The sequence below is a fragment of the Microvirga tunisiensis genome, assembly GCF_009296175.1.
Lineage (GTDB): Bacteria > Pseudomonadota > Alphaproteobacteria > Rhizobiales > Beijerinckiaceae > Microvirga > Microvirga tunisiensis.
The window spans coordinates 1-56797 of sequence record NZ_VOSK01000010.1; the positions used below are offsets into that span (position 1 = coordinate 1).

General features: G+C 64.3%; 50 protein-coding genes and 1 pseudogene (1 of these 51 cut by a window edge). 23 read left to right on the forward strand and 28 right to left on the reverse strand.

What is annotated here, in order from left to right; genetic code table 11:
• Positions 1–92: 92 nt before the first annotated feature.
• A pseudogene (locus FS320_RS05465) lies at positions 93–560 on the forward strand (Gfo/Idh/MocA family oxidoreductase); the annotation flags it as partial.
• A 12-nt stretch (positions 561–572) separates the two neighbouring features.
• The gene (locus tag FS320_RS05470; RefSeq protein WP_152710086.1) at positions 573–1013 is read left to right on the forward strand and encodes an SRPBCC family protein; all 441 of its coding nucleotides are present in this window, start codon (positions 573–575) and stop codon (positions 1011–1013) included.
• A 164-nt stretch (positions 1014–1177) separates the two neighbouring features.
• On the opposite strand, the gene recQ is transcribed toward FS320_RS05470, so the two are convergent.
• The gene (gene recQ, locus FS320_RS05475; RefSeq protein ID WP_162002843.1) at positions 1178–2980 is read right to left on the reverse strand and encodes a DNA helicase RecQ; all 1803 of its coding nucleotides are present in this window, start codon (positions 2978–2980) and stop codon (positions 1178–1180) included.
• Positions 2977–4260 (reverse strand): BaiN/RdsA family NAD(P)/FAD-dependent oxidoreductase, encoded by a 1284-nt coding sequence (locus FS320_RS05480; RefSeq protein ID WP_152710087.1) that lies wholly within the window; start codon positions 4258–4260, stop codon positions 2977–2979. The genes recQ and FS320_RS05480 overlap by 4 nt, the downstream gene beginning before the upstream one ends.
• A 152-nt stretch (positions 4261–4412) precedes the next feature.
• Here FS320_RS05480 and FS320_RS05485 point away from each other — a divergent pair, with 152 nt between their 5' ends.
• The gene (locus FS320_RS05485) at positions 4413–4877 is read left to right on the forward strand and encodes a CAP domain-containing protein (RefSeq protein WP_152710088.1); all 465 of its coding nucleotides are present in this window, start codon (positions 4413–4415) and stop codon (positions 4875–4877) included.
• A 61-nt stretch (positions 4878–4938) separates the two neighbouring features.
• Positions 4939–6717 (forward strand): SLC13 family permease, encoded by a 1779-nt coding sequence (locus tag FS320_RS05490; protein ID WP_152710089.1) that lies wholly within the window; start codon positions 4939–4941, stop codon positions 6715–6717.
• Positions 6718–6723: 6 nt separating this feature from the next.
• Here the strand turns inward: FS320_RS05490 and FS320_RS05495 are convergent, their stop codons facing one another.
• Entirely contained in the window at positions 6724–6975 is a 252-nt protein-coding gene (locus FS320_RS05495; RefSeq protein ID WP_152710090.1) for a hypothetical protein, read from the reverse strand.
• Positions 6976–7192: 217 nt separating this feature from the next.
• Between FS320_RS05495 and FS320_RS05500 the strand changes: the two genes are divergently transcribed.
• Together FS320_RS05500 and FS320_RS05505 are read left to right on the forward strand one after the other, a co-directional pair.
• Entirely contained in the window at positions 7193–8020 is an 828-nt protein-coding gene (locus FS320_RS05500) for a hypothetical protein (protein WP_152710091.1), read from the forward strand.
• A gap of 17 nt (positions 8021–8037) precedes the next feature.
• Positions 8038–8997: a DMT family transporter gene (locus FS320_RS05505; RefSeq protein ID WP_152710092.1), complete on the forward strand. Its 960-nt coding sequence runs from the start codon at positions 8038–8040 to the stop codon at positions 8995–8997.
• Here FS320_RS05505 and FS320_RS05510 read toward each other — a convergent pair.
• Complete coding sequence (locus FS320_RS05510) at positions 8966–9919, reverse strand: hypothetical protein (protein ID WP_152710093.1); 954 nt, start codon at positions 9917–9919, stop codon at positions 8966–8968. The two genes, FS320_RS05505 and FS320_RS05510, sit on opposite strands and share 32 nt — an antisense overlap.
• A gap of 254 nt (positions 9920–10173) precedes the next feature.
• On the opposite strand from FS320_RS05510, the gene ribA reads away from it, so the two are divergent.
• The gene (ribA, locus tag FS320_RS05515) at positions 10174–11286 is read left to right on the forward strand and encodes a GTP cyclohydrolase II RibA (protein WP_152710137.1); all 1113 of its coding nucleotides are present in this window, start codon (positions 10174–10176) and stop codon (positions 11284–11286) included.
• Between the two features lie 147 nt (positions 11287–11433).
• Positions 11434–13116 (forward strand): L-lactate permease, encoded by a 1683-nt coding sequence (locus FS320_RS05520; RefSeq protein ID WP_152710094.1) that lies wholly within the window; start codon positions 11434–11436, stop codon positions 13114–13116.
• 66 nt (positions 13117–13182) lie between these two features.
• On the opposite strand, the gene FS320_RS05525 is transcribed toward FS320_RS05520, so the two are convergent.
• The 7 genes from FS320_RS05525 to FS320_RS05555 all read right to left on the reverse strand — a co-directional run bounded on the left by FS320_RS05525 (position 13183) and on the right by FS320_RS05555 (position 20362).
• Positions 13183–14349: a M20 aminoacylase family protein gene (locus FS320_RS05525; RefSeq protein ID WP_152710095.1), complete on the reverse strand. Its 1167-nt coding sequence runs from the start codon at positions 14347–14349 to the stop codon at positions 13183–13185.
• Positions 14350–14442: 93 nt separating this feature from the next.
• On the reverse strand, positions 14443–15654 hold the full coding sequence (locus tag FS320_RS05530) for a peptide ABC transporter permease (protein ID WP_152710096.1): 1212 nt from the start codon (positions 15652–15654) through the stop codon (positions 14443–14445).
• Between the two features lie 225 nt (positions 15655–15879).
• The gene (gene mmsB, locus FS320_RS05535) at positions 15880–16770 is read right to left on the reverse strand and encodes a 3-hydroxyisobutyrate dehydrogenase (RefSeq protein WP_152710097.1); all 891 of its coding nucleotides are present in this window, start codon (positions 16768–16770) and stop codon (positions 15880–15882) included.
• Positions 16767–17201 carry a DUF4267 domain-containing protein gene (locus FS320_RS05540; RefSeq protein ID WP_152710098.1) on the reverse strand — a complete coding sequence of 145 codons (435 nt, stop codon included), beginning with the start codon at positions 17199–17201 and terminating at the stop codon, positions 16767–16769. The genes mmsB and FS320_RS05540 overlap by 4 nt, the downstream gene beginning before the upstream one ends.
• Positions 17198–17569 (reverse strand): DUF5367 family protein, encoded by a 372-nt coding sequence (locus FS320_RS05545; RefSeq protein WP_152710099.1) that lies wholly within the window; start codon positions 17567–17569, stop codon positions 17198–17200. The genes FS320_RS05540 and FS320_RS05545 overlap by 4 nt, the downstream gene beginning before the upstream one ends.
• The gene (locus FS320_RS05550) at positions 17566–18717 is read right to left on the reverse strand and encodes an isobutyryl-CoA dehydrogenase (RefSeq protein ID WP_152710100.1); all 1152 of its coding nucleotides are present in this window, start codon (positions 18715–18717) and stop codon (positions 17566–17568) included. The genes FS320_RS05545 and FS320_RS05550 overlap by 4 nt, the downstream gene beginning before the upstream one ends.
• Before the next feature lie 148 nt (positions 18718–18865).
• Positions 18866–20362, reverse strand: a complete 1497-nt coding sequence (locus FS320_RS05555; protein WP_152710101.1) for a CoA-acylating methylmalonate-semialdehyde dehydrogenase — start codon at positions 20360–20362, stop codon at positions 18866–18868.
• Positions 20363–20483: 121 nt separating this feature from the next.
• On the opposite strand from FS320_RS05555, the gene FS320_RS05560 reads away from it, so the two are divergent.
• Both FS320_RS05560 and tal read left to right on the forward strand, forming a co-directional pair.
• Entirely contained in the window at positions 20484–21374 is an 891-nt protein-coding gene (locus FS320_RS05560; protein WP_152710102.1) for a LysR family transcriptional regulator, read from the forward strand.
• A gap of 70 nt (positions 21375–21444) precedes the next feature.
• The gene (tal, locus tag FS320_RS05565) at positions 21445–22416 is read left to right on the forward strand and encodes a transaldolase (protein WP_152710103.1); all 972 of its coding nucleotides are present in this window, start codon (positions 21445–21447) and stop codon (positions 22414–22416) included.
• Positions 22417–22667: 251 nt separating this feature from the next.
• On the opposite strand, the gene FS320_RS05570 is transcribed toward tal, so the two are convergent.
• The 3 genes from FS320_RS05570 to FS320_RS05580 all read right to left on the reverse strand — a co-directional run bounded on the left by FS320_RS05570 (position 22668) and on the right by FS320_RS05580 (position 27427).
• Positions 22668–24347, reverse strand: coding sequence for a thiamine pyrophosphate-binding protein (locus FS320_RS05570; RefSeq protein ID WP_152710104.1), 1680 nt, complete (start codon positions 24345–24347; stop codon positions 22668–22670).
• 187 nt (positions 24348–24534) lie between these two features.
• Positions 24535–26085: an L-piperidine-6-carboxylate dehydrogenase gene (gene amaB / locus FS320_RS05575; RefSeq protein WP_192926252.1), complete on the reverse strand. Its 1551-nt coding sequence runs from the start codon at positions 26083–26085 to the stop codon at positions 24535–24537.
• A 208-nt stretch (positions 26086–26293) separates the two neighbouring features.
• Positions 26294–27427, reverse strand: coding sequence for a saccharopine dehydrogenase family protein (locus tag FS320_RS05580; protein ID WP_152710105.1), 1134 nt, complete (start codon positions 27425–27427; stop codon positions 26294–26296).
• Positions 27428–27541: 114 nt separating this feature from the next.
• Between FS320_RS05580 and FS320_RS05585 the strand changes: the two genes are divergently transcribed.
• Together FS320_RS05585 and FS320_RS05590 are read left to right on the forward strand one after the other, a co-directional pair.
• Positions 27542–27970 carry an Lrp/AsnC family transcriptional regulator gene (locus FS320_RS05585; protein ID WP_152710106.1) on the forward strand — a complete coding sequence of 143 codons (429 nt, stop codon included), beginning with the start codon at positions 27542–27544 and terminating at the stop codon, positions 27968–27970.
• The gene (locus tag FS320_RS05590) at positions 27967–29175 is read left to right on the forward strand and encodes an NAD(P)/FAD-dependent oxidoreductase (protein ID WP_152710107.1); all 1209 of its coding nucleotides are present in this window, start codon (positions 27967–27969) and stop codon (positions 29173–29175) included. The genes FS320_RS05585 and FS320_RS05590 overlap by 4 nt, the downstream gene beginning before the upstream one ends.
• On the opposite strand, the gene FS320_RS05595 is transcribed toward FS320_RS05590, so the two are convergent.
• Positions 29172–29894 carry a hypothetical protein gene (locus tag FS320_RS05595; RefSeq protein ID WP_152710108.1) on the reverse strand — a complete coding sequence of 241 codons (723 nt, stop codon included), beginning with the start codon at positions 29892–29894 and terminating at the stop codon, positions 29172–29174. The two genes, FS320_RS05590 and FS320_RS05595, sit on opposite strands and share 4 nt — an antisense overlap.
• Positions 29895–30101: 207 nt before the next feature.
• Here FS320_RS05595 and ugpB point away from each other — a divergent pair, with 207 nt between their 5' ends.
• From ugpB to FS320_RS05620, 5 genes are all read left to right on the forward strand, one after another.
• Positions 30102–31412 (forward strand): sn-glycerol-3-phosphate ABC transporter substrate-binding protein UgpB, encoded by a 1311-nt coding sequence (gene ugpB / locus FS320_RS05600; RefSeq protein ID WP_420846704.1) that lies wholly within the window; start codon positions 30102–30104, stop codon positions 31410–31412.
• A 123-nt stretch (positions 31413–31535) separates the two neighbouring features.
• Entirely contained in the window at positions 31536–32417 is an 882-nt protein-coding gene (gene ugpA / locus FS320_RS05605) for a sn-glycerol-3-phosphate ABC transporter permease UgpA (RefSeq protein WP_152710109.1), read from the forward strand.
• Positions 32417–33262 (forward strand): sn-glycerol-3-phosphate ABC transporter permease UgpE, encoded by an 846-nt coding sequence (ugpE, locus tag FS320_RS05610; protein ID WP_152710110.1) that lies wholly within the window; start codon positions 32417–32419, stop codon positions 33260–33262. The genes ugpA and ugpE overlap by 1 nt, the downstream gene beginning before the upstream one ends.
• Positions 33263–33377: 115 nt before the next feature.
• The gene (locus FS320_RS05615) at positions 33378–34454 is read left to right on the forward strand and encodes a sn-glycerol-3-phosphate import ATP-binding protein UgpC (RefSeq protein WP_152710111.1); all 1077 of its coding nucleotides are present in this window, start codon (positions 33378–33380) and stop codon (positions 34452–34454) included.
• Between the two features lie 1000 nt (positions 34455–35454).
• The gene (locus FS320_RS05620) at positions 35455–37086 is read left to right on the forward strand and encodes an HAL/PAL/TAL family ammonia-lyase (RefSeq protein WP_152710112.1); all 1632 of its coding nucleotides are present in this window, start codon (positions 35455–35457) and stop codon (positions 37084–37086) included.
• A 51-nt stretch (positions 37087–37137) separates the two neighbouring features.
• On the opposite strand, the gene FS320_RS05625 is transcribed toward FS320_RS05620, so the two are convergent.
• Complete coding sequence (locus FS320_RS05625) at positions 37138–37443, reverse strand: hypothetical protein (protein ID WP_152710113.1); 306 nt, start codon at positions 37441–37443, stop codon at positions 37138–37140.
• A gap of 80 nt (positions 37444–37523) precedes the next feature.
• On the opposite strand from FS320_RS05625, the gene FS320_RS05630 reads away from it, so the two are divergent.
• Positions 37524–38039, forward strand: a complete 516-nt coding sequence (locus tag FS320_RS05630; RefSeq protein WP_202882831.1) for a GNAT family N-acetyltransferase — start codon at positions 37524–37526, stop codon at positions 38037–38039.
• A gap of 6 nt (positions 38040–38045) precedes the next feature.
• Here FS320_RS05630 and FS320_RS05635 read toward each other — a convergent pair whose 3' ends face one another.
• The 8 genes from FS320_RS05635 to FS320_RS05670 form a co-directional block, all read right to left on the reverse strand.
• Entirely contained in the window at positions 38046–38477 is a 432-nt protein-coding gene (locus FS320_RS05635; RefSeq protein WP_244626983.1) for a GNAT family N-acetyltransferase, read from the reverse strand.
• A 19-nt stretch (positions 38478–38496) separates the two neighbouring features.
• On the reverse strand, positions 38497–39735 hold the full coding sequence (locus FS320_RS05640; protein ID WP_152710115.1) for an allantoate amidohydrolase: 1239 nt from the start codon (positions 39733–39735) through the stop codon (positions 38497–38499).
• Positions 39736–39808: 73 nt separating this feature from the next.
• Complete coding sequence (locus FS320_RS05645) at positions 39809–40852, reverse strand: NAD(P)/FAD-dependent oxidoreductase (RefSeq protein WP_152710116.1); 1044 nt, start codon at positions 40850–40852, stop codon at positions 39809–39811.
• 169 nt (positions 40853–41021) lie between these two features.
• The gene (locus FS320_RS05650; RefSeq protein ID WP_152710141.1) at positions 41022–41336 is read right to left on the reverse strand and encodes a 2Fe-2S iron-sulfur cluster-binding protein; all 315 of its coding nucleotides are present in this window, start codon (positions 41334–41336) and stop codon (positions 41022–41024) included.
• Between the two features lie 104 nt (positions 41337–41440).
• Positions 41441–42157, reverse strand: a complete 717-nt coding sequence (locus FS320_RS05655; RefSeq protein WP_152710117.1) for an ABC transporter ATP-binding protein — start codon at positions 42155–42157, stop codon at positions 41441–41443.
• Positions 42154–42930 carry an ABC transporter ATP-binding protein gene (locus FS320_RS05660; protein WP_152710118.1) on the reverse strand — a complete coding sequence of 259 codons (777 nt, stop codon included), beginning with the start codon at positions 42928–42930 and terminating at the stop codon, positions 42154–42156. The genes FS320_RS05655 and FS320_RS05660 overlap by 4 nt, the downstream gene beginning before the upstream one ends.
• Positions 42927–44774, reverse strand: a complete 1848-nt coding sequence (locus tag FS320_RS05665; protein WP_152710142.1) for an ABC transporter permease — start codon at positions 44772–44774, stop codon at positions 42927–42929. Before FS320_RS05665 ends, FS320_RS05660 begins: the two co-directional genes overlap by 4 nt.
• 13 nt (positions 44775–44787) lie before the next feature.
• Positions 44788–45993, reverse strand: a complete 1206-nt coding sequence (locus FS320_RS05670; RefSeq protein WP_152710119.1) for an ABC transporter substrate-binding protein — start codon at positions 45991–45993, stop codon at positions 44788–44790.
• Between the two features lie 155 nt (positions 45994–46148).
• On the opposite strand from FS320_RS05670, the gene FS320_RS05675 reads away from it, so the two are divergent.
• From FS320_RS05675 to FS320_RS45075, 4 genes are all read left to right on the forward strand, one after another.
• Entirely contained in the window at positions 46149–47342 is a 1194-nt protein-coding gene (locus FS320_RS05675) for an amidase (protein ID WP_152710120.1), read from the forward strand.
• Between the two features lie 183 nt (positions 47343–47525).
• Positions 47526–48404: an SMP-30/gluconolactonase/LRE family protein gene (locus tag FS320_RS05680; RefSeq protein ID WP_152710121.1), complete on the forward strand. Its 879-nt coding sequence runs from the start codon at positions 47526–47528 to the stop codon at positions 48402–48404.
• 5 nt (positions 48405–48409) lie between these two features.
• The gene (locus FS320_RS05685; protein ID WP_152710122.1) at positions 48410–49411 is read left to right on the forward strand and encodes an aldose epimerase family protein; all 1002 of its coding nucleotides are present in this window, start codon (positions 48410–48412) and stop codon (positions 49409–49411) included.
• An 87-nt stretch (positions 49412–49498) separates the two neighbouring features.
• Positions 49499–49675 (forward strand): hypothetical protein, encoded by a 177-nt coding sequence (locus tag FS320_RS45075; protein WP_153885288.1) that lies wholly within the window; start codon positions 49499–49501, stop codon positions 49673–49675.
• A 29-nt stretch (positions 49676–49704) separates the two neighbouring features.
• Here FS320_RS45075 and FS320_RS05690 read toward each other — a convergent pair whose 3' ends face one another.
• The gene (locus tag FS320_RS05690) at positions 49705–51783 is read right to left on the reverse strand and encodes a M3 family metallopeptidase (protein ID WP_152710123.1); all 2079 of its coding nucleotides are present in this window, start codon (positions 51781–51783) and stop codon (positions 49705–49707) included.
• 43 nt (positions 51784–51826) lie between these two features.
• Positions 51827–52618, reverse strand: a complete 792-nt coding sequence (locus FS320_RS05695; protein ID WP_244626985.1) for a dienelactone hydrolase family protein — start codon at positions 52616–52618, stop codon at positions 51827–51829.
• A 194-nt stretch (positions 52619–52812) separates the two neighbouring features.
• Between FS320_RS05695 and FS320_RS05700 the strand changes: the two genes are divergently transcribed.
• Positions 52813–54831, forward strand: coding sequence for an AI-2E family transporter (locus tag FS320_RS05700; protein ID WP_152710124.1), 2019 nt, complete (start codon positions 52813–52815; stop codon positions 54829–54831).
• Positions 54832–54837: 6 nt separating this feature from the next.
• On the opposite strand, the gene FS320_RS05705 is transcribed toward FS320_RS05700, so the two are convergent.
• Together FS320_RS05705 and FS320_RS05710 are read right to left on the reverse strand one after the other, a co-directional pair.
• The gene (locus FS320_RS05705) at positions 54838–55821 is read right to left on the reverse strand and encodes a dipeptide ABC transporter ATP-binding protein (protein WP_162002844.1); all 984 of its coding nucleotides are present in this window, start codon (positions 55819–55821) and stop codon (positions 54838–54840) included.
• Positions 55818–56797, reverse strand: the 3' portion of a protein-coding gene (locus FS320_RS05710; RefSeq protein WP_152710126.1) for an ABC transporter ATP-binding protein. 37 nt of this gene lie beyond the right edge of the window; 980 of the gene's 1017 nt are visible here — the last part of the coding sequence; its start codon lies beyond the right edge, outside the window; its stop codon occupies positions 55818–55820. The genes FS320_RS05705 and FS320_RS05710 overlap by 4 nt, the downstream gene beginning before the upstream one ends.

Genomic DNA, 56797 nt, shown 5'->3' on the forward strand with positions numbered 1-56797 from the left:
CTTCTTCCTGAAAATCAAGCACTTCAGACGCATCGCCACGCGCTACGAACAGACCCCACGGGCGTTTATGTCAATCCTTTGCCTCGTCAGCGCGTTCATCTGGACCAAATGAATGTCAACGCGCTCTAGTCGAGCTCGACAACGGCGCCTCCGGTGTGATCGCGCTCAACCGCTCAGCCTGGGGCCGCAAGGGTCGCATCTTCGTCCAGCTCTTCGGCTCGAAGGGCTCCATCGTCTATGACCAGGAGCGCATGAACGAGGTCCAGGTCTACACGGCCGACGGAGCAGGAGAGACGCAAGGGTTCCGCACCATCCTGACCTCCCCGCATCACCCGCCTTATGATAAATTCATTCCCGCGCCGGGACATGGGCTCGGCTTCAACGACCTGAAGATCATAGAGTGCCGGGAGCTGATCCGCCGCATCGATGGAGAGGCCGCGCATCTGATCACGTTCGACGACGGCATTCGCATCGAGCGGGTTGTGGATGCGATTGCGAGAAGCGCGCATTCCGGCGTTTGGATAGACATCGCAACGGGAGAGGGCAGACAAGCCGCTTGAGGAGGTTCGATCATGAAAGTCGGGACAACGGCGGATCGGATCGTTATCGAATACGATATCGGGAAGGACCCGCAACAGATCTGGGCAGCCTTGACCGCTCCGGAGGCCATCGCATCCTGGTGGGGTGCGCATGTGAGCCTGGACGCGAAAGCCGGCGGCGCCTTCCGCGAAGAGTGGACGGATGAGACCGGGCGGAAGGTGGTCACGTCAGGGACCGTCAACCGATTCGAGCCACCGGAATTCCTCGAACTGTCCTGGGCCGATGAGGATTGGCCCTATGCGACGCAGGTCTCCATGATTCTCGATCCGGTCGCCGAGACGGGAACGCTTCTGCGGCTGGAACATCGCGGCTGGTCAGGGCTGCCTGCAGAGAAGAGACAGCGGCTCATCGAGCAGCATGCGGCGGAGTGGCATCACCACCTGCGGGATCTGGAGGCGTATCTCGAACGGTAAAGCTCCGCTCCCAGCGTACCTCTCACCTCATCCTGAGGAGGCGCGCAGCGCCGTCTCGAAGGAGGATCAAGAGTGCACTGGAGCCTCCTTCGAGACGCAGACTCCGTCTGCTCCTCAGGATGAGGTTTGTGTAGGTGGAGATGCGATATGCAGCTCAGCTGTCGTCAACCCGCGTGCGCTTTCATCACCTCGAGGAAGGCATCCGCATAGCGGTCGAGCTTGGCTTGACCCACACCGTGAATCCCGCCGAAGGCGCGGACTGTCGTCGGTCGCTTGGCCGCCATGTCGATCAGGCTACGATCGGAGAAGATTACATAGGCCGGCACGCCCTCTTCCTTGGCAAGCCGCGTGCGCAGGCCCTTTAGATCGAGGAGCAGCGGATCGTCGGACGGCACCAGGGATTCCGCTTCCATCCGGCCGCGCCGGCGGCGCCGCTCGGCCGGCTTCATGAGCACGTCGGAGCGCAGCTCGATCCGCTCCTGGCCTTTGAGAACGGCGACACCTTTATCGGTGAGCGTCCAGCGACCGTATTCCGCCAATTCCAATCCGATCAGACCTGCCGCATAGATCTGCCGCAGAAGCGAGCGCCATTCCGTCTTCGAGCGGTCGTTGCCGACGCCGAAGGTCTTCAGCTTGTCGTGGCCGAAGCGGCGGACGGAATCAGTTTCCTCGCCCATGAGGATGCTGATGAGATGCTCCGTGCCGAAGCGCTCGCCCGTGCGCACGATGGCGGAGAGAATCTTTTGCGCCTCGATCGTGCCGTCGAAGGACATCACGCCGTCGATGCACAGGTCGCAATTGCCGCAAGGTTCCGTGCTCTCGCCGAAATAGGCGAGCAGGGTCTGGCGGCGGCAGCGCGGCGCTTCGCATAGAGCGACGAGCGCGTTGAGCCGCTGTCGCTCGACGCGCTTCTGCTCGTCCGCCGCATCGCTCTCCTCGATCTGCAGGCGGCGCAGGCGCATGTCGTCGAGGCCGTAGAGGGTGAGCGTGTCGGCGGGCGCGCCGTCGCGACCCGCGCGGCCGATTTCCTGGTAATAGGCTTCAATGGATTTCGGCAGGGCCGCATGGGCGACGAAGCGCACGTCGGGCTTGTCGATGCCCATGCCGAAGGCGACGGTGGCCACCATCACCACGCCGTCCTCCTGCAGGAAGATGTCCTGATTCTTGGCGCGGTCCGCCTGGGCCATGCCCGCATGATAGGGCAGGGCGCGATAACCGGCTTGGCTCAGTGAGTCGGCCAGCCTCTCGGTGGCGTTGCGAGACGAGCAATAAACGATCCCGCTCTCGTGCCGGTGCTTGTCAAGGAAGGAGAAGAGCTGGCGCTTGGAATTCTCCTTCGATTGCATGGCAAGGCGCAGGTTCGGCCGGTCGAAGCCATGGATGAAGAGGCGCGGCTCCTGCTCGAAGAGGCGATGCATGATGTCGCCGCGCGTCGCCACATCGGCGGTCGCGGTGAGCGCGATGGTCTGCACATTCCCGAGGCGTTGACGCACCTCGCCGAGCATGGCGTATTCGGGCCGGAAGTCATGGCCCCATTGCGAGACGCAATGCGCCTCGTCGATGGCCAGCAGATTCACGCCGGCCCGTCCCAGCCATTCGGTGGTGCCGGTATTCGCCAGACGCTCCGGCGAGGCGTAGAGAATGCGCATGCGCCGGTCGCGCACCGCGTCGACCACGCGGCGATTCTCCTCCGGATCGTTGGCGGAGTTGAGGCTGCCCGCTTCGATCCCGAAATGGCGCAAAGCCGCCACCTGATCGCGCATGAGCGCGATGAGAGGCGAGACCACGAGAGTCAGCCCCTCACGGGCGAGCGTCGGCAGCTGAAAGCAGAGGGATTTGCCTGCACCCGTAGGCATGACGGCCAGAACGTCCTCGCCGGCCAGCACGGCGCGCACGATCTCCTCCTGTCCTTCGCGGAAGGAGGGAAAGCCGAAAACGTCGTGGAGAATCTTGGCGGGATCGATCACGTCTGCCGTGTGGCCGAGGAGAGGCTTCCCGTCAATGCGGCATCGGGAATCTCCAAGGGGATCCCGACGTGGGCCAGCACCCCTCGCGCGGCGGCAATGCCTGTGGCGAAGGTTGCCTGGAGCAGGTAGCCCCCGGTGGGCGCCTCCCAGTCCAGCATCTCGCCGGCCACGAAGACACCTGGCATTCGGCGCAGCATCAGGTGCTCGTCCACCTCGCTGAACGGCACGCCGCCGGCGGTGGAGATCGCTCGGTCAAGGGACTTCGTGCCCGTCAGCGTCAGGGGCACCGCCTTGATCAGGCGGGCCAGTGCCCCGGGTTCCGACGGAAGGGCAGGGGAGGCTTCCCGCAGCAGGGCAATCCCGACTGGACTGAGGCCGGCGCTCTTTCGCAGGAAGGTGGAAGCGGACTGGGCCTTTCGCGGAGCGCTCAGGCGTTTCGCCAGGACTTCCTCGGAAAGGTCAGGCCGCAGATCCAGGTACAGCGTGGCGTTGCCCATCCGCTCAATGGCATCGCGAAGCCTGGCCGAGAGGGCATAGACCGCTCCGCCCTCGATCCCGTCCACTGTCACGATGGCCTCGCCCTTCACGGTCGTGCTCTCGAAGGTCAGGGCGATTCGCTTCAGGGGCTGGCCCTCGAAGCGGCTGCGCACGATGTCGGACCACGAGAGGGTGAAACCCATATTGGCGGGGCGCAGGGGCGAGACCGCGATACCCTGTCGAGAGAGCAGTTTCACCCAGGTCCCGTCGGAGCCGAGCCGGGGCCAGCTCGCGCCGCCGAGCGCCAGGATGGTGGCAGCAGGCTTGACCCGAACTGACTCGCCAGCGGCATCGGTGAAGATCAGACGGACGTCCTCGTCCCATCCTTGCCAGCGATGGCGCAGGGCGAAGCGGACGCCAAGGCTCTCCAGCCGCGACAGCCAGACGCGCAGGAGGGGAGAGGCCTTGAAGGCCGTGGGGAAGACGCGGCCGCTGGAGCCCACGAAGGTCTCCTGTCCCAGCCCCTCGCTCCAGGCACGCAGATCCTCGGGGCGAAAGGCCTCGATCAGAGGCCGCAATCGCGGCTGGGCCTCGGCGTAACGGGTGACGAAACGCTCGAACTCTTCCGAATGGGTCAGGTTCAGACCACCCCGGCCCGCCATGAGGAGTTTTCGCCCGACGGACGGCATCCGGTCGTAGACGATGACCTTAAGGCCCGCATGTCCCAGAACCTCCGCGGCGATCAGGCCGGCGGGGCCGCCGCCGACGATGGCGACTTCGGGTGGGGAGGAGCTTGCGGGCATGCGGTCAGCTGACGCGGGAGGGTGTGGAATCTGGACCCTTACGCTTCAACATGGCATGGAGCGTCATCGGGTTCATGGCTTTTGCACATGAACGCCACAGGCACTTTTTGCAAGGGGAGCGGCGCTTGAATGCCGCCCGAAGGGGATATTTCATGCGTTCTCTTTTCATCCTGGGCTTGGTTGCCCTGGGACTGGCCGGCTGCGCGGGCGAATCGGCCCTGACACCCAAGGATGCCGTCCTGGCGAGCTCCACGAGCGATGCTGCCGAAGCCGCTCGACTGATCTCGGCCTATCGCGTCTCGCGAGGCCTGAGCCCGGTGTCGGTGGATTCCACGCTCAACAAGACCGCGGAGCATCAGGCGCGGGCGGTGGCGGCGGCAGGCCGGCTCAGTCATGGCAGCTTCGCCGGCCGCATGGGTGAATACGGCATCATCGGCTACTCGGCCGAGAATCTCTCGGCCGGTTCGGATTCGGTCGATGGCGCCATTGGGCGCTGGAAGGCCTCTCCGGGCCATAACAGCAATCTCCTGATGCCTCAGGCCCGCAAGATCGGCCTCGCCCGCGCCGATGCGAACAATCGCTACGGACGGTATTGGGCGCTCGTTCTCGGTCAGTAAGTCCGGGCACTAACGGAAGCGTGAAGCGTTAGGATCTCAGTTCCTCTCTTTTGCGCTTCGCATGACCCACCAACAAATGCTTGCCTTCGCCGTCATCGCCGGGATGATGGCGCTCTTCGTCTGGGGACGTTTCCGCTACGATCTTGTCGCTGTTCTGTCGCTGCTGGTCGCCGTGCTGATTGGCATCGTGCCCGCCGACAAGGCCTTCGAGGGCTTCAGCGACGACATCGTCATCATCGTGGCGAGCGCGCTTCTGGTCAGCGCCGCCATGGCGAAGTCCGGTATCCTCGAGGCAGGATTGAACCGGGTCGGGCCTTATTTGCGCACCACGCAGATCCAGGTCGTTGTGCTGGTGACCGTGGTGACGGTGCTCTCCGCTTTCGTGAAGAACATCGGCGCGCTGGCGATGATGATTCCCGTGGCGTTTCAGATCGCCCGGCGGACGAACACGCCGCCTTCGAGCTTTCTCATGCCGATGGCCTTCGGCTCCCTTCTCGGCGGCATCGTCACCCTGGTCGGCACCTCGCCGAACATCATCGTGTCTCGGGTCAGGCAAGAGCTTCTGGGCGAGCCGTTCGGCATGTTCGACTTCACGCCGGTCGGGCTCGGTATAGCGCTGGCGGGCGTCGCCTTCCTGGCCTTCGGCTACCGTCTGCTGCCGCAGGGCCGCAAGGGCTCCGCCTCCCTCTATGATGCTCTCGATATCAAGGATTATGTCACTGAGGCGCGGGTGACCCCCGAATCTGAGGTGATCGGGCAAACGGTGGCGGATTTGCACAAACTCGCCAATGGCGAGGTGAAGGTCGCGGCCATCATCCGCAACGAGACCCGCAGCTCCAGTCCCCTGCCGGATGCAAGGATCCGCGAGAACGACGTTCTCATGCTGGAGGGTGAATCGGATGCGCTCGAGAGCGCCGTTGTTCGGGCCGGGCTGAAACTGAGCCGAGAGCATCGCCAACCGGAGATGGAGGAAGCAACCGACGAGATCGGTGTCATCGAGGCGATCGTCGGGCCGAATTCCCGCTTGACCGGCCTCTCGGCGGAGCAGATCGGTCTCTATGAGCGCTTCGGGGTCAACCTCATTGCGGTCAGTCGCAGCGGCGTGCGCTTCAAGGAACGGCTGCGCACCATCACTCTGCGCTCCGGGGATGTCATTGTGCTGCAAGGCAACCTCAAGCGGCTGCCCGACACCTTGCGCGATCTCGGCTGTCTGCCCTTGGCCGAACGGGAGATCCGGCTCGGCAGCGCGCGGCGCAGCTTCATGCCGGCCGCGATCCTCGTGGGTGCCATGGTGCTCGTCGCCTTCAACATCCTGCCGGTGGCGATCGCCTTCTTCGGGGCGGGCGTCCTCCTCGTCCTGTTCGGCTCCCTCACCTTGCGCGAGGCCTACGAGACGATCGAGTGGCCGATCATCGTCATGCTCGGAGCCCTGATTCCGGTCAGCGAATCGATCCGGACGACCGGCGGCACGGACCTGATCGCGGGATGGCTCTCAATGGCCGCCAACATGTTGCCGCCCACCGGTGCTCTCGTGCTCATCATGGTGGCCGCCATGGCGGTGACGCCGTTCCTCAACAATGCGGCCACCGTGCTGGTGATGGCCCCCATCGCGGCGAGTTTCGCCACCCAACTCGGCTTCAAGCCCGACGCGTTTCTCATGGCGGTGGCCATCGGGGCAGCCTGCGATTTCCTCACCCCCATCGGCCATCAGTGCAACACCCTGGTGATGGGGCCGGGCGGGTACCGATTCGGCGATTACTGGCGGCTCGGGCTGCCGCTTTCGATCCTGGTGGTGGTGATCGGCGTACCGCTCATCATGCTGGTCTGGCCGCTGCAGTAATATTAATCAGCGAAAGATCGCCGTGAGGAGCAGGGTGGTGCCGGCCACCGACGACGAGAGCGCGACGATCATGGCCCAGATGTGCAGCCGGTCCCGCTCCTCCTGATTGAGCAGGGGGCGATAACGCGAATCCGAGCGACCGAAGATGAAGCTGGTATTCCGCGCCGGCCGAGGATCGTGAGGCAGCACGCAGAAGCTCGACCGCACCGCGTGATGGCGGACGCTGTAGGACGGTTCGCGGGAGAGCGGCGGGGTCATGGCGGGGCGCTACATGGGACAAGATTACGGGCGAGAGGTTCGCCCTAAAGCCGTGAACGAGTGGTAAAGGCGCGGAGCCACTTTCCATCGTCGTAAACCAAACCTTGATAGCCCTTCGATCTTCCCTGTGGATCGTCCGGACCATTCAGGGCTGTTATTTCATTTTCCAACGTTTTATGGTTATATTATGTCGTAACTTCAGCGGAAGAGGCGAATCATGATCAAGATCGCAACCGGGGCAGGCGCTCTAGCGGGGGTAGGCGCTCTTGCGATGGTGCTCCTTCTGGCCGCCTGTAATCAGAATGGAGCCGGATCGGTTGCGCTTGGAGCGGCCACGGGCCTGGATCCGACCGGCCTGTCCGGAACCGCGGTCAGTATGGTCCAGAGCGCTCAGCCCGAGCGGGATCCGGACTCGCAGAGCGTGGATTTCAGCCGATTCGCCTCACGTCTCTCCGATGTGGCTGCCGGCAACACGGCGCGACCAAATTATCTGGGTGAACTCGATCGCCAGTCGAGCCTGATGATGGCCAGGCACGCGGCTGGGATGGCCAGTACGGTTGCATCGGCTGCCATCGGCGGAGCCATGACCGGCGGTGTCGGCTTGGCGGCCGCGGCTCCTTCTCTCGCCATGCAGGCTGCAGCAGCAGGCATGACGACAAGCCAGCTGGCCGCCGCGAGAGGTCAGGCCAGCGCCGCCATCGCACAGGCGGAGGCTCAGCGGGCTGCCGAACAACTCGTTTCCGATGCGGATCGCCCTGCGGAGGCACAGGTCGTTCTCTCCATCCTCAATGGTGCCGGCGCAGCCAGCGCCACTTGGCAAAATCCGTCGACCGGGGCTTCCGGCAAGGTGAGCTTGAAACCGATGAACAAGAAGGCGTTCGGCGCGCTCGATTGCCGCCTCGTCCGGCGAGAAATGCGAAGCCGTGGCGCCACGCGGACCGGCGAGATGCTCGCGTGCCGAAGCCAACGGGGAATGGTACGACCTCTCCTGACCGCAGAAAACGGGTCGTGCGGCGGTCGGCTTTGTGTCATTTCCGATCGGTAAGATCCGGAATCGACCCTATGACGCAAGCCTCCATCCAAAAAACCATGACCGCGTCCGATTGGGCGCTGTTGGCCATTCTCTCGATCGTCTGGGGTGGCTCCTTCCTCTTCGTGGGCGTGGCCGTCCGCGAATTGCCGCCCCTGACGATCGTGGCGCTGCGGGTGGTGACGGCGGCCTCGGCGCTGCTTCTCACCTTAAGACTCATGGGGGTGGATCTGCCGCGTACCCGTCAGGTCTGGTCTGCCTTTCTCGGCATGTCGATCCTCAACAACGTCATCCCCTTCACCCTGATCGTCTGGGGGCAGAGCCATATCGCCAGCGGCCTCGCGTCCATTCTCAATGCGACGACGCCGCTCTTCACGGTGATCGTGGCCCATTACCTGACCGAGGACGAGCGCCTGACGGGACAGCGCTTCGCCGGCGTGATCGTGGGTTTTGCCGGCGTTGCGGTGATGATCGGGGCCGCGGCCTTCGCTTCGTTGGATGCGAGCATCCTGGCGCAGCTGGCGGTCCTGGGAGCGGCCCTCTCCTATGGCTTTTCCGGCGTGTTCGGGCGACGTTTCAAGACCATGGGCATTCCACCTCTTGCGACCGCAGCCGGACAGGTCACGGTCTCAAGCGCGATCCTTCTGCCCACTGCGCTGATCGTCGATCGGCCCTGGACGCTGGCGATGCCGAGCACCGGGGCGATCGTGTCCCTGGCGGCCCTCGGCCTGGTCTCGACGGCTTTCGCCTATCTGATCTTCTTCCGCCTGCTCGCGCGGGCGGGCGCCACCAATGTGGGCCTTGTGACCTTCCTCATCCCGGTCAGCGCCATCCTGCTCGGCGTGCTCGTCCTCGGCGAGACCTTGGCGATGCGGCATATGGCCGGCATGGCTCTGATCGGCGGAGGCCTCATCCTGATCGATGGCCGCCTCCTCTCGGCTTTGAAAGCGCGGTTCAGCGTTAAGGAGCCGGCGCCGCACGGAAACGGTTGAACATCATGTCGGGCGCGCTGGTATTGTGGCGCGAGGGAACGAGCCTGCCCATCCACGCATCGGTCACCTTGGCGCCCGGAAAATTCATGATCGGCTCTTCGCGCCAGGAGCGGGCCCCAGCCTCCCGTACGGCGATGCGCGCCACGTCGGCGTTGAACTCGGTCACGTACATGGAACGCAGCCCTGCGAAGGGCAGGCCGGAGACACCCAGATCGAAGGCGACATCCAAGGTCATGCGCTCCTCATTGAGGGCCTTGACGGCAACGGTTGATTTGCCGCCCTTCGCCAGGGTCAGCGTGAAGGTCATGGTCTTCGGGTCGAAGGCCACGTCCTTGAGATTCACCACGGGCCGCTGGTCGAATTCCACCGGGCCGACGAGGAAAGAGGAGCCGTAGGAGGTCCAGTCCAGATGCTCGGGCGGGAGCGGCTTGATGCGCCAATAGCCGTCGCCCGGATAGATCACGAGCACTTCCACCGCCTTGTCGCCGCGCTTCTTGAGCAGCTGAAGGAGATGGATCCTGTGCGTGACCTTGTCGCCGATGGTCACCGTGACGTCGCTCGGGCGCCAGAACTCGGTGAAGGACAGGCCCATGATCCGGAGATTTCCATCCTCGTAGAGGGTGTTCATGGTGGGATGCGGCTTGGCCGAGGTTTCCTGCGTGATGTCCTCACAGGCGGTCCAGTCCGGCTCCCAGCGGTCCTGGCGCAGGGACCCCATATAGGCCGGATGCACGGCCTCGATCTGGAAATGCTTGACCTCGGGCGAGGCGAAGTTGATCGCCACGTTGTCCTTCTCCGCGCACAGCACCGGTTCGCTGGTATTCGTCACGTCCACGGCCAGCCCGTCGAGGGTGGCGGCACCCGCCGTCGAGGCAAGACCGAGGAATCCGAGGGCGATGAGCCGGGGAAGGAGCATGGGCATCGTGAATGTCTTTGCGGAAGCTGAAGCGGAGGGACGCGCCAGAGATAGCGCGGTCCGATTATGCAGTCGAGCCAAGAGCGCTTTGCAGCCGAGCCTGTTGATGAGGCATGGCTGCCATCGCATCTATGGGGTTAGGGATCGGGGGTGGCCTGTGATAGGGTGAAGCCCGTCCTGAAGCGTGGCTTTGGGGGGTGAAAGGCCCAAAAGCCCCCTGATCTGCCCGATTTGAGGCCGCTTTTCTTGAGTTTTCGATGATGCGCCTGACCTTGAGCCTGTCCGACAATCCCGCCACGACCTCGGTCGAGCGGGCGATCATGGAATTTCGCAGCGCCCGTCCCGTGGTGATCGACGGGACTGAGGGCAGCGCGCTCGTGGTCGGCGTCGAGACCCTGGACGAGGCCATGGCCCTCGAGATCGAGGCCGTTGCAGGCGGCCACGCCCATCTCGTCCTGCCGGCAGCAAGGCTCCGTCGCCTCGGCCTCGAGCGTGAGGTTCCCGGCCGGGTGGCCCTGCCGGTGGTGGATCGGAACCGCGTGGAAACCTTAGCCCTCAAGGTCGATGGTCGCATCGACGCGCCGGTTCGCCCCGCCGACGAGCTGGACGGCGAGGCGCTGGAATTGGCCCGCCTGTCGCTCGTTCTGCCGGCCGTGATCGTGGTGCCGCTGGCGAAGGGTATCGAGATCGCCCCGTCACTCGTGCGCGTGTCGGGCGAAGCCGTTCGCGGCTATCGTCGGGCCAAGGCCGCCGACCTGAAGATCGTCAGCAGGGCGCCGGTGCCGCTGGAAGACGCTCCCACCAGTGAGTTCGTGGTGTTCCGCGGCGGCGAGGGCCTGCGCGATCAGGTGGCGATCGTCGTCGGCAGGCCGGATGTCTCGAAGCCGGTGACCGTGCGGCTGCATTCGGCTTGTCTCACGGGCGATCTCTTCGGCAGCCTCAAATGCGATTGCGGCGACCAGCTACGCGAGACCGTACGCTTCATGGCGGAGCATGAGGGCGGCATCCTGCTCTATCTCGACCAGGAGGGACGCGGGAACGGCATCGCCAACAAGATCCGCGCCTACAAGCTCCAGTCGCAGGGCTACGACACCTACGACGCCGACGAGGTTCTGGGCTTCGAGGCCGATCAGCGCCGCTTCGATTTCGCCGCCGCGATGCTGCAGGGGCTCGGTGTCGGCAAGGTCCGCCTGATGACCAACAATCCCGAGAAGATCGCGGCGCTGACCAAGGCCGGCCTCGCGGTGATTTCCGACCACCGCGTGCTGGGGCGTCCGACGGCGGAGAATGTCAGCTATCTTGCCGCCAAGCGCGACCGCGCCGGCCATTACATCGACCTCGAGGGCATGCTCGCCTGCTCGAACAAGGATTAGCGGTTAGCGCCGCAATATTCCTGTCAAGCTTGTATTGTCACTGTAAAACAATGTTCTAGCTTCTCCTTAAGGCGGAAAGGACCGCTCCGGCCCGACCGCTACGCCATGCATGCCAGCTTCCGCTGGCAGGTTGAGGGGGGAAAGCCCATGTGGAGCCAAGTCTATAATCCGTTCAACAATGCGACGTTGTCGACCATAGCGGCCGCCATTCCGGTCGTTCTGCTCTTGGTGATGATCGCCTCCGGCAAGGTGAAGGCACACATTGCCGCCGTCATCGCTCTTCTCGCGGCGATCGCCGTCTCCGTCTTCCTGTTCACCATGCCCACCGGGCTTGCCACACGCGCCGCCTTGTTCGGCGTCGCAACCGGCATGTTCCCGATCGGCTGGATCATTCTGAACGTTATTTTCCTCTATCGGCTGACGGTGGAGAGGGGGTATTTCGCCACGCTTCAGCAGTCGGTCGGCAACATTACGACCGACCGACGCCTTCAATTGCTGCTCGTCGCCTTTGCCTTTGGGGCTTTCTTTGAAGGCGCAGGCGGCTTCGGCACGCCGGTTGCCGTGACGGGCGCCATCCTCATCGGTCTTGGCTTCTCGCCGCTGGCGGCCTCCGGTCTCTCGCTGATCGCCAACACCGCTCCGGTCGCCTTCGGCGCCCTCGGCGCGCCGATCCAGGGCCTTGCTTCCGTCACCGGCTTCGATCCTTACGTTCTCGGTGCCATGGTCGGCCGTCAGCTGCCCTTCTTCTCGCTCATCGTGCCGTTCTGGCTTATCGCGGTGTTTGCGGGGTTGCGCGGCATGATGCAGATCTGGCCTGCGATCCTGGTGTGCGGCGTCTCGTTCGCGATCCCACAGTTCCTGATCTCGAATTACATCAATCCCTGGATCGTCGACATCGGTGCATCTCTGATCTGCATGGCGTGCCTCGTCGGCTTCATGCGAATCTGGCACCCGAAGGAGATCTGGACCTCGCCGGCCCTGCGCACGCGCGACGATTCGGTGGGAACCCTGACCCGGCCTGCTCCCCTGAGCGCCGCCACACCCACCATGACCCCTCAGGTGGACCGGGGAGAGGTTTTTCGTGCCTGGGTACCGTGGATCATCCTCTCCGTCATCGTCGCGATCTGGGGCACGGGCTGGTTCAAGGCGCTCGTCAACCCAATCTTTACCTGGAGCTATCCCGTCCCAGGCCTGCACAACATGGTGCAGAAGGTTGCGCCCATCGTGGCCAATCCGACGGCGGAGCCTGCCGTCTTCGCCTTCACCTACCTGTCCTATACGGGCACGGGCGTGCTGATCGCAGCCATCATCGCCGGTTTCGTCATGGGTTTCTCCCCCTTGCGGCTCATCACCGCCTGGTTCGAGACGATCTGGGTGCTGCGCTATTCTCTCATCACCATCGCGGCGATGCTGGCCATCGGGACGCTCACCCGCTTTTCAGGTGTCGACGCAACGCTCGGATTGGCTTTCGCCGGGACGGGAATCCTATATCCGTTCTTCGGCACCTTGCTCGGCTGGCTCGGCGTGGCGCTGACGGGCTCTGACACCGCGTCCAACGTCCTGTTCGGTGGCTTGCAGAAGATCACGTCCAACCAGCTTGGGCTGTCACCCATCCTCATGGCGGCGGCGAATTCGTCCGGCGGCGTCATGGGTAAGATGATCGACGCGCAATCCATCGTCGTGGCGTCGACGGCGACGAACTGGTTCGGGCATGAGGGAAGCATCCTGCGCTTCGTGTTCTGGCACTCCATCGTGCTCGCCTGCCTCGTCGGCGGGCTCGTGATGCTGCAGGCCTATGTCCATCCGTTCACGGAAATGGTCCTGCACTGACGGAAGACGTGGGATAAAAGAAAGCCGCCGCCGGAGAGATCCGGCGGCGGCTTTTGTCAAAGAAAACTACCGGGCCGGCATGCCGGTTTCGACGATCTTCGCCCAGAGCGAGACGCCGTAGGGGCTCGCCTCGTCGTTGAAGTCATAGGCCGGGTGGTGGACGCCGGCCGTGTCGCCGTTGCCGAGGAAGATATAGGCGCCCGGGCGCTGCTCCAGCATGTAGGAGAAATCCTCCGCGCCCATGAGGGGGAGCACGGTCGTGTCGACGGCATTCTCACCGCTGACGGCACGCGCGACGTTTGCCATGAACTCGGTCTTGTCGGGATCGTTCATGGTGACCGGATAGCCGCGGTCATAGTCGATTTCGGCCTTGGCCCCGAAGGCGGCGCAGACATTCTCGACGATGGCGCGGATGCGGGTCTCGGCGAGATCGCGCACGTCCGGAGAGAGGGTGCGCACGGTGCCGAGAAGCATCGCGGTCTGCGGAATGACGTTGAAGGCATCGCCCGCCTTCACGGTGCAGACGGAAACCACCACGGAATCGAGTGGATCGACGCTGCGCGAAGCGACGGTCTGAAGGGCCGTGATCACGTGAGCCGACACGACCACCGGATCGATGCAGTCGTGCGGGCGCGCCGCGTGGCCGCCCTTGCCTTCGATGTTGATGGTAAAGCGGTCCGCTGCCGCCATCATCGCGCCGGGCCGGATGGCGAACTGGCCCACGGGAATGCCCGGCATGTTGTGCATGCCATAGACCTCGTTCACGCCGAAGCGCTCCATCAGGCCGTCCTTCAGCATTTCGTTGCCGCCGCCGCCTTCCTCGGCCGGCTGGAAGATCACCACGGCCGTGCCGTCGAAATTTCGCGTCTCGGCCAGGTACTTCGCAGCCCCGAGCAGCATCGCCGTGTGGCCGTCATGGCCGCAGGCGTGCATCTTGCCGGGCACCTTGGACTTGTGCGGAACGTTCGTCGCCTCCTCGATGGGCAGCGCGTCCATGTCGGCGCGAAGACCGATCACCTTGCCCGAATTGTTCGAGCGGCCCTTGATCACGCCGACGACGCCGGTCCGCCCGAGCCCGGTCACGACCTCGTCGCAGCCGAAGCTCTTCAGCTTCTCCGCCACGATGCCGGCTGTGCGATGCACGTCGAACAGGAGCTCCGGGTTTTCATGAAAGTCGCGACGCCAGGCGGCGACTTCATCGGCAAGGTCGGCGACGCGGTTGATGATCGGCATGAACGTTCCTCGGGTTAACGAATCCGCAAGCCGTCAGCCAAGCAGAGGCAGGGCCTCTCCGTCAATCCTTCTTCACGAGGGAGAAGGAGGTCGTTACACTGTGCGGCGCAGAGCGGCCTTGGGACGCTTCGTGCGGAATTGCCCGCGCTCGATGGCGACGAAGATCAGCACCAGAACCACGAGCGCCGTGAACCACCAGACCTGCGCGGTGCCAATGCCGAGACAGCCGAGAGTGAAGGCGCACGCGAACGCGGCCATGATGCCGGGCGCCACGGTGGCACGATGGCTCTTCGCGCCGACGACGGCCTGATACAAAAGAACGCTGCCGGCCGCCGCGCCCACCAGTCCGAGTTCATACCAGATCTCGAACAGCAGCGTGGATGGCGCGCTCGGTGGAACCAGTCCGAAGAAGCGGCCGCGCAGGGCGGTCTCCAGGCCGTGTCCTGTCAAGAGCCGCAGCGGCTCGTCCAGAATGATCCGGCGCCACACCTCGAGGCCAAGGGTCGTCGGGGAGTTTGCACCGAGCAGGCTGGCCGCCACGGGCTTCAGGATGAAGGGCAGGACCGGTGCAAACAGCAGAAGGCCTGCCATGACGAAGCCGATCAAGCGAGAGCCGAAGACCGGATTCCATGCCGTGACGACGAAGACAACGGCGCCTGCAGCCAGACCGTAGAGGGGCAGGCCGTCACGCGTGAGGAGGGAGCAGATGGCAACGGCGAGCGCAAGGCCGATGGCTTCCAGGTTGCGTCCGCGGGAGTGGAGCCAGGCGATGGCAGGCCAGAGCAGCAGAACGAGCATGAGCATGCCGCGCTCCAGGCTCAGGCCCTCCGGGTCGAAGTGGCTGCCGCCGGTGATCGTCAGGGAAATGGCGATCAGGGCCGCGAGGCCGACGCCGACGGGGAGAAGATAGAGGTTGGCCGAGCGCATGCGCTCGGGAATGGCGAGATACCCGCCGAGCCCCATGAGGGCCATGCCGATGATGTTGAGAAGCCGCTCGGAGGCCTGGGGCAGAAAGGGAGTCCAGACCAGGGACAGCCCTGCCCAGAACAGCAGGACCAGCCCGGCCACTCCGCCCGGAGAGGCGGCAAGCGCGGTGAGCTTATCCCATGCATGCCTCGCGCCTCCGTCGAGCACCGAGGCGAGGACGAGGAGAATGACCGCGAGAGGCGCCATCACCACCAGCGCGCGCCGCGTGAAAAGGGCCGCCAGGGGTACGGCAAAGAACAGGATCGCAAAGCCGAGGCGTCGCAGCATGGCGGCGGCATCGGCTGAAGGATTGGCCGTTTGGGAAACGGAGCGGATCATGGAGGTGGACAATCGGCGGTTGAGTATTCAGGAGCGCAAAGCGTAATGGACGGGAGCGCCAAAAGCTGTAGGTGCGATGCAACACATCCCAGCCCTTGTGTCTTTTGGGAGAGCATGCCCTCCTTCGTCATCACCGGCCGTGTGCCGGTGATCCCGATCCGAAAGGCGCGGCGCTCTTCCAATCGAGATGGCCGGCGCAAGGTCGGCCATGACGTGGGAAGGTTCCTAGCCCTTTTGTCCCCGGATGAAGTTGATGATGCCGGAAAAGTCGTCGCCCTCGTGTCCGGCATTGTTGAACAGGGCATAGAGCTGGGCCGCCTCGGCACCCAACGGCGTCGAAGCTCCCGAGCCGAGGGCCGCCTCCTGCGCCAGCTTCAGGTCCTTGAGCATCAGCGCCGCCGCGAAGCCCGGCTTGTAGCCGTTATTGGCGGGCGAGGCCGGCACAGGGCCGGGCACCGGGCAATAGGTGGTGAGCGACCAGCACTGGCCCGAGGACGTGGAGGCGACATCGAACAGCGCCTGATGCGACAGTCCGAGCTTTTCGCCGAGTACGAAGGCTTCCGCCACGCCGATCATCGAGATTCCGAGGATCATGTTGTTGCAGATCTTCGCCGCCTGACCCGCGCCCGCCTCGCCGCAATGCACGACCTTCTTGCCCATCTTGGAGAGGATCGGCTCGGCCCGGTCGAACGCTGGCTTGGCGCCACCCGCCATGAAGGTGAGCGTGGCACCCCTCGCGCCGCCGACGCCCCCGGACACCGGCGCATCGAGGCTCAGCAGGTTGCGGCCCTGCTCGCGGGTCATGACATGCGCCTTGAGCGCGCTCTCCACATCGATCGTGGAGCAGTCGATGAGCAGCGTGCCTTCCTTTACCGAGGGCAGGATGTCGGTCCAGACCGAGAGCACATGCTTGCCGGCCGGCAACATGGTGACGACCACCTCAGCGTCTCGCACGGCGTCCGCCGTGGATCCCGCAATGCTCGCTCCGTCGTTCCGCGCCTGATCGCAGGAGGCGGGTGAGAGATCGAAGCCGGTGACGCTGTGCCCGGCCCTGATGAGATTGGCGGCCATCGGCCCGCCCATGTTGCCGAGGCCGATGAAGGCGATGCTGGTCATGAGACTCCTCCCGGATTGTAATGTGACGTTCGGCTGAGCAGCCAGAATGCGCCCGCTGCCATGACGATACCGCTGCCGGCATGCAGCAAGAGATGTTTCGGGCTCTCGAAGCCCCGCTCCAGAAAGACGAGGATGACGTCGCCGGCAGGAATGAGAATTGTGAGCCCGAGCACTGTGCCTACGATGCGACGGGTCGACAGACGCGACAGGGCAGCGAGATATGCCCCGAAGGCGAGGTCGCGCAGGCCGATGGCCGGGACATAGGACAGGCCCAGCCCCTCGGGCGCCGCGATTCCGAAAAGCGCTGCCCCGGCGCGCGGCGCGAAGATGAACAGCAGCCCCAAGAGTACGAACACGCCCGACAAGGCGAACACGAACCAAGTGCTCGGCTCGTGCAAAGGCAATCCCGATGGTTCGCTCCTGGCCGTCATGCGCGTCGCGCCACCCACAGGGCTCCGCAAAACGCGAAGCCGTAGAACCACAGCATCAGCGATCCGAAGACCTTGTCGAGGGCAGGATCGAGCTGCGGGAAAAAGACTGCGAAATGCGAACCCACGGCGGCCATGATCAGCATGCCCGGAACGGCCGCCAGACCCATGACATGGATGGCAGCTTTTCGCGGCACGCGCAGGATGCGGTCGATCGACAGACCAAATCCTAAGCCGAGCACCGCTCCTGCCGTGAAGTTGAGCTGGAACGGTCGGCGTCCCTCCAGGAAGAACCACGGCCCTGCCCACGAGAACAGCGCGAAGATCGCCGCGGCGATGCCGAAGCCGAGGCCGAGCGATCTCACCATCATCGGTTGCCGCGTCCCACCAGGTCGCGCGCCACGATCAGGCGCATGATCTCGTTGGTGCCCTCCAGGATCTGGTGCACGCGCAGGTCCCGCACGATCTTCTCGACGCCGTAATCGGCGAGATAGCCGTAGCCGCCATGGAGCTGCAGGGCATCGTTCGCCACCTGGAAGCCCACATCGGTCGCCATGCGCTTGGCCATGGCGCAGAGCTTCGTGGCATCGAGCGCCTTCGCATCGAGGGCGGAGGCCGCACGCCACAGGAAGGTGCGCGCGCATTCGAGCTCGGTGGCCATGTCGGCGAGCTTGAACTGCAGCGCCTGGAAATCCGCGATGCGCTTGCCGAAGGCCTTGCGGTCGCCCGTATAGGCGAGTGCCTTGTCCAGCGCCGCCTGAGCGCCGCCCAGCGAGCAGGCGCCGATATTGATACGCCCGCCGTCGAGGCCCGACATGGCGATCTTGAAGCCCATGCCCTCATCCGAGAGCCGATTGGCCACGGGCACGCGCACGTCCTCGAAGATCACGGCGGCGGTGGGCTGCGCATTCCAGCCCATCTTCTTCTCCTGTGCGCCGAAGGAGACGCCCGGCATGTCCTTCTCGATCACGAGGGTCGAGATGCCGGACGGGCCGTCCTCGCCCGTGCGCACCATGGTCACGTAGATGTCGGATGTGCCGGCGCCCGAGATGAACTGCTTGACGCCGTTGACGATGTAATGATCGCCATCGCGCACGGCCTTCGTCTTGAGCGCGGCCGCATCCGAGCCCGAGCCCGGTTCGGTCAGGCAATAGCTCGCGATCAGTTCCATGGTGACCAAGCGCGGGATGTAGCGGCTCCGCTGCTCCTCGGAGCCGTAGCGGTCGATCATCCACGTCGCCATGTTGTGAATGGAGAGATACGCCGAGATGGCCGGGCAGCCGGTGGCGAGCGCCTCGAAGATCAGCGCCGCGTCGAGCCGCGTCATGCCCGATCCGCCCACATCGTCGCGGGTGTAGATCGCCGCCATGCCGAGGCTTGCGGCCTCGCGCATCACATCCACGGGAAAATGCTTCTTCTCGTCCCATTCGAGGGCGTGAGGGGCGAGGTTGTCCGCCGCGAAGGCGAGCGCCATGTCGCGGACGGCGATTTGATCGTCGGTGAGTGAGAACTGGGTCATGGGCCTAAATCGTCACGACAGAGGCGCTTCGTGCACCCCGACTTTGGATCTAGAGCATCCTTCGGCGAAGTGGCCTGAGGTCACGCAAAAAGATGCGGCCTCGAAAAACAAATGGCCGGGATCTATGTCCCGGCCATCATGATCGTGCCTACTTCATCGTCGGAATGGAAAATTCCGCGCCTTCCTTGATGCCGGAGGGCCAGCGGGACGTGACGGTTTTGGTCTTGGTGTAGAAGCGCACCGCGTCCGGGCCATGCTGGTTGAGGTCGCCGAAGCCCGAGGCCTTCCAGCCGCCGAAGGTGTAATAGGCCAGCGGCACCGGGATCGGCACGTTGATGCCGACCATGCCCACATTCACCTTGGAGGCGAAGTCGCGGGCAGCGTCGCCGTCGCGGGTGTAGATCGCGACGCCGTTGCCGTATTCGTGGTCGGAGGGGAGGCGCAGCGCCTCGTCGTAGTTCTTGGCCCGCACAACCGAAAGCACGGGCCCGAAGATCTCTTCCTTGTAGATGCGCATATCGGGGCGCACATCGTCGAAGAGGCAGCCGCCCATGTAGAAGCCGTCCTCGTAGCCCTGCATCTTGAAGTCGCGGCCGTCGACCACGAGCTTGGCGCCTTCCTGGACGCCGAGATCGACGTAGGAGCGCACCTTCTCCATGTGCGCCCTGGTGATCATCGGGCCAAAATCAGCGGAGGGATCGGTGGAAGGGCCGACCTTCAGGCTCTCGACGCGCGGGATCAGCTTGTCCATGAGCGCGTCGGCCGTGGCCTTTCCGACTGGCACCGCCACCGAGACCGCCATGCAGCGCTCGCCGGCCGAGCCGTAGCCGGCGCCGATCAGCGCATCCGCCGCCTGGTCGAGATCGGCGTCGGGCATGATAATCATGTGGTTCTTCGCGCCGCCGAAGCACTGGGCGCGCTTTCCATGCGCGGTGGCGCGGGAATAGACGTACTGGGCGATCGGCGAGGAGCCGACGAAGCCCACCGCCTTGATGTCCGGATCGTCGAGGATCGCGTCCACCGCTTCCTTGTCCCCGTTGACCACGTTGAGGATGCCGGCTGGAAGGCCCGCCTCGATCATCAGCTCGGCGAGGCGCATCGGCACGCCCGGATCGCGCTCGGAGGGCTTGAGGATGAAGGCATTGCCGCAGGCAATGGCGGGCGAGAGCTTCCACAGCGGGATCATGGCCGGGAAGTTGAACGGCGTGATCCCGGCGACGACGCCGAGCGGCTGACGGATCGAGTACATGTCGATGCCGGGGCCGGCGCCTTCGGTGAACTCGCCCTTCAGGAGGTGCGGAATCCCGGTGCAGAACTCCGCTACCTCGACGCCGCGCTGGATGTCGCCCTTCGCGTCGGGAATGGTCTTGCCATGTTCGCGGGCGAGCATTTCGGCGAGCGTGTCGGTTTCCTTCGCGATGAGCTCGAGGAACTTCATCATCACGCGGGCGCGGCGCTGCGGATTGGTGGCGGCCCAGGCCGGCTGCGCGGCCTTGGCGTTCTCCACCGCCTGGTGCAGCTCGTCCTTGGAGGCGAGCGCGACCCGGCCGAGGACCTCGCCGGTCATGGGCTGGAAGAATTCGGTGGTGCGACCCGATTTGCCGGGAACCTGCTTGCCGCCGATGAAATGTCCGACCTCGCGCATGGCGTCTCTCCTCCTCAAGGGTGTTTTTCGTGGTCTTCTTCTATCATTGTTGAAATCGCACGACTATGGGTGAAACCAAAGCACCGTTGTGCGAAAACACCAATACGGCAAGGGCACGGGCATGAGCGCATTCGATTGGGACGATCTCCGCTTCTTCCTGGCCGTCGCCCGGGCCGGGCGCCTCACCGCCGCCGCTCGCCAACTCGAGGCGGACCACACCACCGTGTCCCGCCGCATCTCGGCCCTGGAGGCGGCGCTCAAGGCCAAGCTGTTCGAGCGCAGCCCTCAGGGCTACACCCTGACCGAACAGGGGGAACGACTGCTCAAGCACGCGGAGACCATGGAGACCCAGGCTCTTGCGGTGGCGAGCGAACTCGGGGGCGCCGATCTCGCGCTCTCGGGGACCGTGCGTATCGGCGCGCCTGACGGGATCGGCACCTATTTCCTCGCGCCGGAACTCGGCGCCCTCGCCGAGCGGCATCCGGGCCTCACCCTGCAGCTCGTGGCGTTGCCGCGGACCTTTTCGCTCTCCAAGCGAGAGGCCGACATCGCCGTGACCCTGGAACAGCCGACGGAAGGGCGCCTCGTCTCACGCAAGCTCACCGATTATCGCCTCAGGCTCTATGCCTCGCAGGATTATCTCATGCGGCACGGGCCAGTGACGGAACTGTCGGATCTGACGGGCAAGACCCTCGTCACCTATGTGGCCGACCTGCTCTACAGCCCCGTGCTCGATTACTTCTCGGCGCTCGAAAAATACACTGCCCGCCGGTTCGAGTGCGCCAGCGTGGTGGCGCAGGCGGAGGCCGTGCGGGCAGGCGTCGGCATCGGTGTCCTGCACGATTACGCGGTGCGCCAGTTCCCGGAGCTCCAGGTCGTGCTGCCCGATGTGTCCTACCTGCGCACCTACTGGCTCGTCACCCATGCCGATGTGCGGTCCTTACGCCGGGTGGAGGAGGTCTATTCTTTCATTTTGAGCCGGGTGCGAGCCAATCGCGGGTTATTTGTCTGAGGCTTCGCCCTTCACGCGGGCTTCTTATGGGACTAAGTCAGAGGTCAAAGGACAACCCATGGAGATCCCAATGCCCTCCAAGCTCGACCAATTGCGCGCCATGACGGTCGTCGTTGCCGATACCGGCGACCTCGACGCGGTGCGCCGCCTGAAGCCTCAGGACTGCACCACCAACCCGACCCTGTTGCTGAAGGCGGCCGAGACCCCCGCCTATGTCCACATCATCGAGGAGGCCCTGGCCTGGGGCCGGTCCCAGGGCGGTAGCCGCGAAGGCGTAGTAACGGCGATCTGCGACCGGCTGGCGGTGGCCTTCGGTACCGAGCTTGCGAACATCGTGCCCGGCCGCGTCTCGACGGAGGTGGATGCTGATCTCTCCTTCGACACCGAGGCGACGCTCGCCAAGGCGCGCGCCATCATCAAGGCTTACGAGGAGCGCGGCATCGGACGCGAGAAGATCCTGATCAAGATCGCCTCCACCTGGGAGGGCATCCGCGCCGCCGAGATCCTCGAGAAGGAAGGCATCGACTGCAATCTCACGCTCCTGTTCAGCCAGACGCAGGCTCAGGCCTGTGCGGAAGCGGGCGTGTTCCTGATCTCGCCTTTCGTCGGCCGCATCCTCGACTGGCACGTGAAGGCCGGCGGCGGCCCCTACACGGGCGAGACCGATCCGGGCGTGCTCTCCGTGCGCAAGATCTACGCTGCTTACAAGGCTCAAGGCATCAAGACCGTGGTGATGGGCGCCTCCTTCCGCAACATCGGCGAGATCGAAGCGCTCGCCGGCTGCGACCGCCTCACCATCTCGCCCGCGTTGCTCGACGAACTGGCGAAGGCCGAGGGCGAGCTGCCGCGTAAGCTCTCGCCGGACGCCATCGAGACAATCCAGCCCCTGCCGCGCCTCGACGAGAAGAGCTTCCGCTTCGCATTGAACGAAGACGCGATGGCAACCGAGAAGCTTTCCGAGGGTATCCGCTCCTTCGTGAAGGATCTGCGCGGCCTGCGCACGCTCGTGGCGCAGCGGTTGGACGAGGCGAAGGCGGCTTGAGATCGAAAGAAACGTCATCCCGGACAGCATAAGCCGATCCGGGATTGCAAGACGAGAAAAGCGCTGACTAGGACTTTTCACGTCATGGCCGGGCTTGTCCCGGCCATCTCGATAATGTGAAACGCCGCGCCTTGCGTAGTCGAGATCACCGGCACAAGACCGGTGATGACGGAAAGCAAGCGCCTCATTCTGCACACGATCCCGGATCTTCGCTTACGCTCTGTCCGGGACGACGCATCGTCAGAGCCTCGTTACTTCTTTCCCGCCAGCGCCTTCTCGCGGATCGCCGTGAGCGACATGGTCGGCGTGATGACTTCCGGATCGATGATGCAGTGGAGGATCGCCGGCTTGCTGGAGGTCAGGGCCCGCTGCAGGGCAGGGCCGAACTCTTCCGTATTCGCCACACGCTCGCCATAGCCGCCGAAGGCCTTGGCATAGGCTGCGAAGTCCGGGTTCTTGAGCATGGTTGCCGAGACGCGGCCGGGATAATCGCGCTCCTGGTGCATGCGGATCGTGCCGTACATGCCGTTGTCGAGCAGGATCACCAGGATCGGCAGGTCGTATTGCACGGCAGTGGCGAATTCCTGCCCGTTCATGAGGAAGTCGCCGTCGCCGGCGAACACCACCACAGGGCTGTCGGGCTGGATGCGCTTGGCGCCGATGGCAGCGGGCACGCCATAGCCCATGGAGCCGGAGGTCGGAGCGAGCTGCGTGCCGTATTCGCGGAAGGGCCAGAAGCGGTGGACCCAGGTGGCGAAATTGCCTGCGCCGTTGCAGAAGATCGTATCGGACGGCATCACCTTGCGAAGATGCGCCATCACCTCGCCCATCTGCAGGCCGCCGGCGGTGCGGATGGCGCTCGGATCGCTCCAAGCGAGATAATCAGCATGCGCCGTCTTCGTGCCTTCGCTCCACGGCAGTGAAGCCGGCGGATGTACGCCTTCGAGCGCCGCCGTGAAGGCGATCGGCGAGGCGTTGACGGCAAGGTGCGGGGAATAGACCCGGCCGAGCTCGCTCGGATCGGGATGGATATGCACCAGCGTCTGCTGGGGTGCCGGAATGTCGAGGAGTGAGTAGGCCTGGCTCGGGATCTCGGAGAGGCGGCCGCCGACGAGCAGGACGAGATCAGCTTCCTTGATGCGCGCCAGAAGCTTCGGGTTCACGCCGAGCCCGAGATCCCCGATATAGGAGGCGTGATCGGCAGGAAACAGCATCTGGCGGCGGAAGGTGCAGGCGACCGGCAGCTCGAAGCGCTCGGCAAAGCGCACGAAACGCTGCACGGCTGTTTCCGACCAGCGGCTGCCACCGAGGAGTGCAATCGGGTTCTTCGCGCCGTGCAGAAGCTTCTGCAGCTCCGCCATCTGCGTGAGACCCGGATGCGTCTCGATGATCTGGTAGCGCGGCGCATCGGCCACCGCTGCCATCTCGGTCAGCACGTCTTCCGGCAGCGCGATCACGACCGGGCCGGGACGGCCTGAGGTCGCCACATGGAAGGCGCGGGAGACGATCTCGGGGAAGCGCGCCGGATCGTCCACCTCCGTCGCCCATTTGGCGAGCGGGCCGAAGGCGGCGCGGTAATCGAGCTCCTGGAACGCTTCGCGCTCGCGCATGCCGCGCTCGATCTGGCCGACGAACAGGATCATCGGCGTGGAATCCTGCTTGGCGATGTGAATGCCGGGTGAGGCGTTGGTCGCGCCGGGGCCGCGGGTGACAAAGCAGATGCCGGGCCGGCCGGTGAGCTTGCCATAAGCCTCCGCCATCATGGCCGCGCCGCCTTCCTGGCGGCAGACCGTGACGTTGATGCTCGCATCATGCAGCGCATCGAGAGCCGCCAGATAACTCTCGCCCGGAACGCAGAAGATGTGATCGACTCCGTGGATGAGAAGCTGATCGACGAGGATCTGGCCGCCGGTGCGGGAGGGCTCGGTCATGGAAGGCTCGCATTGTTGAGAGGGCAGATAACAAAACGGAGGGCTAAAGCATCGGACCCAAAAGTGGACGCCACTTTTGGGATCCAATCCGATGCCTTCTTTTTGATGAGAGCATCGTTGTGCGCGGAAACCCGGATCCACTTTTCCGCACGATGCTCTAACACCCTCCGCCGGATTGTTGAAGCGATCAGGCGTCGACGTCAAACTTCACGCCCTGGGCGAGCGGAAGCGTCGAGCCGTAATTGATCGTGTTGGTGGCGCGGCGCATATAGGCCTTCCAGGCATCCGAGCCCGATTCACGGCCGCCGCCCGTTTCCTTTTCGCCGCCGAAGGCTCCGCCGATCTCGGCGCCCGAGGGTCCGATGTTGACGTTGGCGATGCCGCAATCGGAGCCGGCTGCCGACACGAAGGCTTCGGCCTCGCGCAGGTTGAGCGTGAAGATCGACGAGGAGAGACCGGCGCCGACAGCGTTGTGCAGCGCGATCACCTCGTCGAAATCCGAATAGCGCATCACGTAGAGGATCGGCGCGAAGGTCTCGCGCGTCACCGGGCCGGTCTGGCTCGGCATCTCGACGAGCGCCGGACGCGCATAGATACCGTCATTCGCCACATCCGTGGTGCGTCCGCCGCCATGCACCTTGCCGCCGGCCGCGTGAGCCTCGTCGAGCGCGCGCTCCATGCCGTCGAACGCCGCCTTGTCGATCAGCGGGCCGACGAGCGTGCCCTCAGTGCGCGGGTCGCCGATCTTCACGCTGCCGTAGACTTTCACGAGGCGCGGCACGAGCTGGTCGTAGACGCTCTCGTGCACGAACAGACGGCGCAGCGTCGTGCAGCGCTGACCCGCCGTGCCCATGGCCGCGAAGGCGATGCCGCGGAGCGCGAGATCGAGGTCAGCGGAGGGCGCCACGATGGCCGCATTGTTGCCGCCGAGCTCCAGGATCGCACGGGCGAAGCGGGCGGCGAGCTTCGGGCCGACCTGACGGCCCATCGCGGTGGAGCCGGTGGCGGAGAGAATCGGCACGCGGTGATCTTCCACAAGGATCTCACCCACTTCACGACCGCCCAGCAGCACCTCGCAGAGGCCTTCCGGCACGCCGCCGAAGCGCTTGGCGGCACGTGCGACGATGGCCTGCGTGGCAAGCGCCGTCAGGAGGGTCTTTTCAGAAGGCTTCCATACCACGCTGTCGCCGCAGACGAGGGCGAGCGCCGCGTTCCAGGACCAGACCGCAACGGGGAAGTTGAAGGCGGAGATCACGCCGCAGACGCCAAGCGGATGCCAGGTTTCCATCATGCGGTGATCGGCGCGCTCGGTCGCGATGGTCAGCCCGTAGAGCTGGCGGGAGAGGCCGACGGCGAAATCGCAGATGTCGATCATCTCCTGCACCTCGCCGAGGCCCTCGGAGACGATCTTGCCGGCTTCCAGGGTCACGAGACGGCCGAGATCGTCCTTGGCGGCGCGCAGTTCCTCGCCGAGAAGGCGGATGAACTCGCCGCGCTTCGGCGCCGGGATCTTGCGCCAGGTCTTGAAGGCGGCGTCGGCCCGGCCGATCGCCGCCCTGGCCTCGTCCGGCGTGGTCTCGCGCACATGGGCGATCACCTCGCCGGTGATCGGCGACATGGCCGGCCGGCCGGTCGAGGCGAAGGCGCTCTCCGGCACGCCGAGGCGCGCGAGAATGGCGCGGGCCTCATCCGCAACGGAAGCGGGCGCGGAGGATACGGGTTTCAGGCTCGCGGTCATGTCGGGTCTCCCTGGATGCGGGCTGAAGGCTCATAAAGGCCTACCACCCTCGCTTGTCTTGAGAACAAGAAGACGGCGGCTTTCATGCCACCGTCTTAATGCATGACCGGATGAGCTGGGAACTGCTTTTCCCGAATAGGGTCATGCCATTTTGTAAAGAACTTGGACCGCTCCCGCTTCAGCGGCAGCGGTCACATAGTCCAGCCTATCATGCCACTGCGTCGAGGTGGATGCGCTTCACCGCCGGCTCATGGCCCTCGTCCAGGCGCTCGCCGGCATAGACGCGGCCGAAGCGGTTGGCGAGGAAGGTCTCGAGGCCGATCTCCTCCTGGCGCACGAAACCCTGTTTCGGGAGCTCGCCCGCGACCAGCAGGTCGAGCATGGCGCAGATGCCGGCCGCGGTGGTCACCTGGATCGCCGTGCGCTGGATGCCGGCGACCTTCTGGCCATAGACGCTGCGGGCGTAGGTTTCCTGAACGAAGCGGCCGCCGCGCTCGCCGGTCACGGTGACGAAGACGATGACCATGTCCTGCATGGTGGCCGGAACGGCGTTCTCCAGGATATCCTTCAGGACCTCGCGGCGGTTGCGCAGCTGAAGGTCGTTGAGCAGGACGCGCATCAGAGCGCAATGGCCCGGATAGCGGATGGTCTTGTAGTTCAGGTTTCGCACCTTGCCCTCCAGCGTCTCGCACAGGGTGCCGAGGCCGCCGGAGGTGTTGAAGGCTTCGTAGCGCGTGCCGTCGAGAGAGAATTCCTCCAGCTCTTCCATGGCCGGAACCTCGCGCAGCTTGCCGTCAACGACGGCTTCGCAGCGCTCGATATATTCGTTGATGACGCCGTCCGTGCTCCAGGTGAGATTGTAGGACAGGGCGTTCGACGGATATTGCGGCAGGGCGCCGACGCGCAGGCGCACGGTATCGAGCCTGTCGAAGCGGCTCGCGATGTCGTGAGCCACGATGGAGATGAAGCCTGGAGCAAGCCCGCATTGCGGGATGAAGGCCGTGGTGGCGCCTTCCGCCAGTTCCTTCACCATTCGGGTGGTGGCGACATCCTCGGTCAGGTCGAAATAGTTGACGTCCGCAAGGCGCGCGGCCTTCGCCACGTGACTGGTCAGGTGATAGGGCGCAGCGCTGAGCACCGCGTAATGGCCTTTGAGAGCATTCTGCAGGGCGACCGCGTCACTGAAATCGAGCTGGATCGTCTTGATGCCATCTTTGGCGACCGCTTCGAGGGCGGCGGTGGACGCGTCCGCGACGGTGACGTCGTAGTCGCCGGCCTCGTTGAGCATGTCGACAATGGTGGAACCGATCTTGCCGGCGCCGATGACGAGGATCGAATGCATGAAAATCTCCCTGTGGTCCCTCAAGAAAACGGCAAAGCCATGCAAAACGCCATAGACAAGCTGACGGAAAGCCGATTAGTTCTCGGCGTATTGCCGTTATGGTTGGTCATAGTGATGCTCGACGCCACAGATCGTGCCTTGATTGCCCTCCTGCGGGAGAATGCCCGGATCGGTCATGCGGAGGCGGCCCGGCGGCTCAGGCTCTCCCGCACGACGGTGCAGGCCCGAGTCGAGAGCCTGGAGCGCCGGGGCGTGATCGCCGGCTATACCCTGCGCCTTGCCGAGGAGGTCGCAAGTCGCATGGTGCGGGCGCATGTGACCATCGTGGTGGCGCCCAAGGCTTCGGGCGGCGTCGTCTCGGCGCTCCAGCGCATGCCAGAATTGCGCGCGCTTCATTCGGTCGCGGGTGTCTTCGATCTGCTGGCGGTGGTAGAGGCTGAGGACGTTCCCTCCCTCGATGCCGCCATCGACAAGATCGGCGCGCTCGAAGGGGTGGAGCGCACGCAATCCTCCATCATCCTCTCAACGAAATTCGAACGATGACCTCCTCAGCCTCTCCTTCAGCCGACGTCGTGATCGTCGGCGGCGCCGTCATGGGCTCCTCCGCGGCCTATCACCTGCTCGCCGATTCCGGCTTCAAGGGGCGCGTCATCGTCATCGAGAAGGATCCGACCTACCAACTCTCGGCTTCCGCTCTGTCGGCGGCCTCGATTCGTCAGCAATATTCGAGCGCGGTGAACATCCGCATCTCGCTTTATGGCATCGATTTCCTGCGCAGCATCGGTGACCGTCTTGGCGTCGATGGCGAGCGGCCGGAGATCGGGCTGAGGGAAGGCGGCTATCTCTATTGTGCGTCGGAGGCCGGTGCGTCGATCCTGGCGGAGAACCACGCGCTTCAAGCGGCCGAGGGCGCCGACATTCTTTGTATGGATCCGGCTGCGCTCAAGGATCGCTTCCCCTGGCTCAACGTGGACGATCTCGCCGCCGGCACCTGGGGCCACTCGGGCGAGGGCTGGTTCGACGGCTGGGGTCTGCTCCAGGCCTTCCGCAAGAAGGCTCGCTCCCTCGGCGCCGAATATGTGAAGGGCGAGGTGGCCGAGATCGAGCGGGACGGCAGCACCATCGTCGCCGTGCGCCTCAAGGACGGCACGCGGATTGCCTGCGGCACGCTCATCAACTGCGCCGGCTCCGGCGGACGGGCGATCGCCGCCATGGCCGGGCTCGAGATCCCGGTCCAGGCCAAGCGCCGCTACGTCTTCACCTTCTCGTGCAAGGGACCAGTCGAGAATTGCCCGCTGCTCATCGATACCTCGGGCGCTTATGTACGGCCTGAAGGGGAGGGACACTTCATCTGCGGTGCCTCGCCGGAAGCGGATCTCGATCCCGACTGGTTCGACGAGGATCCCGCGTCCCAGGAGATTGATCACTCGTTCTTTGAGGAGTTCATCTGGCCGTCGCTCGCCCATCGCGTGCCGGCTTTCGAGGCGATCAAGCCGGGCCGTGCCTGGTCAGGGCCCTACGACATGAGCCTGCTCGATCACAATGCCATTATCGGCCAGGCCGGCGCGTTCAACAATTTCTACCTCTGCAACGGCTTCTCGGGCCACGGCCTGCAACAGGCTCCGGCGGTGGGCCGGGGCTTGGCCGAGTTGATCGTCCATGGCGGCTACCGAACGCTCGATCTGTCCGAGCTCGGCTACGAGCGCGTTCTCGCCAACCGGCCGCTGCTCGAACGGAACGTGATCTAGAGGCCTGTCTCCTCGGAGGTGCGGTAGGCCCAGACCCGACCGCCCCGGTTCATGTGGCGCTGCATCAAGCCGGGCTGGTCCGGATCGGGCCGGGTGTCGACGGCAAGCTCGTTGACGCCCTCCCGGTCGGCCCGTTCGTCGTCGCGGCGCGAGCCGGTGCCGACCGTCGTGTTCGAGCCCTGGTTCGCCTGGGAGAACTCGTCCGTCCTCAGGTCTGCGGTGCCGAGATCGTCCGCCCCTTCCGCCATGAGGCCCATGCCGGGCAGGATGCTCGTGGTGGTCGTTCCGCCACCCGAGCCGCCGGTGATCCCGGCTGCCAGTGGAGCGCCCGCATCGGCTCCAGCCTGGTCGGAACCGCTCTCTTTCAGCCATTCCCGGCTGCCGCTGTCGAGATCGACCGGCTCGAACATCTCCAGCACGCGCGCGGCCTCCTCGGCATTGTCCCGGTCGACCTGGGCGGCGATCAGGGTGAGATGCCTGTGAAGTCCCTGCTCGAAGATCCGCTTGTCGGATTCCGGCAGGTTCAGGTCGTGCAGGGCGTCAAGCGCGTCATCCCGCACCGAGAGGCTGCGGAAGCCGGAGATCGACGAGATCTCACGGGCATCGGCGTTGCCGACCGCGACGATTCGGTTCTGGGCGATGCCCATCTCGAGCAGGGATTGAAGCGCCTGACGGGCCTGGGCGGGATCCCTGAACAGGGCAGTGATCATCTGGGGCATGGGGTTCTTCCGTTAGGACACTCCCTCAACGAAGAGGTGTTCCGGCCTGTTCCCAGGGGGTGCCATTAAGCCTTTTGGATGAAAGGGCTTCCATTTTGGAGCCGGCTATGATTGTCATGTTTTCGTCATAGAAACGTCATCCGGCCTTAACGCAGGGGTGATGAACGACAAGAACGTCCCCAACGGGATGACATGGGAGAGATTACTATGATGAAGAAGTCTCTCCTCGGCGCTCTGGCCCTCGGCCTGGCGACGAGCACCTCCGCCTTTGCCCAGACCGAGATCCAGTGGTGGCACGCCATGACCGGCGCCAACAATGAGGTCGTCAACAGGCTGGCCGAAGAGTTCAACAATTCGCAGAAGGACTATAAGGTCGTCGTCAGCTACAAGGGCCAGTACGCCGATACGCTGAACGCCGGCATCGCCGCCTTCCGCGCGGGCAACGCGCCCCACATCCTGCAGGTGTTCGAAGTCGGCACGGCGACCATGATGGGCGCCCGCGGCGCGATCAAGCCTGTCTACCAGATGATGGCCGATGCGGGCGAGAATTTCGATCCCAAGGCTTACCTGCCCGCGATCACCGGCTACTACTCCACGGCGAAGGGCGAGATGCTCTCCTTCCCGTTCAACTCCTCCTCCATGGTCATGTGGGTCAACAAGGACGAGCTGAAGAAGGCCGGCGTCTCCGAGATTCCGAAGACCTGGCCTCAGGTGTTCGATGCCGCCAAGAAGCTCAAGGCTGCCGGCCATGAGACCTGCGGGTTCTCCTCGGCGTGGACCACCTGGGCGATGATCGAGCAGTTCTCGGCTTGGCACAATGTGCCGATGGCCACCAAGGCCAACGGTCTCGACGGCTTCGACACGGAGATGAAGTTCAACTCTCCGCTGCACGTGAAGCACCTGCAGAGCCTCATCGACCTGCAGAAGGACAAGACCTACGACTACTCGGGCCGCGATTCGAAGAGCGAAGGCCGCTTCACCTCCGGCGAATGCGCGATCTTCCTGAACTCCTCGGGCTTCTACGGCAACGTGAAGGCCAACGCGAAGTTCGACTATACCTCGGTGCCGATGCCGTATTATTCGGATGTCCAGGGCGCTCCGCAGAACTCCATCATCGGCGGCGCTTCGCTGTGGGTCATGGGCGGCAAGAAGGCTGAAGAGTACAAGGGCGTGGCCAAGTTCTTCACCTTCCTGTCCGACACGGACCGTCAGGCGAAGCTGCACCAGGAATCGGGCTATCTCCCGATCACCAAGGCGGCCTACGAGAAGACCAAGGCCTCGGGCTTCTACGAGAAGAACCCCGTCCTGCAGACTCCGCTGCTGGAGCTGACCAACAAGGAGCCGACCGAGAATTCCCGCGGTCTGCGCTTCGGCAACATGGTTCAGATCCGTGACGTGGTCTCCGAGGAGATCGAGGCTGCCCTCGCCGGTCAGAAGCCCGCCAAGGATGCCCTCGATGCAGGCGTGACCCGTTCGAACCAGATCCTGCGCCAGTTCGAGCGCTCCGTCAGCCGCTAAGACGATCTGACATCACGACCTTTCATCCCGGGCGGCCCCGCTGCCCGGGATGATCTTATAGATCACCTTCGCAGACCGGTTGCCGCCGTCATCTGCCCCATCATTCGGACAGCCGTAAACGCGATGGAAAAACGAGCTCATTTTTCAGGTTGGACGCTGCCGCTTCTGTTGATCGTTCCGCAGATGGCGGTCACCGTCATTTTCTTCTACTGGCCGGCCTCTCAGGCCATCTGGCAATCCTTCCTGCGCGAAGACGCGTTCGGCCTCTCCTCGGAATTCGTCGGTTTCGAAAATTACATCGCGTTGTTCGAGCAGCCCGAATATTACCGGGCCATGGTCACGACGGCGATCTTCTCGTCCCTCGTCGCCTTCTTCTCCCTGGCCTGCTCGCTGCTGCTGGCGACACAGGCCGACAAGAACCTGCGCGGCGGACAGGCCTTTAAGACGCTGCTGATCTGGCCCTATGCGGTGGCCCCCGCCATCGCGGGCGTGCTCTGGATCTTCATGTTCCATCCGACACTCGGCACCCTCTCGAAGCCGATCAAGGCGGTCGGCATCGACTGGAACCCGATGCTCAATGCCAACCACGCCATGACGCTGCTCGTGCTCTCCGCCACCTGGAAGCAGATCAGCTATAACTTCCTGTTCTTCCTGGCCGGTCTTCAGGCCATCCCGAAGAGCGTGATCGAGGCTGCGGCGATCGATGGCGCCGGCCCTCTGCGCCGCTTCTGGACGGTGATCTTCCCGCTTCTGTCGCCGACCACGTTCTTCCTTCTCGTGGTCAATATCGTCTACGTGTTCTTCGACACCTTCGGCATCATCGATGCGGTGACGGGCGGCGGTCCTGCCGGGCGGACCACGACCCTCGTTTACAAGGTCTATGCGGATGGGCGCCTCGGCGGCGATCTCGGCGGCTCGGCCGCGCAGTCGGTGATCCTGATGATCATCGTGATCGCGCTCACCGCCGTCCAGTTCCGTTATGTCGAGCGCAAGGTGCAGTACTGATGGTCGAGAATCGTCCGTTCACCCAATTCATGGCCTATCTGACGCTCGCCCTCGGCATCGTCATCGTGGTCTTCCCCGTCTATCTCGCGATCATGGCATCGACCTTCGACGCCGCCACGATCATCAACGGCAACATGCCGCTCACGCCGGGCAATCGGGCAGGCGAGAACTATACGCGTGCGCTGTTCTACGGCGGCGTGTCTGCTCGCGAACCCGTCGGCGGTATGATGCTCAACTCCATGATCATGGCGCTGGGCATCGCGATCGGTAAAATCCTGATCTCGGTCCTGTCGGCCTATGCGGTGGTGTACTTCAAGTTCCCGTTCCGCAGGACCGCCTTCTGGATCATCTTCATCACGCTGATGCTGCCCGTCGAAGTGCGTATATATCCGACCTACAAGATTGTCGCCGATCTCGGTCTTCTGGATACCTATACGGGCTTGATCATGCCGCTGATCGCGTCGGCCACCGGCACGCTGCTCTTCCGCCAGTTCTTCATGACGATCCCGGACGAGCTGTTGGAGGCGTCGAAGATCGACGGCGCGGGCGCCTTCCGGTTCTTCAAGGATACACTCCTGCCGCTCTCCATGACGACGATCGCGGCACTCTTCGTGATCCAGTTCATCTACGGCTGGAACCAGTATCTCTGGCCGTTGCTGATCACGACCAAGAGCTCGATGCAGACCATTGTCATCGGCATCAAGAAGATGATCACGACGACTGATGCGCTGACGGAATGGCAGATCGCGATGACCACGGCCGTGCTCGCCATGCTGCCGCCGGTGCTCGTGGTGGTCTTCATGCAGAGGCTCTTCGTGAAGGGTCTCGTCGAAACGGAGAAGTGACGCGAGGGATCGCGCAGAGCCCTCCCTGCAAGGGCGGGAGGGCTCGCTCTCACATCATTGAAATTTTCGCCCGGTACCCATGGCGGCGCGGGCAGTGGTCAAAAGGAACAGAACGATGGCAGGGGTCACCCTCGATACGGTCAGGAAGATCTATGCGGGCAACGTGGAAGCCGTGAAGGGCGTCTCTCTCGGCATCGAGGACGGCTCCTTCTGCGTGTTGGTCGGCCCGTCCGGCTGCGGCAAGTCCACGCTTCTTCGCATGATCGCAGGCCTTGAGACGATTTCCGGCGGCGAGGTGAAGATCGGCGACCGGGTCGTGAACCAGATCGAGCCGGCCGACCGCGACATCGCGATGGTGTTCCAGAACTACGCGCTCTATCCGCATATGAGCGTCTACGACAACATGGCCTACGGCCTGAAGAATCGCGGCACGCCGAAGGACGAGATCGAGAAGCGCGTGAAGGAGGCGGCTCGCATCCTCGCCATCGAGCCCTTCCTCACCCGCAAGCCGCGTGCGCTTTCCGGCGGTCAGCGCCAGCGCGTCGCCATGGGCCGCGCCATCGTCCGCAAGCCGCAGGTGTTCCTCTTCGACGAACCACTCTCCAACCTCGACGCCAAGCTGCGCGTGCAGATGCGCGTCGAGATCAAGCGCCTGCAAAGGGCTCTCGGCGTGACATCGATCTACGTGACCCACGATCAGGTCGAGGCGATGACGCTCTCCGACAAGCTGGTGGTGATGTCCGGCGGCCAGATCGAGCAGGTCGGTAGCCCGTCCGATGTCTACCGCCGTCCCGAGACCCGGTTCGTCGCCACCTTCATCGGCTCGCCGCCCATGAACATCCTGCCCGGAACGGTGGAAGGCCCCGGCCGCGTGTCGGTCGGTGGACAATCCATTGCCGTCACGGACATGCGTGAAGGCCTTACCCCCGGCTCCGCCATCGAGGTGGGCTTACGTCCCGAGGACGTGCAGGCGGGCGGCGCCGGTTCCAGCTCGCTCTCCATGGATGTGGATTTCGTCGAGGAGCTCGGCGCCACCCAGCTCTTCCACGGCAAGGTTGCGGGCGCCGAATTCGTCGTGCAGGCCTCCACCGGCCAGCTCCCGGCCGACACCCGCAAGCTGACCCTCGCCGTCGAACCGGCCAACGTCCACCTCTTCGACCCCCAGACCACGAAGCGCCTCGGTCGGGTGTGATTCTGTCAGCCGACATATGGGCATGAGTCCTGAGGCCTCGGCATAGCCGGGGCCTTTTTGTTGCAGGTGGGGAGCGGGGCGCCGTGTCATCCCCGGCGGTCGCAGGTGGGGACGGGATCCATGCCAGCTCTCGGCGCTGCCGATGGATGCCGTCTCCTCCGTTGCACTCTGTCGGGAATGACACCCTCCCCTCCTGGCCGTCCCCGGGCTCGATCTGGGCTCGGTCCGGGCCATCCCGCTTTCAGACCCATGGCCCTCATCCTGAGGAGCCGCCGTGAGGCTGCGTCTCGAAGGAGTGTCCAGAGACCACTGAACGCCTCCTTCGAGACGCCGCTTGCAGCGGCTCCTCAGGATGAGGCCGCGCGAGACGATCGGGATCACGGCCCGTGACACCCTCTGCCGTCAGGGCCGGGCTTGTCCCGGCCATCCCGATAAGGTGAGGCTCGGCGCTTCCTGGACTGGGATCACCGGGACGAGCCCGGTGATGACGAGGAGGTAATGACACGGTGAGATGGTATGTTCTCACTTTGTTCTTGACACTGTGTATCATCTGGGCTCGACCCGTGTGCATCCCGGCCCGACGACGGGCGCGCTCGCGAGGCGTCGCAGATGTGGGGCGGGGAGCGGTCCTGCAGCAGGCCTCGCACGCCGGTTGGCGGGAGGCCCTTGGCAGCCCTGTGCTGGTCCAAGTCGAAACGCCTAACAGTCCCGCGTGCGAGGCATCCTGGCTCTTCCCATTCCACCATACCCATCGAGCCGGGCTGCCCAGCCACCCTCGATCATCCCCACGGCTCAGGGCTCCCAAGCCCTGGGCCTACGGGTGCTGGCTGTTTGAAGCCTGACCGCGAACGGCTGTTGCGCCCCGATGAGACGCCTTTTATCCCTTGTCCACTCAAGCATTTTCGGCGAAGCGGATCCGGTTCGCCGTCAAAGGTACGGCGCGGCAGAGAGAAGAGATGATTCCATGCAAGTGGAAACAGCTCTGACATGAGGAACAGCAATGACGGTCAAGCTCGACGGGGCCACTCTCGGCATTCAGGACGTGGTGCGCGTGGCGCGCGCCGATACCGAAGGAGCATTTGCCCAAGCCGCCCTGGCGCCGGAGGCGCACGAGCGCATTGCCGCGACGCGGGATTACATCGACCGCACCTGGATGCATGACGATGCGCCGCTCATGTATGCCTTCAACACCGGCGTCGGATTGTTCAAGGATCAGCGCGTCCTCATCAGTGACATGGCCGCCTATCAGCGCAAGACGGTCTATGCCCACGCCACCGGAGTAGGCGAGCCGTTTGCCGAGGACGTGACGCGCGCCATGATGCTGCTGCGTGCCAATGCCTTCGCGTCGAACTATTCCGGACCGCGCGTCGAGCTGGTCGAGCGGCTCATCGCGTTCCTCAATGCGGGCCTGCATCCGGTCATTCCCCAGAAGGGCTCCGTCGGCGCTTCGGGCGATCTCGCGCCGCTGGCGCATATGGCCGGTGCCGTCTGCGGCTTCGAGGAAGCCGAAATGGTTCATCGCGGCCGCCGGATGCCGGCGCGCGAAGCCATCAAGGCTGCCGGCTTCGATCCCGATTTCGATCTCGGCGCGAAGGATGCCTCGGCCCTCATCAACGGCTCGACCACGTCGCTCGCGCTCGGTGCTCTCGCCACCCACGATGCGCGCCGTCTGCTGAAGCAGGCCGACATCGCCATGAGCCTGTCGCTCGAGGCCATGCGCGGCGAGCTCGCAGCCTTCGATCCGCGCGTGCACAAGGCGCGCCCGCATCCGGGCCAGGCGCGCGTCGCGCGCAACCTGCTACGGATCCTGGACGGCACGAGACGCTGCTCTCAAGCTGCGCGCGACGTCGTCTTCCCCGACGAGCCGCGTCAGCCGGGTACGCCTGCCGCTCCTCGCGTGCAGGACGTCTATTCCCTGCGCTGCACGCCCCAGGTTCACGGACCCGCCGTCGAGGCGGTGGAATATGTCGAGCGCATCATCGGCACGGAGATGAACTCCGCCACCGACAACCCGCTGATCTTCGACGACGGACAGGGCGGCTACGTGTCGATCTCGGGCGGCCATTTCCACGGGCAGTACATGGCGCAGGCCATGGATTTTCTCGCCATCGCCATGGCCGATCTCGGGGCGATCTCCGAGCGGCGCCTCGCGCGCCTCATCGATCCCACCATGTCCTACGGGTTGCCGCGCAATCTTCTGGCGGGCAAGCGCGGCCTCAATACGGGCTTTGCCACCGTGCAGTGCTCCCTATCGGCGCTGGTGATGGAAAACCGCGGACTGGCGACGCCGGGTTCGGTCGATTCCATCCCCGGCAAATCCAACGCCGAGGATCACGTCTCCAATTCGACCTGGTGCGGGCGCAAGGCGCGCATCATCGTGGAGAACGTGGAGCAGATCGTGGCGGGCGAATTGCTGATGGCCGCGCAGGCCCTCACGCTCGTGGAGCCGCTCGCCAAGGATTACCCGCTGGGCAAGGGCTCGCAGGCCGCGATGGAGGCGATCCGCGGGGTCATTCCACCGGCGCTCGAAGGCGACCGATGGTATGCCACCGAGATGCGTCAGGCGCTCGACCTCGTGCGCTCGGGCGCCGTGATCGAAGCGGTCGAGAGCGTCGTCGGCGAACTGGAATAATGGAAAGGGCCCGGAGTCACCGGGCCCTGAACTGTCGAGTACCGAGCTTGATCAGCGGCAGCGGCGGATGTCGCGATAGACCACGCGCCCGTTGGGACGCACCACGCGCTCACGCACTGTGCGGCAGCGATCGACGCGTCCCCATCCCGGCCGTACGCCGCAATCCCGCACGGTCCGATAGACTACGCGGCCGTTCGGGCGCACGGTGCGGATCCGGCGGGTGACGCATTGCACGTTGTCGACAAGCGTGGGCGCCTGCAGCTGCTCGGCGCCGAAACGGGCCTGAGCCTCTTGCGGTGCAGCAAGGAAGCCGGCGCCGAGAGCAAGAGCGAAAGCGTGGAGAATGATGGCTCGCATGGTCCATTCCTTATGCTTTGAGGAGGGGCTGACGACAACGGCATGTCTATGCCATGGTTCCTGAAGCAGGAATGAACCCCATGTTGTCACGCGTTGTCATTCGTCCCGTTCAAGCCTCGGACGCCTCCGAGCTGGTTGCCGCCAACCTCGCGAGCATCGACCTGCACGAGCCCTGGGTGTCCCCCTGCCGCGACCATGCGAGCTTTCTCGGCTATCTCGCCCGCTGCGACGGCGATCGATCCATCGGCTTTATCGCCCGCGAGCGGGAGAGCGGGCGGGTCGTCGGCGTCGTCAATTTGAGCGAGATCGTGCGCGGCTTCTTCCAGAGCGCCTATATGGGCTATTACGGCATGGCCGGCATGAACGGGCGCGGCCTGATGGGCGAAACCGTGAGTCTCGTCGTGGCGCATGCCTTCCGCGAACTCGGCCTGCATCGGCTGGAGGCGAATATCCAGCCGACCAACGAGCCTTCCCGCGCACTCGTCAAGCGACTGGGCTTTCGCCAGGAGGGCTATTCGCCGCGCTATCTCAAGATCGACGGCGAATGGCGCGATCACGAACGCTGGGCCGTGCTCGCAGATGAGTGGCGCCGCTGACTTGCGTCAGGCGATGGGCCCGAGCTTCTTCTGTAGAAAGAAGCGGCTTCCGCCGACAGGATAGTCCTTGAGTTCGCCGAAGATCTCATATCCCAGGCGCTGGTAGAGTCGGAGCGCCTCGGGATTGAGCGTGTCGATCCAGACCGAGTGGCAGCCTCTGTTTCGGGCTTCGTCCTCGGCCAGCGCGATCAGCTGCGTGGCAAGCCCCATGCCACGAAAGGCTTCGGGCACGAAGAGGAGCTCGATGCCGAGCCAGCCGCCATTCGTGCGTCCCAGAAGTCCCCTGACAGGCTCGTTGCTGTCCGGATTGCGAATGGCGATGGCGAGATCCTGGCCCGGCGGATGATTGGCGAAGAGCGTTTTGTTGAAGTCCCGCACGCCCTCCAGCACGATCGGATGAAGCGCGGAAGCATCCTCGACGAACGTGATCGTGGGCAACTGTGTCATCATGCAAATCCTATGCCGCGATCCGCTTGACGGCGTCGATCAGCACACGGGCCGCCACGTCCACATCCTCGGTGGTGATCGATTCCGCCGGATTGTGGCTGATGCCGTCCTTGCAGCGCACGAAGAGCATGGCGGAGGGGCAGAGATTGGCCATCGCGACCGCATCGTGACCCGCCCCGGAGGAGAGATGCAGGGGTTCGATGCCGAGACTCCTCACGGCCTCTTCGAGCCACGCGATCAGATCCTTGTCCATGGGCGTCGCGGGCGATTCCATGAACGGCTCGATGGTGAAGCTCACATTGCGTCGTTGAGCGGCAGCCTGGCACTCGGTCACGATGTCCTGCACCATGGCGAGACGCACCGCATCGTCCGGCGAGCGGGCGTCGAGGGTGAAATCGACGCGCGCTGGAATGACGTTGATCGCGCCGGGCTGCACCTGCGCCGCGCCGACGGTTGCCACCGTGTCGGTGCGCGTCGAGCCTGCGCGCTCCACGATGCCGATCATCTCGGCGACGGCCGCGAGCGCATCGCGGCGCATGTTCATCGGCACGGTGCCCGCATGGCCCGCTTCGCCGATTACGCTGGCGCGGGCACGGGTGATGCCGTTGATGGCGGACACGATGCCGACGGGCAGGCGCTTCGCCTCCAGAAGCGGACCTTGCTCGATATGCACCTCGAGGTAGCCGCGATAGCGCGCCGGATCGCGGGCCAATGCAGCCGCGCCTCCCGGATCGCCACCGAAGCGGATCAGCGCGTCGCGGAAAGAAACTCCGTCCTGATCCCTGCCGTCGAGCCAAGCCGGGTTGAAGCGACCGGCCAGGGCTTGGGACGTGGAGAGGTTCGTGGGGAAGCGCACATTCTCCTCGTCCCCGAAGGCCACGATCTCGATGGGGCAGGCCGGCGCGATGCCCTGCTGCTTCAGCGCCTCGACTACGACGATGCCGAGCACGACGCCGAGATTGCCGTCATAGCGGCCGGCATCGACGACGGAATCGATATGGGAGCCGATGAGGAGCGCGGATGCTTCGGGATTGGCGCCCTCAACGCGGCCGATCACGGAGCCGAGCGCGTCGATATGCGCATTAAGGCCCGCCTCCTGCATCAGCCGGAGCGTGGCATCCGCGGCCCTGCGGTGCGCATCGGAGAGATAGAGGCGTGTGAGGCGGCCGGGCTCGTCCGTATGCTGGGCCAACTCCTCGATCATCGCCATCACGCGGCGGCCGAGGGTGAGATCTGTCGCGTTTGTCATGGGCCGGAGAGTTTCAGGAACCGGCCTGCTTCGCAAGGGGAGGACGGTCCGGTTCCCAAACGCTTTTCTGCCGTTAGGCAGCGACGCCGAGCTTCTTCTGCAGGCTCGTAGAGGAGGTCGTGTATTGGAACAGGAGCTTCTTCTCGGGATACACGTAGCGATGCACCTTCTGGGCTGCCAGAGCGCCCTCGTGGAAGCCGGAGAGGATGAGCTTCAGCTTGCCCGGATAGGTGTTGATGTCGCCGATGGCGAAGATGCCGGGAACGTTGGTCTCGAACTTCTCCGTGTCGACGGGAACCAGGTTCTCGTGCAGGTTAAGCCCCCAATCGGCGATGGGGCCGAGCTTCATGGTGAGCCCGAAGAAGGGCAGCATCACGTCGCAATCCACGAGGTGTTCCGAGCCGTCGTCCTTGCGGATCACGGCGCCTTCCAGCACGTGATTCCTCCCTTTGAGCGCGCTCACCTGACCGAGGTGAAGATCCATCTCGCCGGAGGCCACGAGGGAGCGCATCTTCTCCACGGTGTGGGGCGCGGCGCGGAAGGCATCGCGGCGGTGGAGCAGGGTCAGGCGCTTGGCGATGGGCTGGAGGTTCACGGTCCAGTCGAGGGCGGAATCGCCGCCGCCGACGATGAGCACCTTCTTGTTCCGGAACATCTCCATCTTGCGCACGGCGTAGAACACGCTCGTGCCCTCATAGGCCTCGATGTTGTCGATCGGGGGCTTCTTGGGCTGGAACGAGCCGCCGCCGGCCGCGATGATCACCGCCTTGCAGACGAAGGTGGTGTCGTTCTCCGAGGTCTTGACCCGGAAGAGCGGCGCCTCGGGCGTGCCGATGGACTCGAGGCTTTCCACCATCTCGTTGAGGTGGAAGGTCGGGTTGAACGGCTCGATCTGCGCCATAAGGTTGTCGACGAGGCCCTGACCCGTCACCATCGGAAAGCCCGGAATGTCGTAGATCGGCTTTTCCGGATAGAGCTCGGCGCATTGGCCGCCCACTTTCGGCAGGATGTCGATGAGATGGCATTTGATGTCGAGGAGGCCCAGTTCGAACACGGCGAACAGGCCCACGGGCCCGGCACCGATGATGACGACGTCCGTTTCGATATGGTCGGTCATGAACAGGCTCCTTCGAGAGACGGCCTTTCGAAAAGCACGGTCTCTCGGTCTTGGCAATGTGGCAGGCTGACGGCGAAGACCTTTTTCATGAAACTCGCTTCATGAAAAAGGCTTCCTTGGGTTGGAACGCATTTTCAGCAAAACCGCTCTCCACTTTTGCTGAAAATGCCTACCCTCCGGTCGGTGCCAGGGTGACCTCAAGGCCGTCGAGTTCGGGGGTCCAGAGGATCTGGCAGGACAGGCGGGAGTTAGGCTGCGTCATCACGGTGTCGAGCTGGTCCTCCTCCTCGCCGGTGGGAGGATAGAGCTTGTCCAGCCAGTCCTCGGCGACGAAGACATGGCAGGTCGCGCATTCGCAGGCTCCGCCGCACAGGCCCTCGATGGGCAGGCCCCAGTCCCGGATGATCTCCATCACCCGCCAGCCCTCGATGGCCTCAAGGATATGGCGCTGGCCGGCCCGGTCGGTCACATGGATTACGCCCATGAAGCGGGAATTCCTCTTTCGTGCATTCTGGGATGTGGCGCGGAACGGGCGCCGGATGGGCTGCATATCGCCCTTCAAGCCTCTTCCGTCAACGCTTTAGCGCATCAAACACCGAGGGTTTCCGCCCGCAAGGCCTCATCGGCCATAAGCTCGGCCATGGAGCCCTGGAAGCGGATCTCACCGCGCTCGATGACGCAGGCCCGGTCGCTGATGCCGGCGGCAAAGGCCCAGTTCTGCTCGGAGAGGAGCACCGCTACGCCTTCGGCCTTCATGGCCCGGATCGCCTCGGCCATCATCTGGACAATGACCGGGGCGATGCCCTCGGAGGGCTCGTCGAGCAGGATCGCATCCGGGTTGCCCATGAGGGTGCGGGCGATGGAGAGCATTTGCTGCTCGCCGCCGGACATCTGGTTGCCGCGCCGCCCACGCATCTCGGCGAGGTTCGGGAAGAGCCGGACGAGTCGCTCGGGCGTCCAGGGCGAGCGGCCGGCGCCGGCCGGCCGGCGCCCCGTCTCCAAATTCTCCTCGACGGTGAGATCGGTGAAGATGCGCCGGTCTTCGGGCACGTAGCCGAGCCCCAGGCGGGCGACCTTGTAGGTCGGAAGCTTGCCGAGGGAGTGCCCCTTGAAGGTCGCATGGGTGGCGGACGCCGAAATCAACCCCATGATGGCCTTCAAGGTCGTGGTCTTGCCGGCGCCGTTGCGGCCGACGAGCGCCACCACCTCGCCCGGATAGAGATGAATCGACAGGCCGAACAGCACCTGCGCCCGGCCATAGAAGGCGCTGAGGTTCCGGACATCGAGCAGCGCGTCTCGTCTCATGCGGGGCTCAATCCTTTCGGCCGCTCCAGGGCATGCTCGTCGCCAAGGTAGGCCCGCCTGACTTGGGGATCCTGGCGGATCTCGTCCGGCGTTCCGGCGGCGATGATCTGGCCGCGCAGGAGCACGAGCACCCGGGCCGCGTGGCCGAAGACCACATCCATGTCATGTTCGGTGAAGAGCACGCCGATCCCTTGCGAGGCGGTGATGGACGCGGTGAGATCCATCAGTTCCGCCCGCTCGCGCGGCGCCATGCCGGCCGTGGGCTCGTCCATGAGAAGGAGCTTGGGCTCTCCGGCCAGCGCGATGGCCAGTTCCACCCGCTTCACGTCGCCATAGGCCAGCGCGGAGCAGGGGATATCCGCCGCCTCCACCATGCCCACCTGAGAGAGCAGCGCGACCGCTTTCTCGCGATGGCGCTCCCGGGCCGGGGTCCAGAGACCGTTGCTTTGACGATGGCAGCTGATCAGCGCCATCTGCACGTTCTCCACCGCGCTCATGGAGAGAAAGGTCTGCGCCACCTGGAAGGTGCGTCCCACGCCGCGGCGAAAGCGCTTCTGCGGCGAGGCATGGGTAATATCCTGATCGTCGAGCAGAACCTGGCCGCGATCAGGTCTCAACTGGCCGCCGACCATGTTGAACACGGTGGACTTGCCGGCTCCGTTGGGGCCGATGATGGCGAGCATCTCGCCACGCTCGACGGTGAACTCCACGTCCCGGGCCGCCATCACGCCGCCGAAGGATTTGTGCAGGCCGGTCACGGCAAGAAGCGTCATGCGCGCTCCTCTCGCCAATGTTGCACAGTGCCCACAAGGCCGCGCGGAAAGATCAGCACCATGGCGATGATGCTCAGGCCCAGCAGAAGCCGCCAGAGGGGCGTGAGCGGCATGATCAGATCGCGCAGGAAGTGCAGGACGGCGGCACCGACGAGCGGACCCGTCACCGTCTGAATGCCGCCGAGGAGCAGCATGGTGAGCGCATCGACGGAGGTCGAGATGCCGAGCAGACTCGGATCCACCGAGCCGCGGGAGAAGGCATAGAGGCCACCCGCAAGTCCGGCTGCAGCCCCGGAGATCACGAAGGCGAGCCAGCGGTGTTGGCGGACCTTCAGGCCGATCGCTTCCGCGCGGGCTTCCGAGTCGCGGGCGGCCCGCAAGGCATAGCCGAACGGTGCGTCGATGATCCACTTCAAAAGCAGCACCGTGACGAGCGTCAGTGCGGCGGTCAGCAGATAATAGGGCATCGGCCCGCTGGCCCAGCTCGACGGCCATACGCCAACGATGCCGTTGTCGCCGCCGGTCACGTTGACCCATTGGAAGGCAACCGCGTAGAGGATCTGGGCGGCAGCAAGCGTCATCATGGCGAGATAGATGCCTGACAGGCGGACCACGAAGGCGCCGATCAGTGCCGCGCCCAAAGCTGCCAATGCGAGTCCGAGGGGGAGAGCCGCCACCATCGACGTGCCGAGCCACTTTACGGCAAGGGCCGATCCATAAGCCCCTAGGCCGAAGAACGCTGCATGGCCGAAGCTCACGAGCCCACCGACCCCGATGAGAAGCTGCAGGCTGAAGGCGAAGAGCGCGAAGATCAGGATCTCGGTCGCGACCTTCAGCAAGTACGCATCGGCCAGCAGCGGGAAGCAGGCGAGCGCCGCGATGACGGCGAGCAGGATGAACGGACGGCCGGGCAGGGGCTTGTGGCTGGCGATGCCCACCGCATGGGTTCCCCCGATGACCTCGGCACGCCCGAAGAGACCGTAGGGTCGGATCGCCAGCACCACGGCCATGAGCAGGAACACCACGACGAGGGTGCTCTTCGGAAAGACCAGGATTCCGAACGCCTGCAGCTGCCCGATGATGAGTGCTGCAAGGAACGCGCCGGGCACGCTGCCCATACCGCCGACCACCGTGACAACGAAGGCCTCGACGATGATGGAGAGATCCATGCCGGCATTGGCCGAGACGCGCGGGATCTGAAGCGCGCCGCCGAGTCCGGCCAGGAATGCGCCGAGAAACAGCGTGCCCGTGAACAGCATGGCCTGATTGACACCCAGCGACGCCACCATGTCGCGATCCTGCGTCGCCGCGCGCACCAGCACGCCGAACCGCGTCTTGCGCAGGAGAAGCCACACGAGCCCCAGCACGATGGGACCGGCCGCGATCAGCACGAGTTCGTAGGAAGGAAAGCGCCGTCCGAGAATTTCCACGGGTGCGCGCAATCCCGGTGCGCGCGGCCCCAGAATATCCTCCGGCCCGAACACCTGCACAACGAGATCCTGCACCACCAGCACGACACCGAAGGTGGCAAGCAACTGGAACAGTTCCGGTGCGCCGTAGATGCGCCGCAGGAGCAGGACTTCGATGATCACGCCGATGATGCCGACGATGAGCGCCGAGGCCAGGATGCCGGCCCAGAAGGTAACCGGCCCGAACGAGAGTTCGAGCAGGCGCGGCACCAGGGTCGCGGCCGTATAGGCGCCGATCATGTAGAGCGAGCCGTGCGCGAAATTCACGATCCGCGTGACGCCGAAGACGATGGTCAGTCCGCAGGCAGTGATGAAAAGCGATGAAGCGCTGGAGAGGCCGCTGAGGGCCTGAACGGCGAGGAAGGAGGGATCCAGCGCCAGCAATCCGCTAATCCTTCCGTACTGCCTTCACCTCGGCCTCGGTCGGCATGAACGACGTGCCGTCCTTGTAGGTCCAGTCCGTCATGCCGCCGGCGGCGCCCTTGAGCACGAGTTTGCCGACCCAGGCCCCCATGGTGGACTGGTTGTCGATGCCGCGCATGGTGACGGGACCGATGACGGTGTCGAACTTCGCATCCTCGAGCGCCTTGATGATCGCCTCGGTCTCCGTGGAGCCCGCGCGGTCGATGGCGTCGCGGATCATGTTGACGACCATATAGCCGAGGAGCGAGCCGAGACGCGGCGTCTCGTTGTACTTGGCGCGATAGGCATCGACGAAGGCCTTGTGCGTCGGTTCCTTGACCTCGTCCCAGGGATAGCCGGTCACGGTCCAGCCCGCGGGCACCTCGTCCTTCAGGGGCAGGAGCCATTCGGGCTCGCCGGTGAGGAGCGAGAGGACCGTCGCGCCCTCGAAGAGGCCGCGGGTGTTGCCCTCGCGCACGAACTGGGTGAGGTCGGGTCCGAAGAGCACGTTGAAGATGCCGTCTGGCTTGGCCTGTTCGAGCGCCGAGGCGGTGGCGCCCGCCTCGATCTTGCCGAGCGCCGGATATTGCTCTGCGACGATCTGGGCTCCAGGCACCCGCTCCTGGATCAGGCGCTTGAAGACGGCCGCCGCCGATTGGCCGTATTCGTAGTTCGGCGCGACGATGGCCCAGCGCTTCGCGCCCGAGGCCTTGGCCTGATCCACCAGCATGCCGACCTGCATGAAGTTGTTGGGCCGGATGCGGAAGGTGTAGCGGTTGCCCTGTGCCATGGTGACGGCATCGGTCAGGGGTTCGGCGGCGATGTAGACGATCTTCTTCTGGTTGGCGAAATCCGCCATGGCGACGCCGACATTCGACAGGAACGAGCCGAAGAGCAGCGATACGCCCTCGCGGCTCACGAGCTCGTCCGCCACGCGGGTGGCGCTGCCTGTGGTCGCGCCGTCGTCGCGCGAGACGATCTCGAGCTTGCGGCCCAGCACTCCGCCCTTGGCGTTGATCTCGTCGAGGGCCATCTGCCAGCCGTTGCGATAGGGCACGGTGAAGGCCGCCCATTGCGCATAGGAATTCAGTTCGCCGATCTTGATCGGGGCCTGCTGCGCGTGAACCGCCGGCGCTCCGAGCGCGAGCGCTGCTCCAAGAGCCAGCCAGCGGATCGTCGAAATCTTCGCCATTGCACGTTCCTTGCAAACGAGAACCTGCGTGGATTTAGGGCCAATCCCGGTTCGAAGAAAGCCCAAACTGCCGAGCTTCGTGAATTCCTGCCTTGCTTGAGCCAGGGAGGCAATGACACATTCGCCGCCTTCGTTCCCTGAACCCGGACAGGCCCATGCTCCTCGATCGAGACCCCGCCCATGCTTTCATGCCTTACCCGGCCATTCCAGTCCCCCATGCATCGAGCGGCCCGCTGTCGGGTCTGACCTTCGCCGCCAAGGATCTGTTCGATGTGGCCGGCTACCCGACGAGTGCGGGATCGCCCCACATGCTTGCCATGTCTGGCACCAAGACCCGGACGGCACCCACGGTGCAGAGGCTTCTCGATTCGGGCGCCCGTCTCGTCGGCAAGACGATCACCGACGAGCTGGCCTTTTCCATGAGCGGCAAGAACGCCCATTTCGGCGCGCCGGTGAACGGCGGTGCGCCGGATCGCATTCCGGGCGGCTCGTCCTCGGGCTCGGCGTCTGCCGTCTCGAACGGGCTGTGCGATTTCGCGCTCGGCACCGATACGGGCGGGTCCGTGCGGGCGCCGGCCAACCATTGCGGCCTCTTCGGCATTCGTCCGACCCATGGCCGGGTGAGCCTCGAAGGGTGCCACGATCTTGCGCCCTCCTTCGACACCTGCGGATATTTCACCCGCGACGGCGCCACTTTCGCCCGGGTCGGCGAGGTGCTGCTCGGGAAGGATCCCCAGCCGCTGCAGCCGAGCCCACGGGTACTCCTGGCGCGCGACGCCTTTGCCCTTCTCCACAAAGAGGTGCGAGAGGCGCTTGCCCCGGCGCTGCGTCAAGCGGAAGGAGTGCTCGGCCAGCCGGAGCAGACCGAGGCGGCGCCGGACGGCTTCACGGCCCTTTACTGGGCGATGCGCTATATCCAGAGCCGCGAGGCCTGGACGGTCGATGGACCGATGATCGAGCGCTACCATCCGCCTCTCGGCCCCGGCGTAGCCGACCGGTTCGAGTTCTCGAGGGCCGTGACGGATGCGCAAGTGGCGGAAGCTCAGGTGATTCGGGCGGCTTTCCGTAAGCGGTTCGGCGCGCTCCTCGCCGATGACGCAGTGCTGATCCTGCCGACCATGCCCGACATCGCGCCGCTGCTCTCGGAGAGTGACGAGGCCCTGAACGATTATCGCAACAACGCCCTGAACCTGCTCTGCCTGTCGGTTCTGTCGGGCCTGCCGCAGGTCTCGATCCCGCTCGCGTCCCGATCCGGCGCGCCCCTGGGGCTGTCGCTCATGGGACCGGCCGGGTCCGATATGAGTCTTGTTGCACTGGCACACCGAATCGCCGACAGCGCATCCGAATGACGGGACCCATCCCGCCTGGCCGGAGTTACCGGCAGGAGCGAGGGAGCACACAAACCGCCTCGAGCGCATCGTGCGAAAACGTGGACACGGTTTCCCGGACCGAACGATGCGCCATTTAAGGGATTGAGCATCGGACCCAGAAGTGGGGTCACTTCTGGGTCCGATGCCCTAAGGGGAAGAAACATGACACATCCAGCCGTTCATCCGGAAACACCTCATGTGGCGGTGGCGAGTGCCTGCATCGTGGGCGAAGGACCCGTCTGGGACCATCGCTCGAACACGCTCTTCTGGGTCGACATCAAGAACCCGGGCATCTGGCGTTACCATCCGGAGACGACGGAGCATTTTCGCGTCGACGCGCCGGAACGGGTGGGCTTCATCGCCCTGACGCCCGACCAGGATGTGGTCGTCGCCGGCTTCAAGTCGGGGCTTGCCCGCTTCAATCTCAGGACCGGCGAAGTGCAGCCCATCGTGTCTCCCGACAAGGACAAGCCGAACAACCGCATCAACGACGGCCATGTGGGACCGGACGGCGCCATCTATTTCGGCACCATGGACGATGAGGAGAAAGAGGGCTCGGGTGCCTTCTGGCGCTGGGACGGCAAGGAGCTGACCCAGTTCCATTCCGGCATCGTCGTCACCAACGGACCGGCCTTCAGCCCGGACGGGCAGATGCTTTACGCAACCGACACGATGGATGGAACGGTCTATGTTCTGGATGCTCAAGGAGGCCAGATCGGCAAGCCGCGCCCATTCGTCCGCTTCGAAGAAGGGTGGGCCCATCCGGATGGCATGGCGGTCGATGCGGAGGGTTATGTCTGGGTCTGCCACTGGGGCGCTTCGCGCATCACCCGCTTCGCGCCGGACGGTTCGGTCGAACGCATCGTGCCCGTTCCCACGGCGCAGGTGACGAAATGCGCCTTCGGCGGGCCCGATCTCACCACGCTCTACATCACCACGGCGGCCATCGGCCGCGATCCGCATATCGACGTGATGGCAGGCCATCTCTTCAAGGTCGAGACAGACGTTCGTGGCCTTCAGGCCCACATTTTCGAGGGGTAGGGATCATGACTATCGAGCGTTTCGGCACCTTGAACGGGCAGGATGTGCTGCAGGTCTCGCTGACGGGACCGGACGGCATCGCGATGCAGGTCCTCACCTGGGGCGCCGTGGTGCGGGATCTCGCCGTGCCACTGGCCGGGAGCTCGCAGCGGGTGGTGCTGGGTCTGAATTCCATTGAGGATTACGTCGCCCATTCCCCTTATTTCGGTGCCATCGTCGGGCGCTACGGCAACCGTATCGGGAAGGCACAATTCATTCTGAACGGCGAGACCTACGGGCTCGATGCCAACGAGGGCGAGAACCAGCTTCACGGAGGCAGCAAGGGCTTCGGCACGCGCCTGTGGAGCATCGTCGACCACACGTCTTCCAGCGTAACCCTGAGCTTGGTGTCCGAAGACGGCGACATGGGCTATCCGGGCCGCCTCGTGGCGACCTGCACCTATACCCTCCTGCCGTCGCTTCGCCTTCGGATCGAGCTTGAGGCGACGACCGACATGCCGACGCCGGTCAACCTCACCACCCATGGCTATTTCAACCTTGACGGCGGCCCCGACATTTCCTCCCATGAGCTGACGATCGCAGGCGACTTCATCACGCCGACCCGGCCCGATCTCATTCCGACGGGCGAGATCGTGTCGGTTGCAGGCACCGACTACGATTTCACAGCGCCGAGGCCGATCCATGGGGCGCAGCCCACCCTCTACGACATCAACTACGTGCTGCGCGGGCCCTATGGCGAGCTTCGCCGCGCGGCGACACTGGAGTCACGCCAGAATGGTCTCTCTATGGAATTGTGGACCACGGAGCCCGGCGTTCAGTTCTATGACGGTCATCTGATCGACATGCCGGTCCAGGGCTTGGGCGGCACCCAGTACGGCCGCCATGGCGGGCTTTGCCTGGAGCCGCAGCGCTTCCCCGACAGCCCCAATAAAGCCCATTTTCCATCGTCTATCCTGCCGCGCGGGCAGGTTTCCCGACAGGTCAGCGAGCTCCGGTTCTCTCGTTGAGCGAGGGAACTTTGCTTTTGTGGAATTGTTCTTCTTTGTAGGCGTTGCGTTTCCGGTCAAACACGAACCAAGAAGGGATAGTTCCCCATGCCGGTGCTCGATGCGAAAGCCTTGGAGATCGACCCAAAGGGAGCGGCCTTCCTGAAGAGTGTTTTGCGTCCTATGCCCGTGCCGCAGGCGCCCCCCAAGGAAGCATCCCGGATCGTCAAGATCCGGTTCTACGCGCTGAAGCGGTCAAGGGAGTTCGCGACCGGCGCGGCGTGACGGGCCATTTTCAGGCCCGCCAGCTTTTCTCACGCATCTTCAACCACGGCCGCCAATCCGCGCTTGGCAAGAAGCGCGTCTGCGGTCGGCAGGCGCCCGCGGAAGGCCGTATAGGCCTCGGCCGGGTCGCGCAGATTGCCGGCTGAGTAGATGAAGCGCTTCAGCTTGTCCGCCATGTCCTTGTTGAAGGCATCGCCCGTCTCTTTGAAAGCCGTGAAGGCGTCTGCATCCAGCACCTCCGACCAGAGATAGCTGTAATAGCCCGACGAATAGCCATCGCCGGAAAATACATGCGTGAAATGCGGCGTGCGATGCCGCATGATGATCTCGCGCGGCATGCCGATCGTCCGCAGGGTTTCCGCCTCGAAAGCCGACACGTCGAGATTGCCTAGATCCTTGCGGCGGTGAAGCGCCAGATCGACGAAGGCGGAGGACAGATATTCGACCGTGGCGAAGCCCTGGTTGAAATTGCGCGCGGCCATCAGACGTTCGAGCAGTTCTTCCGGAATCGGTTCGCCGGTCCGGTAATGGGTTGCATACCAACGCAGGATGTCAGGCTGCGACAGCCAGTGCTCGTAGAGCTGCGAGGGAAGCTCCACGAAATCCGTCGACACGGCCGTGCCGGCAAGAAGCGGATAGGTTACGTTCGAGAGCAGGCCGTGCAGGCCATGGCCGAACTCATGGAACAGCGTGCGCGCATCATCAAAACTCAGGAGCGACGGCTCACCCGCGGCACCCTTGGCGAAGTTCATCACGTTGACGATGATCGGCCGGATATCGCCGGTAAGCTTTTCCTGCGAGCGGAAGGCGCTCATCCAGGCGCCGCTGCGCTTGGACGAGCGCGCGAAATAATCCCCGATGAAGGTACCGATGTGATTGCCGCCTGCATCCAACACCTGCCAAGCGCGGATGTCAGGGTGATAGCGCGGGAAGTCCTTCAGCTCCTCGAAGCTGAGACCGAAGAGCCGGTGCGCCGTCTCGAACGAAGCCTCGATGATCCGGTCGAGCTGGAAATAGGGCTTGATGGTCGCTTCATCGAGATTGTGACGCGCCATGCGGACCTGATCGGCATAATAGCGCCAGTCCCACGGCTCGATGACGATATTGTCGCCGATCGATTGTGCCTGGGCCTGCAGATCGTCGCGCTCCCTTTTCGCGCGGGCGATGGCCGGCGTCCAGACGTCGTTCAGGAGCTTCTGCACGTTGTCGGGTGTCTTTGCCATCGTGTCGGCGAGCTTGAAATCGGAGAACGTCTCGTAGCCGAGAAGTTTCGCCCGCTCCGCACGCAAGGCCGCCGTCTCGGCGATGATCGCCTTGTTGTCGGTAGCATTGCCATTGTCGCCGCGCGCTGCCCAGGCTTTGAAAGCCTGCTCGCGTAGATCGCGCCGCTTGGAGAATTGCAGGAAAGGCTCAATGCTGGAGCGGGAGAGGGTGATCACATACTTGCCCTTCAGCCCGCGCTCCTCGGCAGCCTGAGCCGCTGCTTCGCGTAGGAAAGACGGCAGACCTTCGAGATCGGCTTCGCCCTCGAGAACGAGCTGATAGGATTTCTCGTCCGCCAGCACGTTCTGCGAGAAATGAGTGCCAAGACTCGCCAGCCTCTCGGTAATGGCGGCGAGGCGCTTCTTCTCGTCCAGTCCGAGCTTCGCACCGGCGCGCACGAAAATGGTGTGGTAACGGTCGAGGACGCGGGCCTGCTCAGAGGAAAGACCGAGGCTGTCGCGCTTCTCGTAGAGCGCCGCCACGCGCTTGTAGAGCGCCTCGTTCATGAAGATGCTGTTGCGGTGCTTGGCAAGGATCGGAGCCATCTCGCGCTCGACGGCCTGGATCGCATCATTGGTGTGCGAACCGGCAAGATTGAAGAACACACCACCGACCTTCTTCAGCGTCTGTCCGCTCATCTCCAGCGCTTCGATGGTGTTGGCGAAGGTCGGCACCTCCGCATTGTCGGCAATGGCCGCGATCTGCGCCTGCTGCTCGGCGAGCGCCGTGTCGAAGGCAGGTTTGTAATGCTCCGGTGCGATGCTCTCGAAGGGCGGAAGACCGAAAGGGGTGGTCCAGGATGCAAGGAGAGGATTGCCTGAAAGAGCTGTGTCTGAAGCCGTCATGATCGGTCCTGCCTCTGAATGAAAGGGCTTAGTCTTAATCATCTCATCCGTTCGCGGAAAGGGGGCCGGCGTTCGCCGGAGCCGCCGTGCCCGCGAGATGACGCTGCAGGAACTCCAGGGACCGGGCGGTCGCATCGTCTTCCGCCGCCCCCCTGAAGCCGTGGCCCTGTCCGGGATAGACCTTGATTTCATGCGGCACGCTCTGTTGGCGCAGCAGCGCCTCGATCGCATAGGCGTTCGCCACCGGCACGATGGGATCGGCCGAGCCGTGCAGGACCAGGGTTGGCGGCAGCTTGGACGTGGTGGCGATTGCACCCTGCGGCAGCGGCCCGAAATAGTTCACCAGCGCCCTCACGCGCGGATCCGTGCTCGCCACGGCAAGTCCCAGTGCCGCTCCGAGCGAGATCCCGATGATGCCGATGCGATGTTGGTCGGCTCCCGGATGATCCGACGCGAAGGCGAGCGCATCCTGTACCGTGCCCATCCAGGGCATGAAGTTCTGGAACAGGGTGCTGAAAGAGGCCCGCTTCTCGCCCGTGCGGTCGAGATAGTGAACGAGGTGAACTTGGTAGCCGGCCGCCGCGACATCGCGGGCGCCCTCGCGGTACTGCGTATTATAGTTCAGGCCATCAGCGCCATGGAGCATGAGAACCGTGGGACGGGGCGAGGAGCCGGCCGTCTGGAAGGTTTCGACGGCAATGGCCTTGCCTCCACTTTTGAAGCTGCTTCGTTGGGTGGTGACTGGCATTGCGTTCGGCTTGTCCTGTTGGGCATGAGCGGTCGAAGAGGCAGCAAGGGCTGCACCGATCAGGATACTGCGTCTGGTGATCGACATGGGGCTGGGCGTTAAGGCGGGACTATCGGGATCTTTGGGAGATGGGATCGGCTTTCCCGTGCTTGCAGATGGCAAAAGGTCCCAGCTTTTCTCGAACAGACAAGCTTCCTGCTCTGCTCAAGGATCGTTTGGCCCTTGGAGGCGTTGTTTGCAGGTCGGCGAGATCGTCTCGCGGCTCAGCAGAGATTGACCGTATGCGCCCCACACCAGCTCCCGTGCCTCCCCCGGAGACGGAAATTCAGCCTCCCGGCGTTCCGGGCCTCTCTGGACTGCTGACCCTGGCCGTGGCTGTCGTCGTGCTGGCTGCCCTCTATGTGGGTCAGGACGTGTTCCTGCCAGTGGTGCTCGCCATCCTCCTGGCTTTCGTGCTCGCGCCTTTCGTCGACATGATGCGCAAGTGGCACATGGGCCGCGTGCCGGCCGTCATCATTGCGGTGCTCGTCGCCTTGGGCATCATCCTGTCTCTCGGTACCACTATCGGCTTCCAGGTCGCCGGCCTCGCCTCTGACATCCCCCGCTATCAAACCACGATCGAGAGCAAGGTCGGCTCATTAAGGGAGGGGACGCTCGGAAAGCTGCCGGCTCTCCTGAAGGATTTCGGCCGCCGCTTCGATAAAGCCGTCGCCGAACCGCCGCCGGAGCAGCAGGCGCCGGCCTCTTCCAGCGCCCCCGCGCCTCCGGCCGCCGAGGAGTCGGGCCCACTGCCTGTGGAGGTCCATGAGCCGGAACCGACCCCGGCCCAGATGGCCAGAGACCTCCTTCTGCCCCTGCTTGAGCCGCTGGCAACCACAGGCATCGTATTCGTGGTCCTGGTCTTCATCCTCATGCAGCGGGAGGATCTGCGCGATCGCATGATCCGCCTGTTCGGCGCCAGCGACCTTCATCGGACCACGGCTGCCATGGACGATGCGGCGCGCCGGCTCAGCCGGTATTTTCTGACCCAGCTCGCGCTGAATGCCGCTTTCGGCGTCGTGGCTGCCATTGGCTTATGGCTGATCGGGGTGCCAAGCCCCATCCTGTGGGGGGTGTTCGCCGCGCTGATGCGCTTCGTGCCCTATATCGGCTCCTTCGTTGCAGCTCTGCCGCCGATCCTGCTCGCCGCCGCTGTCGATCCGGGTTGGTCGATGGCGCTCATGACACTGGCACTGTTCCTCATCGGCGAGCCGCTGATGGGGCACGTGGTCGAGCCGATCGTGTATGGACAGAGCACGGGCCTCTCGCCCTTCGCCGTCGTCATCTCGGCGATCTTCTGGACCTGGCTTTGGGGGCCTGTGGGCCTGCTCATCGCAACCCCCCTGACGCTCTGCCTGGTGGTGCTGGGCCGACACGTGGAGCGGCTTGAATTTTTGGATGTGTTGCTCGGCGACCGGCCTGCGCTGACGCCGGCCGAGAACCTCTACCAGCGCATGCTCGCCGGCGATCCGGACGAGGCATTGGAATCGGCGGAACTCCTGCTGAAGGAACGCTCGCTCACATCCTATTACGACGAGGTTGCTCTGAGGGGGCTTCAGCTTGCCGCCAACGATGCCACCCGTGGGGTCCTCACCAAGCTCCAGCTCGAACAGGTCAAGGATGTGATCCGGGCATTGGTGCAGGACCTCGGCAGCCACGACGATGTGGAACCTCACCCGCACGAGACCAAGGACGAGCCCGTCGCGGCACCCGCGAGCGAAAAGCCTGCCAACAAAGAACCGGCGGTGACGCAGCCGATGCCGCCGGAAAGCAATATTCCCGAAGCCTGGAGAGCGGAAGGAGCGATTCTGTGCGTCGCCGGACGCGGCCCGCTAGATGAGGCCGCATCGGAGATGCTGGCGCAGCTTCTGAGCAAGCATGGGCTGGGCACCCGCGTTATCCCGCATTCGGCCGTGTCGCGCCGGGAGATCTTCAATCTCGACATGTCCGGCGTGCAGATGGTGTGCATCAGCTACCTGGAGATCAGCGGCACGCCGGCGCATCTGCGATATCTGCTGCGCCGGCTGAAGCAGAAGGCGAAGGCTCCGACCCTGGTCGGTCTCTGGCCTGCGGAAGATGCGATTCTGAAAAGCGAGACGATGCGCGCCACCCTGGGCGCCAATTACTATGTCTCGTCCTTAAGGGAAGCAGTGGTGCAGGGCCTGAAAGTGGCAACGGGCGAGGAAAAGCTGCCGGAACCGGCCAATACGTCCGCGGCCGAAGAGGCAACGGCAGCCAAGCGACTGCCGTTGCCGGCTTGACTCGGTTTAAGCTGCGGCTTCCTTGAGAAAGTTCTCGGCGTAGTGGCAGGCGACCTGACGGCCGTCGAGTTCGCGCAATTGCGGACGCTCCACCTTGCAGCGCTCGGTCACATAGGGGCAGCGGGTCGAGAACACGCAGCCTTTCGGCGGGTTAAGCGGCGAGGGCAGTTCGCCTTTGAGCACGATGCGCTTGCGCTTCACGCCGGTGATGCCGGGCGTGGAGGAGAGAAGCGCCTGCGTATAGGGGTGCAGCGGACGGGCGTAGATCCTGTCCTTCGGACCGTGCTCGACCGCGTGGCCGAGATACATGACGAGCACGTCATGGGCGATGTGCCGGACGACGCCGAGATCGTGCGAGATGAAGAGATAGGCAAGGCCCATCTCCTGTTGCAGATCGGCGAGAAGGTTGAGCACCTGAGCCTGAATCGACACATCGAGGGCCGATACTGGCTCGTCCGCGACCACGAGCTTCGGCGAGAGCATGAGTGCGCGAGCAATTGCGATGCGCTGGCGCTGTCCGCCTGAGAACATGTGCGGATAGCGATTGTAGTGCTCCGGCCGCAAACCCACCTTCGCCATCATTGCCCGCGCTCGCTCGGTGCGCTCCGAAGAGGACAGCTTGGTGTTGATGGCGAGCGGCTCTTCCAGGATCGTACCCACTTTCTTGCGCGGGTTGAGCGAGCCGTAAGGGTTCTGGAACACCAGCTGCACCATGCGGCGCAGCTCCCTGGCATAATTCGACGGCGGATGGACCGCATCGATGCCGTCGAGAGAGAGCGAACCTTCCGTCGGCTTCTCGATGAGCGTCACCATGCGCGCGAGCGTGGACTTGCCGCAGCCGGATTCACCCACGACGGCGAGCGTCTTGCCGGGCTCGATGGCAAAGGAAATGCCGCCGACGGCCTGCAGATGGCCTGGCTCCTTGAACAGGCCGCGTTTGACCTTGTAGACCTGCTTCAGGCCTTTGGCTTCGACAACGGGAGTGCTCACGACGCAGCCTCCGTCCCAATGGGGTGATCGTGTTTGATTTCGGCATTCCGGTTCGGATCGCCGAGCGGATAATGGCAGCGGATATGGCCGCCGGCCCAGGGGCGCAGGTCAGGGCGCACGCTGCGCGAATGCTCCGTGGCATAGGCGCAGCGCGGGCTGAACAGGCAGCCCCTCGGGCGGTCGTAGAGGCCGGGAACCACACCAGGGATCGTCGCAAGGCGCCCGCCTTCGCTGCGCTCCGGGAGAGCGGCAAGCAGAGCCGCCGTGTAAGGGTGCTGCGGCGAGGCGAAGAGATCCACCGCGGAACGCTCCTCCATGATCTGGCCCGCGTACATCACCATCACGCGCTTGGCGGTGTCGGCGACAACGCCCATGTTGTGGGTGATCATGACGAGTCCCATGTTGCGCTCCTTCTGGAGCGTCATGAGCAGGTCGAGGATCTGCGCCTGGATCGTCACGTCGAGAGCGGTGGTGGGCTCGTCCGCAATCAGCAACTTCGGATTGCAGGCGATCGCCATGGCGATCATCACGCGCTGGTTCATGCCGCCCGAGAGCTGATGCGGATAGGCGGAGAGGCGGCTTTCCGGCGAGGGAATGCCGACCTGTTCCAGGAGTTCGATGACCCGGCGGCGCGCTGCCTTGCGGTCCATACCCTCGTGCAGACGCAGGGTCTCGGTGAGCTGGAAACCGATGGTGAAGGACGGGTTCAAACTCGTCATCGGCTCCTGAAAGATCATCGCGACGTCCTTGCCCGTAAGCTTGCGCCGCTCCTTGTCGGAGATCGTCAGGAGGTCGCGGCCGTTGAAGGTGAGCTTGTCAGCTCTCACGCGGCCGGGAAAGGGAATGAGCCCCATGAGGGCCAGCATCGTGACGCTTTTGCCGGAGCCGGATTCGCCCACGACGCCGAGAACCTCGCCCTCCTCGAGCTTGAGGCTCACGCCATCAACGGCACGCATGATGCCGCCTTGGGTCGGGA

Bases quoted from the DNA above. Each gene is read 5' to 3' on its own strand.
- FS320_RS05470 (WP_152710086.1), top strand. From the start codon at position 573: ATGAAAGTCGGGACAACGGCGGATCGGATCGTTATCGAATACGATATC.
- FS320_RS05480 (WP_152710087.1), bottom strand. From the start codon at position 4,260: ATGCCCGCAAGCTCCTCCCCACCCGAAGTCGCCATCGTCGGCGGCGGC.
- FS320_RS05485 (WP_152710088.1), top strand. From the start codon at position 4,413: ATGCGTTCTCTTTTCATCCTGGGCTTGGTTGCCCTGGGACTGGCCGGC.
- FS320_RS05490 (WP_152710089.1), top strand. From the start codon at position 4,939: ATGACCCACCAACAAATGCTTGCCTTCGCCGTCATCGCCGGGATGATG.
- FS320_RS05495 (WP_152710090.1), bottom strand. From the start codon at position 6,975: ATGACCCCGCCGCTCTCCCGCGAACCGTCCTACAGCGTCCGCCATCAC.
- FS320_RS05500 (WP_152710091.1), top strand. From the start codon at position 7,193: ATGATCAAGATCGCAACCGGGGCAGGCGCTCTAGCGGGGGTAGGCGCT.
- FS320_RS05505 (WP_152710092.1), top strand. From the start codon at position 8,038: ATGACGCAAGCCTCCATCCAAAAAACCATGACCGCGTCCGATTGGGCG.
- FS320_RS05510 (WP_152710093.1), bottom strand. From the start codon at position 9,919: ATGCCCATGCTCCTTCCCCGGCTCATCGCCCTCGGATTCCTCGGTCTT.
- ribA (WP_152710137.1), top strand. From the start codon at position 10,174: ATGCGCCTGACCTTGAGCCTGTCCGACAATCCCGCCACGACCTCGGTC.
- FS320_RS05520 (WP_152710094.1), top strand. From the start codon at position 11,434: ATGTGGAGCCAAGTCTATAATCCGTTCAACAATGCGACGTTGTCGACC.
- FS320_RS05525 (WP_152710095.1), bottom strand. From the start codon at position 14,349: ATGCCGATCATCAACCGCGTCGCCGACCTTGCCGATGAAGTCGCCGCC.
- FS320_RS05530 (WP_152710096.1), bottom strand. From the start codon at position 15,654: ATGATCCGCTCCGTTTCCCAAACGGCCAATCCTTCAGCCGATGCCGCC.
- mmsB (WP_152710097.1), bottom strand. From the start codon at position 16,770: ATGACCAGCATCGCCTTCATCGGCCTCGGCAACATGGGCGGGCCGATG.
- FS320_RS05540 (WP_152710098.1), bottom strand. From the start codon at position 17,201: ATGACGGCCAGGAGCGAACCATCGGGATTGCCTTTGCACGAGCCGAGC.
- FS320_RS05545 (WP_152710099.1), bottom strand. From the start codon at position 17,569: ATGATGGTGAGATCGCTCGGCCTCGGCTTCGGCATCGCCGCGGCGATC.
- FS320_RS05550 (WP_152710100.1), bottom strand. From the start codon at position 18,717: ATGACCCAGTTCTCACTCACCGACGATCAAATCGCCGTCCGCGACATG.
- FS320_RS05555 (WP_152710101.1), bottom strand. From the start codon at position 20,362: ATGCGCGAGGTCGGACATTTCATCGGCGGCAAGCAGGTTCCCGGCAAA.
- FS320_RS05560 (WP_152710102.1), top strand. From the start codon at position 20,484: ATGAGCGCATTCGATTGGGACGATCTCCGCTTCTTCCTGGCCGTCGCC.
- tal (WP_152710103.1), top strand. From the start codon at position 21,445: ATGCCCTCCAAGCTCGACCAATTGCGCGCCATGACGGTCGTCGTTGCC.
- FS320_RS05570 (WP_152710104.1), bottom strand. From the start codon at position 24,347: ATGACCGAGCCCTCCCGCACCGGCGGCCAGATCCTCGTCGATCAGCTT.
- amaB (WP_192926252.1), bottom strand. From the start codon at position 26,085: ATGACCGCGAGCCTGAAACCCGTATCCTCCGCGCCCGCTTCCGTTGCG.
- FS320_RS05580 (WP_152710105.1), bottom strand. From the start codon at position 27,427: ATGCATTCGATCCTCGTCATCGGCGCCGGCAAGATCGGTTCCACCATT.
- FS320_RS05585 (WP_152710106.1), top strand. From the start codon at position 27,542: ATGCTCGACGCCACAGATCGTGCCTTGATTGCCCTCCTGCGGGAGAAT.
- FS320_RS05590 (WP_152710107.1), top strand. From the start codon at position 27,967: ATGACCTCCTCAGCCTCTCCTTCAGCCGACGTCGTGATCGTCGGCGGC.
- FS320_RS05595 (WP_152710108.1), bottom strand. From the start codon at position 29,894: ATGCCCCAGATGATCACTGCCCTGTTCAGGGATCCCGCCCAGGCCCGT.
- ugpB (WP_420846704.1), top strand. From the start codon at position 30,102: ATGATGAAGAAGTCTCTCCTCGGCGCTCTGGCCCTCGGCCTGGCGACG.
- ugpA (WP_152710109.1), top strand. From the start codon at position 31,536: ATGGAAAAACGAGCTCATTTTTCAGGTTGGACGCTGCCGCTTCTGTTG.
- ugpE (WP_152710110.1), top strand. From the start codon at position 32,417: ATGGTCGAGAATCGTCCGTTCACCCAATTCATGGCCTATCTGACGCTC.
- FS320_RS05615 (WP_152710111.1), top strand. From the start codon at position 33,378: ATGGCAGGGGTCACCCTCGATACGGTCAGGAAGATCTATGCGGGCAAC.
- FS320_RS05620 (WP_152710112.1), top strand. From the start codon at position 35,455: ATGACGGTCAAGCTCGACGGGGCCACTCTCGGCATTCAGGACGTGGTG.
- FS320_RS05625 (WP_152710113.1), bottom strand. From the start codon at position 37,443: ATGCGAGCCATCATTCTCCACGCTTTCGCTCTTGCTCTCGGCGCCGGC.
- FS320_RS05630 (WP_202882831.1), top strand. From the start codon at position 37,524: ATGTTGTCACGCGTTGTCATTCGTCCCGTTCAAGCCTCGGACGCCTCC.
- FS320_RS05640 (WP_152710115.1), bottom strand. From the start codon at position 39,735: ATGACAAACGCGACAGATCTCACCCTCGGCCGCCGCGTGATGGCGATG.
- FS320_RS05645 (WP_152710116.1), bottom strand. From the start codon at position 40,852: ATGACCGACCATATCGAAACGGACGTCGTCATCATCGGTGCCGGGCCC.
- FS320_RS05650 (WP_152710141.1), bottom strand. From the start codon at position 41,336: ATGGGCGTAATCCATGTGACCGACCGGGCCGGCCAGCGCCATATCCTT.
- FS320_RS05655 (WP_152710117.1), bottom strand. From the start codon at position 42,157: ATGAGACGAGACGCGCTGCTCGATGTCCGGAACCTCAGCGCCTTCTAT.
- FS320_RS05660 (WP_152710118.1), bottom strand. From the start codon at position 42,930: ATGACGCTTCTTGCCGTGACCGGCCTGCACAAATCCTTCGGCGGCGTG.
- FS320_RS05670 (WP_152710119.1), bottom strand. From the start codon at position 45,993: ATGGCGAAGATTTCGACGATCCGCTGGCTGGCTCTTGGAGCAGCGCTC.
- FS320_RS05675 (WP_152710120.1), top strand. From the start codon at position 46,149: ATGCTCCTCGATCGAGACCCCGCCCATGCTTTCATGCCTTACCCGGCC.
- FS320_RS05680 (WP_152710121.1), top strand. From the start codon at position 47,526: ATGACACATCCAGCCGTTCATCCGGAAACACCTCATGTGGCGGTGGCG.
- FS320_RS05685 (WP_152710122.1), top strand. From the start codon at position 48,410: ATGACTATCGAGCGTTTCGGCACCTTGAACGGGCAGGATGTGCTGCAG.
- FS320_RS45075 (WP_153885288.1), top strand. From the start codon at position 49,499: ATGCCGGTGCTCGATGCGAAAGCCTTGGAGATCGACCCAAAGGGAGCG.
- FS320_RS05690 (WP_152710123.1), bottom strand. From the start codon at position 51,783: ATGACGGCTTCAGACACAGCTCTTTCAGGCAATCCTCTCCTTGCATCC.
- FS320_RS05695 (WP_244626985.1), bottom strand. From the start codon at position 52,618: ATGTCGATCACCAGACGCAGTATCCTGATCGGTGCAGCCCTTGCTGCC.
- FS320_RS05700 (WP_152710124.1), top strand. From the start codon at position 52,813: ATGCGCCCCACACCAGCTCCCGTGCCTCCCCCGGAGACGGAAATTCAG.